Raw genomic sequence first — 48,601 nt, 5'->3', positions numbered from 1 at the left:
TTTGCTTCAGTAGCATCTGTAGAATTATTGCTAACCACAATGACTTCTTCCACAATATCAGGAATAGCAGCGATCACCAAACCAATCGAATCGGCTTCATTATAGGCCGGAATGATCACTTTTATGGAAGAATGCATGGGCAGTTATTCAGTTCAGCTTAAGAAGTGCGAAAATAAGCGAACTCCTTACAAATTATAAGCTTTTCTGCTTCAGAAGATCCAAAAGATCTACATTATCCCCAACAACTCCATCTTCTGCCGTGATCCGGTTATTGGTGGAACCATTCTCCAGTTTGAGTACACCTCTTGGACAAACCGCTGAGCAGATTCCGCAGCCAACACAACTGGATCGAACGATATTCTCACCTTTTTGTGCGTATGCTCGTACATCTATCCCCATTTCACAATAAGTAGAACAGTTTCCGCAGGAAATACACTGGCCGCCGTTGGTCGTAATTCTGAATTTTGAGAATAGACGTTGTTGCATTCCTAAAACTGCCGCCATTGGGCAACCAAATCTGCACCATACGCGATTTCCGAAAATGGGATAAAAGCCGGTTCCAATGACTCCGCTAAAGATTGCACCTATCAGGAAACCATAAGCCTGGCGAAGGCTTTCTGCATTAAATAAGAATAAGTCCTGCCCGCTGAAATAGTGAAAAGCTATTAATCCCAGGATGATTACGAGGTATCCAATTGCACCGTATCGTGCGTCCTTCTGCAATTCTTCTCTTTTAAAATACCAGATCGCTGCAAAAAGCAAGGTGAGAAATGTCCCAACACCAATAAGGAAGACATCCCGTGTAAGCCAGTATTTTGAAGAATCATAACCAAGGTAACTGTAGATGACAGCGGTAGTCATCAAAACCACAAAAACAAGCACGCTATGCACCACCCATCGCTCAACTTTCCAGGCGAAAAGACTCTTATCTGAAAGTTGACGGTAAGGATCACCTGCAGTTTCAGCGAGACCTCCACAACCACAAACCCAGCTACAGTACCATCTTTTTCCGTATTTATAAGTCAGAATCGGGGTGATCACGAAAATTGAAACTACACCGAAAATAAGCAAAGCCAGTCCTATATTACCTGATGAAAGAAAACCATCTACCCGGTATTGTTCGAAATTATAATAATTAAGCGGCCAGATATTCTTAAGATCGTAGTACGGAAGGTTCATCCCATCATCATTAAGCCTGGACATAAATTCAGGAATAAGAAATGCGAATGCCAGCTGAAAGAACATCACACTAAAAGTTCTTAATTTCTCATAGCGATTATGCCGGTATTTCCATAGGAATTTCACTCCAAAGGCCAGAATAGCGATGGTATACAAAGTTCCATATACGAACCACTGACTCGCTGGATTTCCGCTTAAAAAATAACTCAGAGGATCGAAAAGAGCGATCAATCCTATGTTATCCCCTTCTGCCCTTAAACCAAGATATTGGGGATAGAAATAGAGCAATATATAGAACCCGGTCAATCCAACACCGGTAAGATAAGCCACGTAACCGCGGCTGGTCATACTTTTAAACCAGACTCCGTCGTTCTTAATGCCTGCATGAGTGCTCGAATAGGTAGCCTGAGCAAACCACACAATTCCTGCAGTGATCGATCCTAGAGCAATACTTAGCCAAAGAACCTTGTTAGGGAAACTTAGATTGAAAGCAGCAAGACACAGAATGATGAGTCCAGACATCCCAAGCAAAGTCGATAATTTTTGTCCTGTATTGAGAGATGCTGCAGCTTCGCCGGTTACCGACATATTTTGTTCAATTCTACTCATTAGGTGCTTTGTAAATTGTTTTTAAAACTTTTAAAGATCTCAGCTTCGTGATGTTCATAAAATTCGGGATCAAAATTGGCTGCTTTTAGGTTTGATAATACGTGATTTATGGTCTTTCCTTCATTCAGCCAATGATCGAATACTTCCTGTTGCATTCTTATTCCGAAGGTATTGATGCCCTTAAACTTTCCTGTTTCAGTATCAAAAGCGATCGTAATTGCCTTTTCTCCACTTTCGTGCTGCCAGTGAAAATGCTGCTCATTTGGCCTGGGTTTATTGAATACCCAGCCGTAAGTTTGATATTCGATATCGAAGAATTTAGCTGAATTAAACCAATTTCCCGGTTGGTAGGGAGTTCGGTTTCCAGTAATCGTTCTGGCTAAAGTTTCGCCCATGAGCCTGCCGGTGTACCATACTGCTTCTACCGGTTTTCTTTCTCCTATAGCCTTTCTCTGTTGTGCACAATCGCCAATCGCATAGACATCTGGAATACTGGTTTCAAGGAATTCGTTCACGAGAATGCCTTTTTCGGTTTCGATTTCCAGGTTCTCAAGAAAGCTGATATTAGGTTTTACACCCGCGCAAAGACCAACAAATTCGCAAGTGATCTCTTCCCCGGATTTGGTCCTAACAGCACGAACGTTGCCCTGTTCATCTCCAAGAATCTCCTCAAGTTCTGTTTCGTGACGAAGGTCTATTCCATGCGCCAGGATATGCTCAGATATCATCTTTGCATCCTGTTCTGGTAATACGCTGCTCCAAAAGCCTTTTTCTCTCACTAATAAAGTAACCGGAATCTTGCGTGTATGCAACATTTCTGCCAGTTCCACGCCAATGAGTCCGCCACCAATAACTACCGCTTGTTTAATACTGGAGGTCATTTCTTCCAGTTTTTCCAGGTCCTGTTTGGTAACCAATCCCTGTACGCCATTGAGATTTTTTCCGGGCCAGCCAAAGCGATTTGGTAAGGAACCGGTAGCCAGAATAAGCTTGTCGTAGTGCAATGTTTCTTCGGAAGAAAACTTAAGTTCTTTATGTTGAAAATCTATGTGATCAACCCAGGCATTCTTAAGTTCTATCCGGTTCTTTTCCCAGAACCAGTCTTCATAAGGTTTTAGATGGTCCCATTTCATATGTCCCATATAAACATACATTAAAGCGGTACGTGAGAAAAAATAGTCAGATTCCCCGGAAATTACGGTGATCTTACAGTCTGAAGCTTTTCTAATATGTCGGGCAGCAGTGATGCCTGCAATTCCATTACCAATGATGACGATATGCTCCATATATTTTTATAATTTGCTACAGGCCAGAAGGCACTTAGTAAAGTAAACTGAAAATAACTACAAACCCAATTTTACTCCTCAATAATCTCTCAATCATGCAGTGGAAATCGGCACTCATCGTAATTCAGGTCTTTCTAATGGTCGGTTTACTTACGGCATCCTGTCAAACACAAAAAGTATCACCCAAAATGAATGGTATTAGCCTGGTGGCTTCACGAGACTCTATTCTTGATACTGAAGTTAACTATGTTGTTGAAACTGAAGCCAATTACATTGCCCTCATGCCCTTTGGTTTTCTACCGGACAGCCAGGAACCTCAACTAAAATTTAACATTAATCGGCAGTGGTTTGGAGAACGCAAGGAAGGTATTGAGCATACTGTCTCAAAATTAAAAGAACGTAAGTTAAAGATCATGGTTAAGCCACAGATCTGGATTAGGAATGGTTCATTCACGGGGGATCTTAAATTTGAAACTGAAGAAGACTGGAAGCAATTCGAAGATTCTTATGCTGAATTTATTCTTTTGTATGCTGAAATTTCAGAAGACCATAATGTAGAATTATTCTGTATCGGAACCGAACTTTTCAATTTTGTAAGCAACAGACCCGACTTCTGGAAAAACCTGATTTCCGAAGTAAGAAAAATATATAGCGGGCAGATCACTTATGCTGAAAACTGGGATAAATTTGATCAAACTACGATATGGGATGAACTGGATTATATTGGCGTGGACGCTTACTTTCCTCTAAGCGACGAAGCTTCTCCCGATATTGATCAAATAAAAGAAGGCTGGGAACCTCATCTTAGTTCACTTGAATCTGTATCTAATAAATTTCAGAAGCAGATAATTTTTACAGAATTTGGATATAGAAGTATTGACCATGCCTTGAAAACGCCATGGAATTCTGAACGGGAACATCCCGGTCTCAATTTAAATTTACAGGCAAATGCTTATAAAGTTCTTTTTGAACAGGTTTGGTCTAAAGAATGGTTTGCAGGTGGTTTTCTTTGGAAGTGGCATCAGGGAACCAATAGCGGCGGACTCGAAAATTCCAGATTCACTCCGCAGAATAAACCGGCAGAAAAGGAGTTGAAAAGCTTTTATGGCAGCTTCAGGAATTAATCCGTTTGCAATAATGAGAACGCAGATCTTCAGCAGTTGCACCAAATCTTCTTTTCCAGTAGATCTCGAGGAATAGCTTTTGTGTTTTCCAGACACCCATGCGCTCGTATAAACGTGCAGAAGTTGTAAGCCACTTCCGGATCACGGTAAATGATCCATGCTCATACAGGCGTTTTATAAATTCGTTGTCTTCGTAAACCGTATAACTTTCATCAAAACCTCTGAGGGAATCAAATAGATCTTTGGTTACGAACAGGGATTGATCTCCTCCTCTACATGATAAATGATTAAATTTTGTGAAGTGTCCCATCAAGTTTAGCCACCAATGATCTTTGTCAAAGCGCATTTGAAAACAGCCGCAATCATTACCTTTTCTGACAGCCTCCATGATTAAATCATCAAAATTTTCTGGTGGATAACTATCGGCATGCAAGAAATATAACAGTTCACTGCTGGCTTTTTTTGCGCCATAATTCATTTGAACTGCCCGGCCTTTTTCAGAAAGATAATAGGTAACCTTTGGGTTTTCGATGGCAAGACGGGAAGTTTCATCTGTACTTCCACCATCGACAACAAGAATTTCCCGTATATAAGTAGAAGAAGCAGTTTCCAGGTATTTTAGCAAAGCCGGAAGCTGCTTCTCTTCATTATAAACCGGGATAATTATACTTATCACAGAACTTATTTTGCTTCATTCAGGTTCCAGTCGTAGTTCTTATAGTCTACCTGGGCATTCGAATTTACCTTCACTTCTGAATATTGATTTATGTATTCGATCAAAGATCCATTTTCAGTAAAATCATTCTTATACCAATCAAAAATCGATGAAAGCTTTAGTTGGGAAGGGGAGATTTCATTCTTATCTGAATTGATAAATTCATTTGTAGCCTTTTCCAGTTGTTTTTCAATATTCTCACTGGTATAAGCTTCATTGATAAGTTTTGGACAGCTTATAGACGCACAATTGATTGCAAAGTGTATCCTTGGCTCATCCATTTTTCGTAACAGACTATTTTCAATGGCACCAAGTGAAATTTCCTTGTCTCCAATTTTGACGAACTCTTTAGTCCATGCTCCGGAAATATCCTTAATACTCTTCGTTGGATAATTCCGAAGAATAAGATCGACTGTATATGCGTTATATAGATTTATATAATATGCCAGAAGTTGATCACGATTCCAGGTATCATCTGGCTGCATAGAAGAAAGCATCTTTAAATATTTATCAAGTGCTGGCCGGTCTTTCTGAAAACCTTTATAATCTACCATTCCGTCTTCATCCACATGCTTTTTCAATAGTTGATCCCAGCCAGAATGATCTACTTTCTCCTGTGCAGCTGCAGAAGTATTTGCAGAATCTGGCGTAGGCAATCCTTTACTATTAAAGCCTGCGCTCGAAATAAGGTTACAGGATTGACAAATAAATGCCCCAGAAACCAGGATCAGAAAACTTAAAAATACCTTCTTCATAGCTTTTTTTTAACTAGCAACATCCACCACCATCGTAATGCCAGGTGGACTCACTAATATATACATCATCTCTTCTAAGATCTGCCAGTGCACCTGCAGTTTTATCACAAATTGCAATTGGCTGATTCTTCAATAAAATATGCCCTTTTTGATCATCAAAATGATCTTCATCTCCATAATAGATCGCAGCTTTTCCAGTAAAGATACACGGCCCATCTTCTGGCATAGGATCTTTGATTGCGGCTACTTCAATAGATTCGATATAGATCAATTCATCTGTAGGGTAATTTTTGGGATCCAGAATTCTATAAGGCTTTCTGGCCCTGATCTCGATAGTTCCAAAGCCGGCATCTGTCAATGCTTTCACATAATCTTTGATGCTCAGGCTTCCGGAAAGACAAAGCGCTCTTAAGCGTTCGTCATTTCGAAGTTCATCATTCATCTCCTGCTCACAGGTTGGATCACTCATTACAAGTCTTCCATGTGGCTTTAACACACGGTACATTTCCTTCAATGCCTGAGTGAGCTCTTCAGTTTTAAAAATATTGAAAAGACAGTTCTGTGCGGCAACATCTATAGAGTTATCCTCCACCGGCAATGCCGTAGCATCTCCTTTTCTAAGATCAACAAATTCAGATTTAAACCATGGATTCTGGGCTTCCGCCTCCACAAAGTTCTTGCGGGACGCTTCCAGCATTTCATCCACCACGTCTACTCCAACCACTCCCGATTTCATTCGGGAAAAATAAGCGAACTGTAAAAGTTCCATTCCGCCACCTACACCCACATAAAGTGTACGCGGATTATTAGTCAGATCCCGGGCATGCACGGTAGAACCACAACCATAATTCATCTCCTGCATGATCTTCGGAATCTTTAATCCCGGAAGTTCCCAGATCGGGTTCGTGGTGCAGCAAAGTCCCACATCTGGTGTAAGTGCAGCCTCACGGTAAACGTCTTTCGTAATATCTAAATAACTCATTTATAATTTCTTAAGTAATTCTTTAAATAGTTTGACCATGTCAGGTTCTGCTTTGGCAGCCATTGCCAGAATTTCCTGAATATCTACCTTTTCAAGATTATCCGGATCTCCTTTATCTGTGATCACAGAGATTGCTGAAACAGGGATTCCTAAATGATTGGCAACGATCACTTCAGGCACTGTGCTCATTCCAACAGCATCTGCACCGATCGTCTTTAAATAACGGTACTCTGCTCTTGTTTCCAGTTGAGGTCCCAATACCGAAGCATATACACCTTTATGCAAAGTAATATTCAGCTCTTTTGCGGTATGTTCAAATTGCTCGTTCATGGATTTATCATAAGGTTCGCTCATGTCCACAAAACGTTCTCCCAAATGTTCAACGCCGTGAAAAGCCAGTGGCGAACCACCCTGAAGATTAATATGGTCATCGATAAGCATCAACTCACCTTTACCATAATCCAGATTGATCGCTCCGGAAGCATTGGAAACCAGCAAACGCTTCATCCCTAAACGTTTCATCACTCTTACCGGGAATGTAACATCAAAAAGGCTGTAACCTTCATATAGGTGGAATCTCCCCTGCATGATGACTACTTTCTTTCCTGCAAGGGTTCCAAAAATTAGTTTCCCCTTGTGAAATTCCACCGTGGCAGTTGGAAAATATGGGATATGATTATAACTGGCAGTTACTTCAATTTCTACATCGTCCAGTAGTTTACCTAAACCTGTACCTAATATGATCCCAACTTCGGGTTCTCCAAATCCTTTGGATTTTAAATAATCTACCGATTCGTTTATTCTATCTGTCATTATTTATAATTTTTTGAAAAGCCGGATGATCTTTGATATCCTCCAGCGTATCTATATCGTTTTTTAGTGGCAGCGCTATATAAGTTCCCTCCTGCATATCCTGAAGACTTTGCTCGAATACACTGGAAGTACTCCAGGCTTTGTTGATGAACAAAGCTGAATTTAATGATTTCATCCCCAAAAGGTAATATCCACCATCTTCAGCGGGTCCAATTACATAGTCGTGAGCTTCAAGTTCTTCGAGAGCATTTTCAAGTTCTGTTGTGTCAAGATCGTAAAGATCACTTCCAATAATCACAATTTTCTTGTAGCCTTCGTCGAATCCAGCTTTGAAAGCAGCTTCCATCTTCTCTCCCAGATCTCCTTCTACCTGCAATCTTTTCTGAAAACCTCCATTATCCCAGATGTCATTTTCAGCGATATTCCAGGCGTAATAAACCTGCTTGCTTACCTTAAGCTTACTGGTTACATCCTTAGTATGCTTCAGCAGAAATTTATAAATTTCAAGAGCTTTCTTATCTCCTACTCCTTTGGCCAGCCTGGTTTTGACCTTTCCCAGGACAGGATTTTTCGTAAATATGATTAGCAGATTTTCTTTGGACACCTAGTAAATTTTTTCGCCGTTCTTAAGATATTTCGACCAGTATTTTGAATAAGTATGAATTTTTTCGGTTTTCTTGCCTTTATTATCATAAACAGGATAACCAGTATTTTTCCATTCGAAAATTCCTCCGTAAAGATTTTTCACATCTTCAAATCCCAGATCCCGAACCTTACGTGCAATTTTCTCTGATCTAATTCCTACGGAACAGTATACTACGATCTGCTTATCCCGGTAAATTGAATCCAGAATACTCAGATCGAGATTGTTAGAACCTATAAATTTGGAATCCTTAAGATGACTGGTTTCGTATTCAATGCCTTCCCGTGCATCTAGGATGACCACTTCTTCATTTAATTGATCCATGCGCAATTGCTCTACGGAAGTATATGGAACATCGCCTGAATTGTATTTTTTCAACAGGTCATCCAGGGCGTTTTGAGTAACCCCGGAAGTTCCAATGAAAAAAATTAAGCTGAATAAAATCCCCCGTAATTTCATATTAAGCTACTGTTCCCTGGCAACTACTGCCTGCTCCAGCAGTACAACCATAGCAATGTTGTGAAATGATAATATTTCGATCATTCAAAATGTCTTCGTTGTATTCACTAATATGCTGAACTTTAGAATTCACTTTTAATTCGAGCATCTGGTTAAAATCACAATCATATAACCAGCCGTCCCAACTAATGGAAATCGTATTGGTACACATCACATTTTCGACGGCTGCTGGATTATAAGCTTCTACCAGCGCATACATATAATCTTCATAATTTTCAGAAGCTATAAGATATTCTAAGAATCGGCTTATGGGTAGATTTGTAATTGCAAATAGACTGCCAAAATCGATATTAAAGTCTTCTTTCAAAGCCTTTTTAAAGTCCTGCTCCATCGCCTGTTGATCTGTAGGTAAAAATGCACCGGAAGGATTATAGACCAGATCCAGTTTTAAACCTGTGCCTTCCTGCGCGTAACCTACGGCGTTTAACATTTGCAGTGCCTTGATGGACTTGTCAAAAACACCACTACCTCGTTGCTTATCGGTTTTTTCTCTTTTGTAAAATGGTAATGACGAAACCACGTGGACATTATGTTTCTTAAAGAATTCCGGTAGATCGTGGTACTTCTTGTTGGCGAGAATGATCGTTAGATTAGATCTAACAATGAAATCCTTTATCCCGGCCTTAGCTGCCTCTTCCACAAACCATCTAAAATTAGGATTCATTTCTGGGGCACCACCAGTAAGGTCCAGCGTATGAGCTCCAGTATTCTTGATAACTTCCAGACATTGCTCCATGGTTTCTACCGTCATGATCTCCTTACGATCAGGACCGGCATCTACATGGCAATGAGAACAAACTTGATTACACATATAACCAAGATTCAGTTGTAAGATTTCGAGTTTTTTGGGTTTAAATGGCAGGTTGAGCGTTTCTGCGATCTTATCCCTGAAATAAGGGAGTTCGCCTTCTTCAAATATGCCTTCGCTTAAAAATTCTAACTGGTTCTTGGGGCTTGAAAGATCGTCCTTACGCGCCTTCAGGGATTTTGTAATCATATAGTTGTTTCTACGTATGTTTAGTTCTTCAAATCAGAAAAAACTTACATACTTAGCTTTTTATACTTATTCATCATCTGCACACCATGTACAAGAGTAGCTCCACTTTCAATTGCGGCACCGGCATGAACTGCTTCCATCATCTCTTCCTTGGTGATACCGCGTTGCAAGCCATCTTTAGTGTATGCATCTATACAATATGGGCATTTAACAACGTGGGATACTGCAAGAGCGATCAATGACTTTTCACGGGCAGAGAGAGCTCCTTCTTCAAATACTTTACCATAGTAGTCAAAAAACTTTTTACCAAGCTCTTCGCTCCATTCAGTAATCTCTCCAAATTTTCTAAGGTCTGCAGGATCATAATAGTTTTTAGCCATTTACTATTTTCTTATATGTGTTAATACTAATAATTACGAAAAAACCGAAGCTACAGTTTTAAACTATAGCACCCCGGTTATAGAAAGTATAATAAGTAAAAATAGGGCTACTATCGCGATTACTATCCATAACTTAGAACTGGAATTCTGAGTTCTGGTTTCTGTTGATTGATTTACTTTTTGTTCACTGTCACGATCTTCCTTAGGTACAGGCGATGATCTGTCTTTATCTTTATTCATATTGATAGTTTTACTGAAAAATAAAGCAAATTCTTAGCCTATTGAATCAGGCTTATATTTTTAACAAAGTTTTTCAATTTAACCAATTTCGCAAAATTAGTTTAGGTTTTACACTTTGCTTCTGGAACTACCTAGAACACTAACGTTTTTCGCATAACCATTATCTCTATTGACAGTTTCTCTATTCCAAATTCTTAATTTTTTCACACAAGCATTAATTTTACGAACGAAAATTTTAAGATTTTTATTTGTAAAAAGCTTATCTTATTAGGCGAAAAAATAAGTTGTATTAATATGAGAATTGATGTTCAAACGCTGCCAGTTAATGAGATTGTGCAAAATATAGCGCAATCGCTGGATGCAGATGTACAAAATCGTAGCGGAGAACTTCTAGTTGAAATCCCCTCAGACATCGGTGAAGGAATTATTCGAGGTATTAGTTTTGACTCCGGGATGGGCTATATTACCTACAATTGTAAATTTTCGCAGGATGTTGAAATTCATTTTTCTCTAAACACAGTACACCCTTTAAAATTCATCTTCTGTTCTGAAGGGAGTATTAGTCATTGCTTTCAACATAGCGATGATGAACATAGTATTGACACGTACCAGAACATTGTTGTGAGCAGTAGTGGATATGACGGGCATATTCTTTACTTCAAAAAGGATGTCCAAACCCATGTCTCGAGCCTGGAGATCATTAGATCTGTTTTCGCTCATCGTTCTAATTATGATTTCAAAGATCTTGATCCGACACTTAAGGAACTATTCAAAGATGCAGTTTCGAAGAAGCAATTTTTCTACCAGGGAAATTACAGTATAAAGTCAGCAGACTTAATGGATGAGATTAATACTAAGGATTTTACCGGATTTCTTCGTAACCTGTTTCTGGAAGCCAAAGCATTTGAAATGCTTACCATACAGATAGACCAGTACCAGGATGACGAGAATGGCGAGAACCTGCCAAAGATCCTAAGAAAGTCTGATATTGAAAAGGTGAACTATGTTGCCAAAAGAATACAGGGTGATCTTAGCACAAATCTTTCCGTAGAAACCCTTGCGAAAGAGGCTGGAACTAATGTGAATAAACTTCAGGAAGGCTTTAAGTATGTTTACGATCTTACTGTAAATAAATATATGCAGCATATTAAGTTAGAAGCTGCCAAAGAAATGCTGAAACTTTCAGAAAAGAACATCTCAGAAATTGTAACCTCCATCGGACTCAACAATCGTAGTTATTTCTCTAAAATCTTCAAAGAGAAATATGGAGTGAGTCCTAAGTATTTCCTGCAAACAAAAGCAAGTATCAAAGAAGAAGAATTCGAAGAAAACTAAGATCCATCTCCTAAAAATTTCTGCGGAATCACCTCGGGATCAAAGTTCCATAAATACGGTAGTAGAAAATAGACTATCAGGCTTAGCAATACTATGCTGCCTATATTCATCCATATGCCTGTTTTCATCATATCTGGAATCCTAAGATAACCTGACCCAAAAACTACAGCATTCGGGGGAGTTGCAACTGGTAGCATAAATGCACAGGAGGCAGACAGAGTAGCTCCAACCATCAAGAAATAGGGATGTAGCTCCAGCGCTATAGCCATAGATGCTAGAATGGGTAAAAGCATGGCAGTTGTCGCCAGGTTAGAAGTCACCTCGGTTAGAAAATTTACAGCAGCGATCAATACTACCACAAGTAACAATAACGGTAAATTTTCTAGATTCGTTAATTGCTCCCCTATCCAGATTGCAAGACCGCTTTGCCCAAAACCCTTTGCGAGCGCCATTCCTCCTCCAAATAATAGAATAATTCCCCAGGGAACTTTAACCGCTTCTTCCCATGTCACCAGTTTTCTACCACTTTTACCTGCAGGAATTAGAAACAGAGCTACTGCCGCGATCATTGCAATAATAGTGTCGTCTATAAATGGCAAAAAGGGCTGAATGATATAACTCCTGGTTATCCAGCAAAATGCGGTAATGGCAAAAACTGCTAAAACTCTTTTCTCCTGTATACTCATACTACCTAACTGGGCTTTGAGACGGTCGATCTCAGCCTTTCCGCCTGGAAATTCACTTTGTGTAAAACTAAAAGCTTTACTGGTAAGGTACTTCCAACAGATAAATAGCAAAATGATAGAAACAGGTAAGCCCAGAATGATCCATTTGGTAAAGCTAATTTCTATCCCATATATTTCTTCCACGATCCCGGCAAAAACCAGATTGGGCGGTGTACCTATTAATGTTGCAATTCCGCCAATCGAAGCACTGTAAGCAATAGCTAACATAAGCGCTTTTCCAAAAATCGTATTTTCATCTTCTTCACTTAATGGATTGTCTTTTAACTGGCTAATAATTGCAGTTCCAATGGGCAGCATCATTACAGATGTAGCAGTATTGCTGATCCACATGGAAAGAAATGCCGTTGCCACCATAAATCCAAATATGATCATTTTAATGTCTGCACCTATTAACTGAATGATACTTAGTGCGATCCTTTTATGCAAACCCCACCTTTCGATAGCCACCGCGAGGATAAACCCGCCCAGGTACAAAAAGACGTATTTATGACCAAAAGCTGCGGTCGTATCTTCTATACTTACAACTCCGGTAAGTGGAAAAAGTATAATTGGTAATAAAGCAGTGACCGCAATAGGAATAGCTTCAGAGATCCACCAGATCGCCATCCATAAAGTTATACAGAGAACATCAAACGCCGCTTCAGGCATAGAATCAGGTCTACCCAACAGCTGTAGAACAAAAAAGAGAAGTGGCCCGGCTATGAGCGCTATTATTTTTAGTCTGGAATTCATATATTTCAAAAAGCTGAAGATATAGATTATTTCCTTTCAGCGAAATTCAAATAAGAAAGCCATATTCAGTTTATGAATAATCCAGAGAAGCTTAGCATTAGCACAAAAATTCAGGTCGCAAAAAGCAGGGAAGAGGTCTTCCAGACAATAATTGACAGGAAGGAGTTAAGTAAATTTTTTATTTCTGAAGCAAGTTCAGATCTCATAGCAGGTAAGCAGATCACCTGGAAATTTCCGGAATTCAAGTTCGTTGCATTCTCAATAGAGGTATTAAAAGTCGAGTTTCCTGCAATTATAATACTGACATGGGAAGGTGCCGAAAACCATATTACAACGGTAACTTTCGAACTTATTGAAATTGAAGAAGATCAAACCTTGGTTTCTATTACAGAAGAAGGAATGCAAAATGACGCTGAAGGGATTGCCTGGCTCGGCAGAAACTCGGAAGGTTGGGCAAATTTTCTGGCCTGTCTCAAAGCCTATCTTGAATATGGTATCAATTTAAGAAAGGGTGCTTTTGAGTTCTTACGAAATGATCAAAAACCCTGAATAAAAAAACCCGGCAAATTGCCGGGTTTTCTAATTATATGAATTGATAATTACATCATTCCTGGCATACCGCCGCCCATTCCTTGTGGCATTCCACCACCTCCGGCATTATCTTCCGGAATATCAATAAGCGCACATTCGGTTGTAAGGATCATTCCAGCAACTGAAGCTGCATTTTCTAATGCTACTCTTGTTACTTTCTTAGGATCAATAATACCAGCTTTCAGCATATCTACGTAAGTATCTGTTTTGGCATCATAACCAAAGTCATTCTTTCCTTCAAGTACTTTGTTGATCACTACTGAACCTTCACCTCCAGCATTCTGCACGATAGTTCTCAATGGAGATTCGATAGCTTTAGAAACGATCTGAACTCCAGTTGCTTCATCAGCATTTTCAGTTTTGATCTTGCTTAGTACAGCCTGAGCTCTAACTAATGCAACACCACCACCTGCAACGATACCTTCTTCTACAGCCGCTCTGGTTGCATGAAGTGCATCATCTACTCTGTCTTTCTTCTCTTTCATTTCAACTTCTGAAGCTGCACCCACGTAAAGTACGGCAACACCACCAGCTAATTTAGCCAAACGCTCCTGAAGCTTTTCTCTATCATAATCTGAAGTAGTAGACTCGATTTGAGATTTGATCTGGTTTACTCTGCTCTGGATATCATCATTGTTACCAGCTCCATTAACGATCGTAGTATTATCCTTATCGATCGCTACTTTTTCAGCAGTACCCAACATATCGATAGTAGCATTCTCTAAAGTAAATCCTCTTTCTTCAGAAATTACCGTACCACCAGTAAGGATAGCGATATCTTCTAACATTGCTTTTCTACGGTCACCAAATCCTGGAGCTTTCACTGCAGCGATCTTCAATGATCCACGAAGTTTGTTAACTACCAGCGTAGCAAGAGCTTCACCATCAACATCTTCAGCAATGATTAATAGAGGCTTTCCAGACTGAGCTACCGGCTCCAATACAGGAAGTAAATCTTTCATGGAAGAGATCTTCTTGTCGAAAAGAAGGATATATGGATCTTCAAGATCTGCCGTCATTTTCTCAGAATTAGTTACGAAGTAAGGAGATAAGTATCCTCTATCAAACTGCATTCCTTCTACAACATCAACATAAGTTTCTGTTCCTTTAGCTTCTTCTACAGTGATCACACCTTCTTTTCCAACTTTTCCGAATGCCTGAGCGATCAAATCACCAATAACATCGTCATTGTTAGCAGAAATAGATGCCACCTGCTTAATTTTTTCAGAAGAATCACCTACTTCTTTCGTTTGCTTTGCAAGATCTGCTGTAAGAGATTCTACAGCTTTGTCGATACCACGTTTCAGGTCCATTGGATTAGCACCTGCAGCAACATTCTTTAGACCTTCTTTTACAATAGCCTGAGCAAGAACGGTAGCAGTAGTTGTTCCATCACCGGCAAGATCATTGGTTTTGGAAGCAACTTCCTTCACCATCTGAGCTCCCATATTTTCTAATGGATCCTCAAGTTCAATTTCTTTTGCTACAGTTACACCATCTTTAGTTACTGTCGGTGCACCAAAAGATTTACTGATAATTACGTTACGACCTTTAGGTCCTAAAGTTACTTTTACAGCATTCGCCAATGCATCAACACCACGTTTGATCCCATTACGAGCCTGAATATCAAATTTTATATCTTTTGCCATCTTTATAATTTTTAATCTTCTATAGTAAGACTACAGAATAATTGGTTAATTAATTTTTCGATTATAAATTCCAGCGGCTGCCGGAAAATTGAAGTGAAACTTATACTATCGCTAGTATATCATCTTCCCGCATGATCAGATAATCAGTTCCTTCCAGCTTTAGCTCTGTTCCGGCATATTTACCGTAAAGAACTGTATCACCTTCTTTAACTGTCATTTCATGATCTTTGGTACCTCCACCAACAGCTACAACTTTACCTTTTTGAGGTTTTTCTTTAGCTGTTTCAGGAATAATGATACCAGAAGCAGTCTTGTTCTCTGCAGCAACAGGCTCAATTACAACCCTGTCTGAAAGCGGCTTAATGTTTAGTCCCATTTTATTAAATTTTATTATTAGGTTAATTAATTTTTCAAATACGGGAGACATATTTCTAAAATTATGCCAGCTCTTAATCTCTGCCATAAGGCAAAAAAAAATGCCAGCTTGTCATAAGCTGGCATTTTCAAATGTTGTTGAGTATCTTATCTACTGCTCACTGTCAGTTTGTGTCGCTGGTTGAGCTGCAGGCATTTCAGTATTTACAGGTTCGTCACTTTCGAAAACCCTAGTTCCGGCTTCTGTTGGCGTATCCATGATAGCTACGTTAGAAAGCAGGATCAAAACAAGCAATAAAGTTGCAAGTGTCCAGGTAGATTTATCTAAAAAGTCTGTCGTCTTTTTAACTCCTCCCATTTGCTGACCACCGCCACCAAATGATGAAGAAAGTCCACCACCCTTAGGGTTTTGAACCATGATCACAACTACCAGCAAAAATGCTACGATAATTATTAAAGCTAAAAATATAGTGAATGTGCTCATTCTTAATCGTTATTAGTGTCTTGTAATTTTTCTATTGCCCGAATTTGGTCTGCAAAGAAACCACTTTTTTCGGGATTTTTCAAAATTAATATTTTATATGCCTGAATGGCTTTTTTATAGTTTTTCTGCTCGAGGTAAACACGCGCTAAAGTCTCTGTCATTAGTGACTCCTGGCTGGTCATTGAATCTTCAGCAAGATTATTTTTAGAAACAGATTTAACGGGTTTGATCTTAGGATTTTTAGCAATAAACTCTTCAATGAGATCAAATTTTCTCTGGCGATCTCCGTTTTCTGCGTCTTCAGGTTCGTTCTCTCTTTCTACGGGTTCTGCCGTGGTTAATTTTAACCATTCTGAGAATGAATGAGATTCCTTTTGATCAAATTCCAAAGGCTTCCCAATTTCCAGGTTATCTTCTTCGGAAGCTCCACTGGTATTCGCAGACCCTGAAGAATTATCTTTCAACTGCGCCCGTTCGAACAGTGCAGGATCCATTACACGTTCAGATTCAGACTGCTTCATTTTGATCGCATCATCCAGATCTATACTTCGCCTTCCATGAACTTCTTCATGTTCGTAGACCGTCATTTCCTTCAGTCGGTCTTCCTGCTGCCTGATTTGTCTGGCGATCGTGTTTTGATTAAATTCTTCAGAAGTAATAAAATCAAAAAGAATATCACGGTCTGCGGTATATGCGGCGGTTTTTTTTAATGCTGAATTGTAACTGAATTCCTGATGTTCTTTCAGCCCCTTCAGTCTTATAGCGCGAGCCGCCTGAAAATAGGGTGCTTTCTCCAGCAAAATTTCCAGTTCCCGCGTTTGTTCTTTAGTGATTTCCGCAGGAGAGTTCAGTAAGTCAATGAGTGCTTTTTTTTCCATTACCAGTCGGTAAGCGCTGCGTTAAAAATATCCTGCGTAATTCTCGTATAGATCTCATCCAGCGCGGTCTCCAGGTTTGCCCCTATCAATTGTTGCTGTGCCGGATAATCATAATAGAAAGAAAAACGCTTTTCAAAATCCTTTTCTGGTTCCAGTGTATTGTAATAACGAACGTTTACTGCAATGGTCAGTCTACTTTGAGCAGCGGTATCCTCAGCAGTAGCAGACATTGGCGACACGTAGAACTGTGTAATTTCACCTTCAAAGATCAAATCTCCATTGGTATTAGTAAGACTTAAACTTGTTTGATTTTGAATAAGGTCCTGCAAAGAGATCGTGAATGAACGGTCTATACCAGGTTCCACAAGATCTGCATTATTCTGGAAGAAATTTACCTGAAATGTTTCGGCATCTCCCGTATCTGCTCCCGTAAACGAATAGGACATACAGGAAGATAAACTCAAACTAACCAGTAATACCGTAATAATGCTAAGAATTCTCGTCATTTATTATAGATTGTATTGTTTGATCTTTCGATATAAAGTTCGTTCACTTATTCCTAATTCTTCCGCCGCCGCCTTGCGCTTTCCACTGTGTCTTTCCAGCGACTTTTTGATAAGCTCCAACTCTTTATCCTGAAGAGAAAGTGTTTCTTCCTCTTCGATCTCTTCAGCAAAATAATACTTATCCTTTTCTTCCTGACTTGGTGATGAAGAATTTTGTTGCGGAATTTGAAGTACGTTCAGCTCATCTTCATCAATATCTGCTTCATCAATATCATCACCGCTATTTCCGTAGATCTTTTCAATAAGACCTTCATTCTCATCCTGAACCTGTTGGCTATCTCCTTCCTGCATTAACTTCAGTGTTAATTTCTTCAAATCGTTCAGGTCACTTTTCATATCGAATAAGACCTTATAAAGGATCTCTCTCTCATTGCTGAAATCTCCTTCTTTCTTTTTATCTGAAATTACTGCTGGTAAATTGCTGCCAATATCCGGAAGATATTGTCTTAATTCATCGCCGCTAATATTTCTCTTCTGTTCCAGAACGGAAACCTGCTCTGCAATATTTCGTAACTGCCGAATGTTTCCTCCCCAACGATATTTTAACAACAAAGCAACTGCTTCATCATCAAGCTTTATCGTAGGCATCTTATATTTTAATCCGAAATCTGACGCAAACTTCCTGAAAAGCAGATGAATATCACCTTTTCTTTCTCTTAATGGCGGCAATGCAATTTCCACCGTGCTCAAACGGTAATAAAGATCTTCCCGGAATTTATCCTTTTTGATGTTTTCGAACATATTAATATTCGTAGCAGCTACGATACGAACATCGGTTTTCTGAACTTTTGAAGAACCTACTTTTATAAATTCACCATTCTCCAGCACACGAAGCAGTCTTACCTGCGTTGGCAACGGTAACTCCCCTACCTCATCAAGAAATATGGTCCCACCATCGGCTACCTCGAAATAACCACTTCTGGTTTGAGTAGCACCGGTAAATGCACCTTTTTCGTGTCCGAACAATTCACTATCGATAGTTCCTTCAGGAATTGCTCCACAGTTCACTGCGATGTACTTCCCATGTTTACGATGAGAAAGCGCGTGTATGATCTTCGGAATACTTTCCTTACCAACTCCACTTTCTCCGGTAACAAGTACTGAAATATCTGTGGGCGCAACCTGAATTGCCTTTTCTACTGCACGATTAAGCTTTGGATCATCTCCAATAATTCCAAATCGCTGTTTAATTGCCTGAACTGATTCCATTTAAAACTTCAGTATTATTAGACATTCTTCAGTACAAGTGAGAAGAACGTCATTATTCTTGTTAATTATTATCACTATATCCTACTGGTTCTCCTATGAGAGTAGCACTGGTGCAGTCATTTATTTTTACGTTTACAAAATCACCTATCTTATAATCTTCCTTATCAAAAACCACAACGGTATTTTGAGAATTCCTACCACTCCAGTGTTTATCAGATTTTTTTGATTCTCTTTCGATCAGGACTTCGGTGATTTCACCTAAGAAACGTTTTGTTCGTTGTTTACTATGCTTCTGCTGAAGATCTACGATTTCCTGTAGGCGTCTTTTCTTCACCTCATGAGGCACATCATCTACCAGCTTTCTCTCAGCCATAGTTCCGGGTCTTTCAGAATAGGCATACATATAACCGAAATCGTAAACAACTTTCTCCATTAAGGACAAGGTATCCTGGTGATCCTCTTCAGTTTCTGTTGGAAAGCCGGTGATCATATCCTGAGAAATCCCGCAGTTAGGAATCATCTCCCTGATATTTCTAATAAGCTCAAAATATTCTTCGCGGGTATGCAACCTGTTCATCGCTTTTAAAATTCGGTTACTTCCAGATTGAACCGGTAAATGTATATAGTTACAAATATTAGGATATTTAGCCACCATTTTGATTACATCAAGTGTCATGTCCTGTGGATTGGAAGTTGAGAATCTTATTCTCATTTTAGGATGTGCTTCTGCAACAAGTTTCAGAAGCTGAGAGAAATCTGTCGCCGTCGCCTTCTGAATTTCAGTAGCATTTTTAAAGTCTTTTTTTAGTCCGCCACCGTACCATAGATAACTATCTACATTCTGACCTAATAAGGTGATCTCTTTAAAACCTTTATTTGCCAGATCGTTCACCTCTTCTAAAATACTTTGAGGATCACGACTGCGTTCACGACCGCGGGTAAACGGAACCACGCAAAAAGTACACATATTATCACAACCTCGGGTAATGGATACAAATGCTGAAACGCCATTACTTTGCAGGCGTACCGGAGAAATATCTCCGTAAGTCTCCTCCTTGCTTAGAAGTACGTTCATGGCACTTCTTCCTTCTTCTATTTCACTCACAAGGTTTGGAAGATCTTTATAAGCATCTGGCCCCACGACCATATCCACGATCTTCTCTTCTTCCAGGAATTTACTTTTAAGACGCTCTGCCATACAACCGAGCACTCCCACTTTCATTCCCGGGTTTATTCTTTTAACAGCATTATATTTTTCAAGTCTTTTTCTAACAGTTTGCTCCGCTTTATCACGAATCGAGCAGGTATTTACCAGAACAAGATCTGCCTCTTCTAACTTTTGAGTAGTATTAAAACCCTCTTTACTAAGAATGGAAGCAACTATTTCTGAATCACTGAAGTTCATTGCGCATCCAAAACTTTCAATAAAAAGTTTCCGGGTATTTTCAGCTTTAGGCTCCATGACTAAAGAGTTCCCTTGCTTTTTTTCGTCTATTGTCTTCTCCATAAATCTATACTAACCTCCGGGTTTTTAGAATCGCAAAGATAGAATTAAACAGGGTTCTGACAAAGTGACAGAAAAAATTTTCTTAAATCTTACGCAACCTTTTCGAAAGTATAGCATCTAACAGATACCTAACCACAATTACACATGAAAAATTTAATTTTTGTGTTACTACTATCACCACTTTTCCTCTTCACCTCTTGTGAGGAGGATAGTGATGATGAGTTCACTACAGTTGCAGTACCCGTAACTCAGTCCATCGCTGATTTTCGTGCTTCCGTAGAAATTCAGGCTCCCCGGGAAATCAAGGAATCGGGAAAGATCTACGCCTGGCAGAATTATATATTCATCAATGACAAAAACGAAGGTGTTCACATCATCAACAATACCGACCCATTCAATCCCGTAAAAGTTCAGTTTTTAAAGATCCCACGAAATACAGATGTGGCCATTAGAAATAATATGCTATACGCAAATAATGGGATGGACCTGGTCGTTTTCGATCTTAGTGACATGAATGCTATTAAGGAGGCTGGCAGAGTCAAAGATATTTTTCCTAATTACTATCGCAATCCACCAGGACAGGTAAGTTTCGTCGACTTTGAAAATTTTGATCATACTACTGAAGTTATTATAGGCTATATAACTGAATCCAGGAAAATAGAGTATGCTAGAGGCGATCTGGTCAACGAGCCATTCTTTTCTGAAGCAGATGGTGGTGGATCTGGTACTGGCGGAAGTATGGCCAGGTTCACAATCAATGACGAATTATTATATATAGCTGAAGAAAGCGAACTCTCTGTAGTGGATATTAGTAATCCCTCTAATCCAGTTGAGCTAAGCAGCGAATATGCAGGATGGAACATAGAAACAATTTTCCATTATCAGGATCATCTATATCTGGGTAGTGCTACTGGAATGTATATCTATGACCTGGAGAATCCGCAGTCTCCCCAGCAGGTTTCTTTCCTTCAGCACGTATTGGGCTGTGATCCTGTGGTTGTAAAAGATAACTACGCATACGTGACCATTCGTGGCGGGAACAATTGCGGACAAAATTTTAATCAACTGGATGTTGTGGATGTTTCAAACAAGAACAATCCAAGAATTGTAAATTCCTACGAAATGAATAATCCCTTTGGCTTAGGCGTAAAGGATGACTGGCTTTTTGTTTGCGATGGTGATGAAGGGCTGAAAATTTTTGATACCAAAAACACCCCCGATCTTAGTCTTGTAGATCAATTTACAAACATTAACACCTATGATGTCATTCCTCTTGATGACAAGCTGCTAATGATCGGGGATAATACACTATCCCAATATTCCTATAAGGGTAACGAGGTTAATTTAATTAGTACATTCTCTTTGAATTGATGACCCTTTTTTTGTTTGGTTTTTTGAAAAATCCCCGCTGTCCCGGGGATTTTTTGTTTTCTGTATTTTAATATTTCTTCTTGCTAATTCTATTACCAGTGATTTGACGCTGAGCTCTACTTTTGAATCTGCTTACATGATCACTTCTTAGCTTCTCATGTTTTGTCTTTCTACCCTGAACCCTCGCTCTCCATTTTCTCCAGTTTCTTGGATGCATTTGCTCACGCATGAACCTGATAACTTCATCTTCTTTTAAACCGAATTGAAATTCGATAGCTTCGAAGGTAGTTCTGTCCTCCCAGGCCATGGCGATTATTCGATCTATCTGCCTCTCATCTAATTCATATTCTTCTGCGATCATAATTATGTTTATTGTTTACGCTTCAAAATTAAACAATTTATTTGCAGGAAATAAAAAACCCTCTACATTTCTGAAGAGGGTTCTTATATAATTTGAATCTAACTATGCCTGAAATGGCTCGATAGAAACATAAGATTTATCATCTTTCTTCTTAGTGAATTTCACTAGTCCGTCAACTTTAGCATGTAAAGTATGATCTTTTCCAGCGTATACGTTATCACCTGGACGGTGAGCAGTACCTCTTTGTCTTACGATAATATTTCCCGCAACAGCAGCTTGTCCACCAAAGATCTTCACGCCTAAACGTTTCGATTCTGATTCTCTACCGTTCTTGGAACTACCAACTCCTTTTTTATGTGCCATCTTATTTCGTTTTTAGTAGTTTAAACTAGCTTAATGCAGCAATTAATTCTGCTTTTTTCATTGAAGAATATCCTTCAACACCTTTTTCTTTAGCCATTTCTCTCAGTTCTGCAACTGTATTCTGACTTAGATCGTTTGAAGATTCTTCTTTTTTAGTTTCCTTCTTAGGCTCTTCTTTCTTAGCTGAAGTGGATTTTGATCCACCTTTAAGATCGATACCTTCGATAAGAATTTCAGTGAGTGCCTGTCTGTGACCATTTTTGGTTCTGTAACCCTTACGTCTTTTCTTCTTGAAAACGATTACTTTGTCTCCTTTAAGGTGACGGTTGATCTTTGCTCCAACCAAAGCTCCTTCTATAGCCGGGGCGCCAACAGTAATGCTATCTCCATCTGCAGTAAGAAGTACCTTATCAAAAGAGATACTGTCTCCTTCTTTACCTGCTAGGCGATTAACATAAACTCTCTGGTCTTTTGCAACTTTAAATTGCTGCCCTGCTATCTCTACAATTGCGTACATAGCGTATAATTAGTTATATAAATACTTAATAAAATCACTTCCGTTTTCACGCAAGCGGGTGCAAATATAATTCTAATTAATTAATTGACAAAGGTTTTTGTCTATTTCAGAATTGATTATAGCGTGTGCTTCTTCGCTTCCTTCGTATTCCATGAATCTTTAAATAATTGCATGTACGCCAGGGTAAGAACTAAACTCGTAGCAAATCCCATTACAGCTACAACAAATAGTACCACACCAATACTGGTGTTGTAATCTGTAATCCAAACCGTAATTAGATCATCTAAAAAACCGGGATTAATTTCCGTAGAATAAACTCCGAAGAAGATCGTGAATATAATAGTTGCATTAAAGCCCGTTAGCAAACTGGCCATAAAGCCTTTTTGATATTTAAATTTATTTCCTTTATGAAGTCTATAATGCTTAACAGCCTCAAACATCCCGTAAGCCATGATCACCCCATTGAATAAGCTATAAATTGGCTGATTGTGAGCATCGAATAATGAAAGAATTAGAAAATAAGCAATAAGACCGGCGGCAACAGCGACACCGTATTTAATAGGAATACTGAATTTACCCATAGCAAAGTTGGTTTTAGACGTAAATTTCCTAAAATTACAGCGTTTATTGCCTTAATAGCTTGTTAATTTTAACACATTTCGCATAATCTCGATAATAAGCTGATTTTAATGTAACATTTTCAGAGCTGTACAAACTAATAATGGCAATTGAAAAAAACCTTAAAAAATGATTAACAAACTAGGACTGTTATTCTGCTTTTTCTTGATAGGAATCGTAGGATTCGCTCAGGAAGTAGAATTCACTGAGTATGATTTAGACAATGGGCTGCACGTGATCCTGCATAAGGATAACTCTGCTCCTGTTGTGACCACATCTGTTATGTACCATGTGGGTGGAAAAGACCGTGAAGACGGAAGAACCGGGATGGCTCACTTTTTTGAGCACCTGTTATTTGAAGGAACCGAAAACATTCCAAACGGAAAGTGGTTCGAAATCGTTAGTTCGAATGGTGGTAGCAATAATGCTAATACCAGCCAGGACAGAACCTATTACTACGAAGTATTCCCTTCAAACAATCTTGAATTAGGATTATGGATGGAATCTGAAAGAATGCTACACCCAATTATAGGTCAGAAAGGGGTGGATACTCAGAATGAAGTGGTAAAAGAGGAAAGAAGACTACGTATGGATAATTCTCCTTATGGTAACTTATTACCAGCTATGCAGGAGAATATGTTCGAAAATCATCCTTACAAGGATCCGAACATTGGCTATATGGAAGATCTTGATGCGGCTACCTTAGATGAGTTCAAAGCTTACTTCGATAAATATTACGTACCTAACAATGCCGTATTGGTAGTTGCTGGTGATATTAAGATCGATGAGACCAAGAAAATGATCCAGGATTACTTTGGTCCAATTCCTTCAGGAGATGAAGTAACCAGAAATTTCCCGAAAGAAGACCCCATTACAGAGCAGATCAATGCGAAGTCTTATGACTCAAACATCCAGATCCCGGCTTCAGTAATTGGATACAGAACTCCGGCTTTTACTGAAAAGGATTCTTATGTACTAAACATGATCTCTGACTACCTTAGTGATGGTAACAGCTCGAAACTTTACAAGAAACTAGTAGATGAGCAGAAGCAGGCACTTCAGGTTGGAGCCTTCAACCTGGAGCAGGAAGATTACGGGATGTACCTTATCTTCAGTATTCCGCAGGGAGAAACAGAACTTGAGACTTTAAACACAGAGATTGAGGAAGAGATCGCTAAATTGAGAAGTGAGCTTATTACTGAAAAAGATTTTCAGAAGCTACAGAACAAAGCAGAGAACAACTTTGTAAACTCAAATTCCAGTATTGCAGGTATTGCAAACTCTCTTGCAAGAAACTACCTTCTTTATGGAGATACTGATCTTATCAACGATCAAATCGATATTTACAGAAATATCACCAGAGAAGACATCAAAAGAGTTGCTTCAGAATACTTAAAGCCTAACCAAAGAGTAGTGCTTGAGTATTTACCAGCCAGCGAACAGCCGGAATAATAATTAAAAAATTGAAAACAATGAGAAAAAATATACTAACTCTAGCAGCGTTTGCAACGCTAACAGTTGGAGTTTCAGCTCAGATCGACCGCAGTCAGATGCCCGAACCGGGTCCTGCCCCAAAAGTAAATGTGGACGAACCTGAAACCTTCAAGCTTGATAATGGAATGCAGGTAATGATCGTGGAAAATAATAAATTACCACGAGTTGCCATGTCTCTTAGATTTGACAATGCTCCTCATGCTGAAGGTTCCAAAGCGGGTGTTTCCGGAATTACCGGTGACCTGATTGGAACCGGAACCAAGAACATGTCTAAAGATGAATTCAATGAGAAAGTTGATTTCCTTGGTGCACGTCTAAATTTTTACGCTGGTGGAGCTAATGCAAATACACTATCCAAATACTTTCCTGATGTGCTTGCTTTAATGGCAGACGGAATGATCAACGCAGAATTTACCCAGGAAGAGTTCGACAAGTCTAAAGCAAGAACTATCGACGGACTTAAAAGCAGCGAAAAGGATGTTTCTTACAACGCACGTAGAGTTCGCTCTGCCTTAGCTTATGGTAAAGATCACCCTTACGGTGAATTCTCTACGGAAGAAACTGTAAATGCAGTAACACTGGAGGATGTGAAATCTTACTACAAAACATGGTTCTCTCCAAAAAATGCCTACCTGGTAGTTGTTGGAGACGTAGATGAAGATGAAGTAAAAGATCTTGTAAAAAAGAACTTTTCTTCATGGACAGGCAAAGCGACTCCGAAAGCTAAAATGCCTGCAGTTTCTAATGTAGAGCAAACAGAGATCAACTTTATTGATATGCCAAACGCTGTACAGTCTGAAATCGCTCTTGTAAATACCATCAATCTTAAGAAAAAGGATGATGATTACTTCCCGGTTCTTGTAGCTAACAAGATTCTTGGTGGAGGTGGTGAAGCAAGATTATTCCTTAACCTTCGTGAAGACAAAGGTTATACGTATGGCGCTTACTCAAGCACCGGGAATGATAAATATGCTTCAACTTTCGTAGCCAGTGCCAGTGTAAGAAATGAGGTTACAGATAGCTCTGTAGTAGCATTTCTGGACGAGGTTTACAAAATGAGAAACGAAATGGTGACTGATCAGGAACTGGCGAATGCCAAGGCTAAGATCACTGGAGATTTCGTTCTTTCATTAGAGCAACCTTCAACAATCGCGAATTTCGCCATGGAAATAGAAACCGAAGATCTAAATGATGATTTCTACGAAGAGTATCTAGAGAGAATCGACAAGGTTACTAAAGAAGACGTTCAACGTGTTGCAAAGAAGTATTTCCTTGCAGATAATTCAAGAATCGTGATCGCAGGTAAAGGTGCAGATGTATTGGAGAATCTTGAGAAGATGACCTATAATGGCAAAACTTACCCGATCAATTACTATAACAGATTTGGTGAGAAGACTGAAAAGCCAGAGCAAAAGCAAGTCGATGCTGATATGAGCGTTGAGAAGGTATATAACAAGTATATTGACGCTATTGGTGGTCGTGAGGCTGTTGAAGGTATCGAAACTGTAAAAATGATCGCCAGTGCAAATGTTCAGGGTAGAGAACTTGGACTTGACATGACTAGAACTGCTGCTGGAAAGTTAAGCCAGGAAGTAACTATGGGTGGTCAGGTTGTAAGCAAGCAGGTATTCAATGGTGACAAAGGTTTCGTAATGCAGATGGGACAGAAAATGCCATACAACGAAGACCAGATCAAAGCTGCCAAGACAGATGCAAATGCATTTCCTGAGCTTACTGTTGGTGATGCGAAGATCGAAGGGATCGAGCAGGTAGACGGTAAAGATGCTTACGTAGTAAGTGCAGATGAGACTACAAAAAATTACTATGCTGTAGACAGCGGACTAAAAGTACAGTCTGTAAAGACAGTTAGCCAGGGAGGTCAGACAATGAGCATTCCGACTGGGTATAGTGATTATCAGGAAGTAAAAGGAGTAAAATTCCCTTTCACTATCTCACAAAGTATGGGACCGCAATCTTTTGAATTTAAAGTTTCAGAGATTATGGTAAACGAAGGAGTAGAAGATGCAGATTTCTCTGTAGAATAATTATTTCTTCTGAAGAATATGAAAGCCCCGGAAACGGGGCTTTTTTTATATGTTGCTATTTCTTCTTCTGATAATATTTCTTGAGCGATTCACTATGAATACACCCAGCAGTATCACCATTGCTGAAACTAACTGCCAGAAACTAAAGATCTCTCCATCCAACATTCCCCAACCAAGAGCCACCACCGGAATGGTATAAGTTACTGAGGTAGTAAACACAGGATCTGAGATCTGTATCAATTTATTGAAAATGATCATTGCCACCCCTGTTCCAATGACGCCCAGTATTCCTACGTAAACGAGCGATAATTCAACTTTAGTAGTAATAGGCTCCTGTTCAAAAAATCCTGAAAAATACAGGATCAAGAGTGCTGGTAATAAGAGCACAAAAAAGTTCCCTGCGGTAATTCCAAGCGGACTTATATCACTCATCTTAGTCTTAAGAATGTTCACGTTTACAGCGTAACATGTCGTTGCCATAATCACCAGCAGACTATAAAAGTAATTCTGATCTGGATTAATACTCGCCCCGCTAAGGATGAGTCCGAAGGTTCCTAGCAGGCCAATAATCACGCCGGTGATCTTATTTTGTGTAACTACCGCTCGAAAGAAAGCAGCTCCTACGATCAAAGTTAATAAGGGAGTGGTCGCATTCAGTATGGAAGCGATGGCACTATCGATTTCGGTTTCAGCAAAGGCGAAGAAATATACCGGAAAGAATGATCCCAGAAATCCTGAAATTACGATCCATTTCCATTGTTTCCCATTCAGTTTCATCAAACTTCGGAAACCTACAAATATTAGAAACAGCGCTGCAAATATGATTCTGAAAGACCCAACTTGCAAAGGACTCAATCCTACAAGGGCTTTTTTAATAAGTATAAAGGAACTACCCCAAACAATAGAAAGGATTATAAGATAGATCCACTTGATGTTTTTCAAAACTGAAAATTTTAGTCCGGCGAAGATAATTTTTAAATCTTATGAAAACACAAAAAAACCATCCCGCAGTGCGGGATGGTCTATATCTAAAATCAGCAATATTACTGGTTTTCTGTAAGCGGAATCGGAAATTGCTCAAATACATCATCCCCTTCCCTATCGGTAGGCAACTCGTCCAAACGATCATACCTGCGCACATCCAGCCAGCGATGACCTTCAGCAAACAACGAATATCTTCTTTGCATAAGCATCTCATCAATAAGAGAAGTTTCAGAAGTATCACCATCATAATCATCCAGTCCTGCTGAATTCCTTATTAGATTCAAAGCTTCTACAGCTTCAGAAGGATTTTGATAAATATTCGCTTCCGCATAAAGTAGGATAAGCTCCTCATTTCTTATGATAGGGATCGCATCTATATTAGAAGTATATCTGAAAACCGCATAATCTCCTGTTAGAAAATCGAAGGTTAAAGGTTCACTTCGCTGGGCAACTTTATTGAGACGCTCATCTCCATCCTCAGCATCGGTCACGAAATCTGGCTGCACGATCCTTGCTCCTGCAGTAGTCGCTTCGACAGGAAAGAATAATGGGTTAAGGATATCTGTTTGATCTGCACTAAAGTTGTAGTAAATACCCTCATCAAGCATGGAAGCATCCAAAGTGAGAAAACTATCTTCCAGATAATCCAGTACCGCAGGAAAATCTTCCTGATAGGCGGCTACTCTCGCTGCAATTGCTTTGTTTGCTTCCAGGAAAGATTGAGGAGTACTGAAGCCTGAAAATCCAGATGTGAGCGTAAATGGATAGGAATCCCCGCCATTCTGGAGATCTCCAGCCGCCTCATCAAGTAAAGCTCTAATAGCAGTCAACGCTGCATCATAACCTAAGAAAGGTCCCAAATTATTTTCATCTGCTACATCAATTCTAATTCCATTTTGATAGGTTAGATTTAAATTCAGCAGTAATTCATAGGCTTTTACAGTCTTTAGAAAACCTTTGGTTGCGCTAATCTCTGAGTCTGAAAATTGAGCTGAAACGTCCTGACCTTCTATAAATTCAAGGATCAAATTCACATTTTTGACTGTTCTGTACCTTGCCGCCCATGGATTGGTAATATAAAAGGTATTATTATCCAGTACCGCGTTCTCTTTTCCAAGAAGATCTGCAGTAAACCGAGGATCTGAACTGGAAAATCTCCAGTATTCACGGCCTATCACACCAAGATCATCATAGTAAGTACCAAGTCTAACACGCATGCTGTAAAGCACACCGCCAACTAAATCCTGAAGATCACCTCTGGTTAGATTGTCCCGAAAAGCGTCTACTTCCGGATTATTAAGATCTGAAAACTCTTCAACATCGCAAGCCTGAAAACCGCTAATTAAAAAGAAGAGTATGAATATTTTAGTTAATGTATTTTTCATCATCTACGTATTAAAAATTAACTGCTAAGTGAAAAAGAAATCTTTTCGAAGAAGGGAATGGTGTAACATCAACCCCGGTAAAAATTCCGTTAGCTCCAAAGTTGGATACTTCAGGATCATAACTGTTATAATCAAAAATATTGATAAGGTTGGTACCCGAGAATCCAAGTTTGATATTATCTATAGTGCCATTCAGGAAATCGTCATAAACTTCCGCAGGAATATTATAGTATAAACCAAGCTCACGCATTCTCAAATAAGAGGCATCTTCTACAAAAACCTCAGCAGATGATCCTAGCTGACTCACCCGGTAAGGTCCGTTTCCAACCTGACCGTCTGGATCGAGATCTACGGTATCATAATCGTGACTGGTTCCATTAAGGTCGGTCAACAAGGTCGTAAGATTCACATTTTCACCACCATTTTTCCATTGCCAAACAAAGGAGAGGTCGAAGTTCTTATAGATCAATTGAGAGTTGAAACCCATTTGAAAATCTGGTTCGGCATCTCCAAACTTCTGAAATCCGTTCTCTCCAGGGTTTGGTCCAATCCCAACTATTTGTGTGGCGCTCGATCCTTCTTCAATTCTGAAAGTTCCTAAGGTTGCTCCAAAAGCTCCAATATTAAAAGGATCTACATCAAGCCTGGTAATTTCTGAAGTGTTCTTGTAGAAATTTACGCCCAGATTCCAGGTAAAATCTTCCGTAGCAACAGGAACCGCATCAAGCGTTAATTCTATACCGCGGTTTCTTAACTCCCCGGCATTTACGAATTCACTGGTAAATCCTGATGAAGGTTCCAATGCCGCCTGAAGAATTAGATTTTCAATAGTTTTGATATAATAGGTAGCAGAGAAATTAAGTCTGTTGTTAAAGAAGCTTACATCTGTACCAAATTCGAGTTCCTTCTGTCTTTCAGATTCAAGATTACGATCTCCTCGCACTCCAATTAAACTAATTCCAAGTAATCCATCTGTAGAAAAAGTATTATATGAAGTAAAAAGTGCGCCAAATGGTGGGAAATTACCAGCCTCTCCGTATGCTGCTCTTAATTTAAACTGACTCCACGGACTGTTTTCATTCCAGAATCCGAATTCGTTAAGATTTACCGCTACAGATGCTTTTGGATAATAATACAATTCGTTCGCATTACCATTATTAGAAGATTTATCACCTCTAAGACCCACAGTTGCAATTACCTTATCCTGAAAATTCACTTCCTCCTGAACAAAGAAACCAGAATCTTCCTGAAGCAATCTCGTTTGGTTAACGCCAGTATTTGCAGCCTGATCTACATTGGTTTCAGAAGCAACAAGGCCGGTGGCAGAAATTAATTGAGTATTCCTGTCGAAATTTTCTCTGGTCACCCCAGCCTGAGTACGGAAGTTGAGATCGTTTCCGGTAAAATAATTATGCACCAGAAAAGCTGAAAGGTTATAGTTCTTATTTTGAGTATCACCCTGAACCGCAACCCCATTTAATCCACCATTTGATGGCTTCTGAAATTGCAAAGATTTAGGAAATATTGCTCTGGTTTTGAGTCCGTAGAAATCCAGACCTCCACGAAGGATCAATTCAAGGTTAGAACTTTCAGCTTTATAAATATCAACATTAGCGGTTCCACCTACAATGAACCTGTTCACGGTTTCATTATTTCGAACCTGATCTCTGGTTTGTAAAGGATTGGAAGCCCCGGCAGGATTATCTGGATAAACCCCATCCTCATTGGGGAAAAGTTCAAGCCACGGCGTAGTTCCGGTAAGTGTCACCCCAATCGTAGTTCCTGAATTGTCATTATTGAAGAATCCCCTGTTCGCAGATGAATGTGCGTAACTGGAACTCAGTCCAAGCTTGATAAAGTCGGTTGGTCTGTGATCAAGATTCAATCTCAGGGACGTTTTCTTATAACCTGTTCCCTTAACTATACCTTCCTCGTCATTATGAGTAATCCCGGTATAAAAACGAGTTTTTTCACTACCTCCGCTCATACTGAAGTTCGTGATACTTATAAGTCCTTTTTCTCCAAATATTTCTTTTTCATAATCCACGAGCCTTCCTTCCTGTTGAGCTTCCAGAAAACTTGCCGCTGCATCATCGCCAAAGCTATCACGCACACGCTGCTCGTTATAGTCACGAAGACCTAAAAGATTATTTACTTCTGTCCATCCGGTAGCCTGAGAGAAATTGAAAATAGTTTCTCCTGCCTTACCTTTTTTAGTAGTGATGATAACTACCCCGGCAGCTGCCCTGGAACCATAGATGGCTGCGGCAGATGCACCTTTAAGTATTTCGATATTAGCAATATCTTCAGGGTTAATATCTGCAATCCTGTTGGATGGGTTATCCTGGTTGGATGCACTACCACCTGCCGCTGCTGCAGATACTACATTAAGCCCGGCTGCGATAGAACTATTGTCTATATATACACCATCAATAATATAAAGTGGTTGCGTATTACCCTGAATAGAGGTCGCACCACGAAGTTTTACCGAAAGACCACCACCTGGCGCTCCGGAATTTGCACTTACCGTCGCTCCTGCGAATTTACCATACAATGCACCATCAAGAGTGGGAGGAGGCGTTCTACCTGATATTTCGCTTGCAGAAAGGGATGACACAGCGTTTGCCGCATTAGCGCGTTTTACGGAAGTCGCCAAACCTGTAACCACCACTTCATCAAGAGTAGCTGAAGATTCAACAAACTGAACAGTCATAGGTGAATTTGAGGTCACCCTGATTTCCTGTGTCTCAAAGCCCAGGTAAGAAAAGACTAAAGTAGTAGGCAGAGATTCTACACTAAGACTATAGTTACCATCAAAATCACTCGTGGTCCCGTTAGTGGTTCCTTTCTCGATCACATTAACGAAAGGTACCACCTCACCAGTGGCCTCATTAATTGTCTTACCCTCCAGCACTTCTTGTGCACTCATAATTGTTGGGGTAAGCAGAAAGAGAATTAATCTGAGAGATACCAAATAAAATTGCCTCATAATTAATGTATTTATAGTTACATTAACAATATAGGCTATTTTTAACTATATTATTAGAGGTTTTTCTAATGAAATCTTAATAAAGCATTAATTCCACTGAAGACTTTCCATTAAATGTCTGATATCCTGTTTAAGGTAATTGGCAGCAGGAACAATGGAGTCATAATTTGGTAAACTATTGAAGTATACAGAACCAGTAATAAAATGATCTGTACTATCTGTTAGATAAAACTGCGCCTGCGAGGCGGCATTACCTTCTACTTCATATAACATTCCGTAGGTTTTATGCAGGTCGTTCGTATACACATCCCCTTCTATGGCATCTGCTTTTACAGTATGCTGTAAAGGTAGTTTTTGAGCATCGGTAAGTAGTGAATCCAGATTATCACTAACAGGCTGATATGTAAGAAAAATCACCCCGTTCATAGCATCGTAATTAATGTTGATCCAGCACGGAATTTTATTTCTTGAAGGCGAAATTCGAGCATTGGTGTTTTTCTCAAATATGTACGGGCAACCAATATTCACCTGTTCGTAGTGTGCTTCTGGATATTCCAGCGCCAGGAAAGCTTTTGGTTTTGGTTGTACCTCGTCCTTACAGGAACCAAATGAAAACAATAAGCCTAGTATAAAGATCAATTTTCTCATACAGGAGCAATATTCAGCTTGATTTGCTTGATCCTTTTATCATCGATCACTTCTATTGAGAACGTATAATTCAAAAATATTATTTCATCATTTTTCTTCGGAAAACCTCCCGAGATCTCAAGTAAGAATCCAGCCAAAGTATCTGCCTCTCCTTTTTGATCTTCAAAAACCGTAGGATCTTCGATCTTGGTGATCTTGTAGAAATCTTTAAGCGGAGTTTTCCCTTCAAATACGAAGTTATTTTCGTCGAGTTTTGAATAGATCAGGTCTTCGTCATCAAATTCATCGCTAATATCACCAACAATCTCTTCTATAATATCCTCCAGGGAAATAAGTCCGCTGGTCCCGCCATACTCATCCACTACAATGGCGAGATGATTCTTCTTGTTTTTGAAATCGTTCAAAAGATCATCCAGTTTTTTATTCTCAGGAACAAAATAAGGTTCACGAAGCAAACTCGTCCAGACGAATTTCTTGTCATTTAAATAAGGTAACAGATCTTTTATATACAGAATCCCAATAACATTATCCACGTTTTCACGAAAGACCGGAATCCTGGAATAACCGTTTTCAATGATCTCAGGAATTATTTCGTCGTATGGACTATCTTCATTAAGTGCGAAAATGTCCATCCTCGGACGCATCACCTGCTTAGTGTCTGTATTTCCAAAGCTAACGATACCTTGCAGGATTTTTTGTTCTTCTCGGGTTGTATCTTCTTCGCTGGTAAGTTCCAGCGCCTGGGAAAGATGATCAATACTTATAAAAGAACGTTGCTTCCCGAATTTATCATGAAAATAGAGGGTAACGGCTCGCATTGGAGTACTTAAAGGCGAAAAGAGCGTATCCAGAACATTGATAGGATAAGCCATAAAATTGGAGAATTGCACCTTGTTTCTGCTGGCATATACCTTCGGAAGGATCTCTCCAAATAATAAAATCAGGAATGTTACCAGACCTACTTCAAATATAAATCGCAGATCAATGCCAAAGTATGTAGTATTCATCCTTCCGAAGATATCATCGGTAAGACTATCGAAAAGGAGGACAATGGCAATATTGATGAAATTATTAGCTACAAGAATCGTAGCCAGTAATTTTTTAGGTTTTTCAAGAAGACTGATGACTATATTCTGTGTCTTCGACCTCTTCCCATCTTCAGTAATGAAATTCGCGGGAGTAAGTGAAAAAAATGCAACTTCTGCTCCAGAGATCAATGCAGAACATAACAATAGCACGAATAATGTTATCAGGCTAATAAGCTGGGTAATTCCCATTGAGGCTAGAAACAAAAGCAAACTGGGAGGTTCCGAATCCAAAGGCTGAAATTTTAGTTAAACTTAGAAGGGTAAATCGTCCTCTTCTTCTGTCTGGTTATAAGGTTCATTTCTACTTCCGGGACTTTGTGTCGCTGGTTGTTGTTGCGCAGGTCTATTCTGACTCATTTGCTGATTTCCGGTAGATGGCTCTGCAGAACTTTCGTTCTTAGGAGTCAGAAACGTGAATTCTGTACAATGAATTTCTGTAGAATATCGCTCGCTTCCAGAGTCATCCTGCCATTTACGGGTCTTTATACGACCTTCGATATAAACCTTGTCACCTTTTTTCAGGTATTTTTCACAGATCTCTGCAGCTTTATTCCTAACTACCACGTTGTGCCATTCAGTATTGGTCACTCGCTCACCAGTTGTTTTATTGGTGTAGCTTTCATTAGTAGCAATCGGGAAACGCCCCAGCGATCCTCCACCTTCAAAATAATGCATTTTCACGTCATCCCCTGTATGTCCAATCAACATTACCTTGTTCAATGTACCTGTCATTTCAGTATAATTTTGAAGCCAATAAAGGCTTAGTAAGACTAAATTTATTCTAAAATACTAATTTTTTTTCGCCACAATGTCAAAAACGAGCAAAGATATAAACAAGCATCTATTTATAATCCTCCGGAAGGAACTCATTTAAAAAATTTTCTATAAGCACCGGTACTGGATAATTCTGCAGCTCATTAAAATTAATGGATTCGAGGCTTTCAGCATCAATATTCACGGTCCAGAAGGTTGCATGCAAATGCTGATGGGATAGTTTATGTACAACCTCCTTCTCATTATATATATGTAGTTCAAAATTTTGATCACCTACGAGTTCCTGAAAGTTCTCTGTATCAATAAGCTCTGCTTCACCAACTGGCTTATTGGTCTCTATCAACGGAAATTGATAAAGTCCTGACCAGATGCCCTTTCCTGTTCGTTCTTCAAGAATGGTTTGCTCATCCCTGTAATGAGGGACTACATAATTAAAGTATCGATGCCTGATCTTTGTCTTCTTAATCTTTACAGGCAGCTCCTTGGTTTGATCATTCTTCAGAGCCAGACATACATCATTAAAAGGACAGGTCTCACACAAAGGATTTTGAGGCTTGCATTGAATGGCGCCAAATTCCATGATCGCCTGGTTGAAAGTAGCCGGATCTTTATGATCTATGAGTTCCTGTGCCAATGCTTTAAATTCTTTGATTCCCGGAGTACTATTAATAGGAGTTTCTACCCCAAAAATCCTGGACAGAACACGGTAAACATTACCATCAACGACCGCAACCGGTTCATTAAAGCAAAAAGAAGCGATAGCACTGGCTGTATAATCACCAATGCCTTTTAAGGTCTTAAGTTCTTTATAATTATCTGGAAAGATCCCGTCAAGTTCTTTAGAAACTCTTATCGCTGTGGTGTGCAGGTTTCTCGCTCTTGAGTAGTAACCCAGTCCCTGCCATAATTTTAGCACGTCCTGCTCGGGAGCATTCGCCAGGGCATGAACGTTGGGATACGCTTCAGTAAAACGCAGGTAATAAGGCAAGCCCTGTTCCACCCGTGTTTGTTGCATTATTATTTCGCTAAGCCAGATTTTATAGGAATCCTGAGTGGATCTCCATGGTAAGTCGCGTTTGTTTTGCAAATACCATTGCTTCAGTCTTTTGGAAAAAACCATAGTAATTTAAGAATCTCCGCAATAATAGAGGTTTATTCCGTTATTATTAGTGAATTAGGTTTGAAATATTGCAGATTTAATTCTTATATTTGCCCCCTTGAAAAATTGAACCCCAATAATTAAATTTAAATAGCACGAAAATGACGAAAGCAGATATTGTAGCAAACATTTCAGAAAAACTGGGAATGGAAAAGGCAGACGTACAAGCTACTATAGAATCTTTTATGGATGAGGTTAAAACATCGCTAGAAAGTGGAGATAACGTGTATCTTCGTGGTTTTGGAAGTTTTGTCGTAAAGACCAGAGCTGAAAAAACTGGAAGAAACATTTCTAAGAACACAACCATTAAAATTCCTGCTCACAACATTCCTGCATTTAAACCTGCAAAGATTTTTGTAGAAGGAGTTAAATCAAATGTTGAGGTAAAGTAAATTGAAACACCGGACGACCCGGTCTTTCCAAGAAATAAGTATTAATTTAAATGACATTGCACTATGCCAAGTGGTAAAAAAAGAAAAAGACATAAGGTGGCTACGCACAAGCGTAAGAAGAGAAGAAGAGCTAATCGCCACAAGAAAAAGTAGTGTGACAACTACTTTTTTTATTTAATTACAATCGTTCTTTGAAATTGAAACCTTCAGCAAACGAGTTTTGCAACAAAGGTTTCTTCAGGATTCAAAACCTGTGAAAAAATAATGTTTAATCCATCTGTGTCTGTAAGTATTACAGGTATGGATATAAAATCTGGAAGTGTGGACAAAGAATTAATTATCCGGTCCGAACCTTCTGCTGTAGATTTTGCCTTATTAAAAGATGGAAAACTTATTGAACTTAACAAAGAAGAGGACAGCACCAAATTTAATGTTGGAGATATTTATATTGCCAAAATTCGAAAAGCTGTTCCTGGGTTAAATGCCGCATTTGTAAATGTTGGCTATGAGAAAGATGGTTTTTTACACTATCATGATCTGGGACCTCAGATCTCTTCTTTAGTAAAGTTCATCAAACGTGTAAGCACAGGTAAACTAAAAGATTATTCTTTAAAGAATTTTTCTATTGAAAAGGATATAGACAAAAACGGCTCTATTGCCGATGTTCTAAAATCCAATCAATCGCTACTGGTTCAAATAGTTAAGGAACCAATCTCCACGAAAGGCCCCAGGATTAGCTCAGAGCTATCCCTGCCGGGGCGCTATATCGTTCTTGTACCTTTTTCAAACAGGGTTTCAGTTTCTCAAAAAATTGAAAGCAAAGAAGAAAAGGAACGTTTAAAGAGACTGGTAAAAAGCATCAAGCCTAAAGGATTTGGTGTAATTGTTAGAACCGTAGCCGAAGGCAAGAAAGTAGCAGAACTGGACAGAGACCTACAGAATTTAGTTGGTCGTTGGACAGGAATGTGTAAAAAATTGTATAAACCTCATCACCCGTCGAAAGTACTGGGAGAATTGAACAGAGCCTCTTCACTGTTAAGAGATATATTCAATGATTCGTTTACTTCGATTTGCGTGGATGATGAAACACTTTATACGCAAATCAAAGATTATGTGAGCGAAATCGCTCCTGAAAAAGAATCAATCGTAAAGTTGCATCAATCCAATCAACCCATTTTCGAAAAACACGGTATCGAGAGACAAATAAAAACTTCCTTTGGGCGCACCGTATCTATGAGTAAAGGCGCCTATCTGGTAATAGAACATACTGAAGCCATGCACGTCGTTGACGTAAACTCCGGTAACCGTTCCAATAAATCCAAAAACCAGGAAGACACAGCGTTAGAGGTTAACATGATAAGTGCCACAGAAATTGCCCGGCAGTTACGCTTGCGTGACATGGGTGGTATCATTGTAGTGGACTTTATAGACATGAACAAAGCCGAAAACAGAAAGAAACTCTACGATCACCTGCGTAACGAAATGAGTGATGATCGTGCCAAGCACAAGATTCTACCTCCGAGTAAATTCGGATTGATACAAATTACCAGACAACGCGTAAGGCCTGAAATGAATATCAAGACCCGTGAGGACAATCCGAACGGAAACGGCGAGATCGAGGCACCAATTAGTTTGGTGAATAAGATCAAAGTCGATCTTGAAAAGCTTATCAAGAAAGATCATAAAAAGATCACCCTTAGCGCACACCCCTTTATTGCAGCCTTTTTAACTAAAGGCTTTCCATCTCCCCGCTCCAAGTGGTTTGTAGACCACAAAAGGTGGGTGAAAATTTTACCTCGCGATGCTTACACGTATTTAGAGTACCACTTTCACGATAATGACGGGAAAGTGATCCAATAACAAGAACGCCTTTCAAGCAATTGGAAGGCGTTTTTTTTATACCCTATTCTGAAATTGCCAATTGGCATTTGAGCAACAATTCTTTGGCATTGGTTTAACTACAGCCATGTATTCTTCCACTTAATTTTATGGTATTAACCATTTAAAATTAATCATGAAGAATTTAAAGGACCTATTCGAACACCAGCTGAAGGATCTCTACAGCGCAGAAACCCAATTATTAAAAGCTCTTCCTAAGATGGCTGAAAATGCTACCGATGCTAAGCTGAAGAAAACATTTGAAGCACACCTTGAAGAAACCAAGGAACACCAACAACGCCTGGAAGAAATTTGCAAAGAACTGGAAATTAAACCAACCGGTGAAACCTGCAAAGCCATGAAAGGTCTTATTGCTGAAGCTGAAGCATTTCTAAAAGAAGATGCTGAAAAAGAAGTACGTGATGCCGGTCTAATCGCAGATGCTCAAAGAATAGAGCATTACGAGATCTCAGGATATGGAACCGTAGTTCGTTACGCCAAGGAACTGGGCTACAACAGCATCGCAAAAAAACTACAAAAAACGCTCGACGAAGAATATAAAGCAGACGAGAAACTGGATAAGCTAGCAGAAGGCCGACTGAACAAAAAAGCCAAATAGTACAATCAGACAAGTATTTTAGAACCTTCCTTCCAGGAAGGTTTTTTTATGTTTGAATTTCTAATTTTTCAGCAATTAGAGTTCAAAATTCTATATTTGGAACATGAGGAAATTCCCACTTCTTGTAAGTAGTATTACCCTAATTCTGGGATTCACATTTTACGGCGAACTAATCACATTCAGCCTATATGACACCTATTATTTGATTCCTGCGGAAGTTGCACTATTCTCAATCTGGTTGTTGATCACTATCATTTACTGGGCATTTCAATTGAAAAGATACTTATCCCGAAATGAAGCATAAATTCAAATCTTATAATGTAGAAGAAGCTTTACAGAAGCTGATGCATTTCTGCGCTTACAGAGATCGCTCTCAGAAGGAAGTAGAAGACAAATTGAATGAAATGCATATGATCGACGCCGCAAAGGAAAAGATCATCATAGAACTCATGCAAGAAGGTTTTCTAAATGAGGAACGTTTTGCCAGAAGCTTTGTTAGAGGAAAATTCAGAATAAAAAAATGGGGACGTATTAAGATCACCCAGGAATTGAAGAAAAGAGGAATATCGTCACCTATTATCAAAATGGGACTTACCGAGATCAAAGAATCTGATTATCGTTCTACTCTGTTCGAACTTGCTGAAAAGAAACTTGAGAAGATCAACGAACCAAATGAATACAAAAGAAAAGGTAAGCTGGCAGATCATCTAATGCGCAAAGGCTATGAGTCTTCCCTTGTCTTTGACTCTATCCAGGAAATACTTTAGTCAATCTTATTTTTGCTATGCGTGTTTTTAATAGCCTGTTCGTTCTTGTAATCTATCCATTTTTGTCCGCGTATTTTTCGCATATAATTATCAAAATGCCTCATAAAAACAAGGTTGTATATAGCCTTGGAAAAGTTGGTAAGCGTTCTTGGAGTTGCCCGTAAACTCATGGAAAAACCGGCAGTAAGATAGGTCATATGATGCCAGTAACCTTCAGGCATATACAACGTTTCTCCATGCTCAAGTTCTGTAACGAAGCCTGTGGCTTCTTTAAGGGCAGGAAATTTGTCATAATCTGGATTCGTAAAATCTATATCCTCACGGCTTATCAAGGCATGTGGAACCTTGTATAGGTATTTACTTTCAGAAGGTGGAAATAAGATACAACGTTTTTTTCCGTGGAAATGAAAATGTAAAATATTTGCATAGTCTATATCATAATGCATAAACACCTTACTGTTCTCACCTCCAAAAAAAAGCATAGGTAACTGCTTTAAAAAACGCAGACCCATATCCGGAAATTTGAAATCATTTTGAAGCGCAGGTACTTCCTTCATCAAATGATATAGAAATATTCGGTAATTCGTAGGTTCAGACTTTAGAAGATCCACATAATCCCGCATTTTCATCTTTGTATGAGGCTCATTGAATTTAAATTCTGAACTAATTGGGCGATCATCATACAAAGGCACTTCCTTTTCGCCGGCAATATCTCTTATATATTGAAGATTCCATTTTTCGTAAGCAGGCCAATCCTCGATCAAACGTTCGATCACTACTGGTTTTTGCGGTCGAACATAATCTCTTACAAAATCTGCTTTTGAAATGGTTTTAACCTTCGGTATGTTCTCGAGTCTCATAAATTCATCCTTCAATTAATACCGGCATAGCGATGTGTGCGCTCAACTGCCTTGCGGTTTTTGTAGTCTATCCATTTCTGACCCTTCAATTTACGCATCAAATTATCATAATTCCGCATAAAAAGAAGATTAGATATAACCTCTCCCAGATCTGATGGTTTTGTGGGCAGCGATCTAAGCGTGAGTGACAAACTTGGAGTTTCATATTTCACCCAGTGCCACCAGTGACTGGGAATATACAAAGCATCTCCGTGTTCTAAAGTGCATTCAAAACCTCGGGCTTTTGCTAAAGCAGGATATTTTTGTAGATCTGGATCATCCATATCAATAATCTCCATACTTACTATAGAATAGGGGACCTTGTATAAAAAGCCTGTTTGATCTGGCGGATACAGGATAATACGCTTTCTGCCCGCAAAATTGAAATGGAAATTATTTGCAAGATCCATATCGTAATGCATAACGACCTTAGAACCTTCTCCTCCAACGAATAATACCGGGAGTTTCTTAAAGAACTTTATTCCCAGTTCCGGATACTCAAAGTCTTCAATAAGTTCCGGGCAGTTCTGAAGTAAATTAAAGAAGAACATCCGCAGATCTGTAGGACCATTCTCTAGGATATCTATATAGTCTTTGAAAGGTATTTTTTGAGCGGGACCATGAGAATTAGAACGACCGCTGGCGGGTTTGCCGTCATACAAGGGAACGATTATCTCTCCTGCCTTCTCTTTGAAATAATCAAAATTCCATTTTTTATGAGCAGGCCAATCCCGGCTAAGATCTTCAATAATAACCGGTCTTCTGGGTTCAAAATATTCCCGGAGAAAATCTTCTTTTGAAAGATTGCTTCGCCTGGGAATATTTTGAAGATCCAGTTTCAATTTATATTCGTTAATTAAACCTTCGTTTTTGCCTTTTGCTGAGCTTCAAGGTTACGCTCGATCTTATGTCCTGGCCGGGACCATTTTGGTTTCTCATTCTGACTCTGAAATTGAGAATTTTCAGCTGCAACACTTTCAGGCTGAGATTTCTTAACGAAAGGTTTTTGCGGATTTAAACCAAGCATTTTAAACATTTCCATATCCTCATTTACATCAGGATTTGGAGTTGTAAGCAATTTATCTCCAGCAAAAATGGAATTTGCTCCGGCAAAGAAGCACATTGCCTGTCCTTCCCTGCTCATCTGAGTTCTTCCAGCAGAAAGTCTCACCTGTGTTTCTGGCATTACGATCCTGGTTGTTGCCACCATCCTGATCATATCCCAGATTGGCACTGGCTCCTGTTCTTCCATGGGCGTTCCTTCTACAGGAACAAGCGCATTGATTGGAACAGATTCCGGCTGTGGATTAAGAGTCGCGAGCGCAACCAGCATTCCTGCACGGTCGGCAGGACTCTCTCCCATTCCTATGATCCCGCCACTACAAACTGTCACATTCGTTTTACGAACATTATCGATCGTAGCAAGTCTATCATCAAAACCACGGGTAGAAATTACTTCTTTATAGTAATCTTCTGATGTATCCAGGTTGTGATTGTAAGCATAAAGTCCGGCTTCTGCCAGTCTTGCTGCCTGGTTTTCAGTAAGCATTCCCAGCGTACAGCAAACCTCCATATCCAGCTTATTGATACTTCTTACCATTTCGAGTACATTGTCGAACTCTTCACCATCCTTTACATTTCTCCAGGCTGCACCCATACAAACTCTGGAGCTTCCAGAAGCTTTAGCGCGCAATGCCTGGGCTTTCACCTGGTTTACACTCATAAGATCATTACCTTCAAGATCTGTATGATAACGGGCCGCCTGCGGACAGTATCCGCAATCTTCAGGACAACCGCCGGTCTTTATAGAAAGTAAAGTTGAAACCTGTACTGTATTTGGATCATGATGCTCGCGGTGAATGCTTGCAGCTTCATAAAGCAGATCCATAAATGGTTTGTTATATATATCGAGGATCTCTTCCTTCGTCCAGTCGTGTTTAAGTGCCATGTAATTCGATTTGTATTCAAAAATAAAGAAAACTAAGCTTTAAAGGGTAAAGCTGCAATAAGTTTTATGAACGCGATTCCTAACAATATTAATTTGCAAAAATTAGCAGGGAAACCGCATTCCCGCCAAAACCGACAGAATTCACCAGAATGTTTTTTAATTGTGTAGGTTTCTTCTGAAATTTTGAAAAGGGAACAGTTATAAACTGTTGATGCTGAATCATTAATATCGCCATTTGTATATTCAGAATTCCGGAAGTTGCAAAACTATGACCAGTCTTCCATTTATTGGAAGTAATTGCTGGTTGATCTTCGCCAAAGATCGCTTTCACCGCATTAACTTCAGCCAGATCTCCACCAATGGTTCCCGGAGCATGCATAACGATCGCATCAATTTCTTCGGAAGTGTCTTTAATTGCCATTTTCATACTCTTCTGAAGACAGAAACCTTCCCGGGATAATGAAGCTCCATGCTTTAACTCTTCATTGGCATACCCAATCCCGCGAATAATAGCTTGCGATTCTCCTGAAGGGTTTTTGCTTAATGACAATAATCCTGCAGCTTCACTCAAGATCATGCTATTCTTTTGCTTTTCCATGTCCAGCGATTTACATGGATATTCATCATCACTTTGCGCATAGATCTTCATGGCATCCATTTGAGCGAGTGTAAAACCTGTAAGAGGTGCTTCGCTACCGCCGGCAATAAAGTTGTCTCGCATTCCACTTTCCAGCCAGGCGATCGCATTTAAAATTGAATGCATTCCTGTAGAACAGGTAATACTATGCGAAAACTCTGGGCCTTCCAGTTGCAGATCCTGCGCAGTCCAGGAGGAAATATTTCCCAAAGTGGTAGTTGGAGAACTATAGGTAGATGCCTTTCCGGTCTCTACAAATTCTTTGTGATACTTTTCAAAAAGTTCTGTTGCACCACGACTACTTCCTATGTTCAGTCCGGAATTACGATTATTGAAACCCAGTTCATTTTTCAGTTTTCGACCAGTGAGAATTGCCATTAAAACCGAACGGTCCAGATGGCGATACCTGGAATCTTCCTGCTGAAGCTCTAGTAGTTCGTTATTGAGATCTTCCGATAATTCTCCTGCCCACCAGGATTTTTCAGTAGTAGTTTTTTTACTAAAACGATGGGAGTCATGGAGATAATTACTCCAGATCTCTTCGGCAGAACTTCCTAATGGTGAAATACTGGCAATGGCGTCTATGGAAATTGGGTTTTTCAAGGACTTATTTTAAAGCAAAAATAGTATTGATAGTTCTTTTGGATACTTCATCAAGCGTTAATTTACGCCTGAAATTGATCTATGCATTCCTGAAGTAATTTATAAATCGATGTCATCTGCTCTTCAGTAGTTACATACGGCGGCACGATATAGATCGTATTCCCAAGCGGACGTAAAAACAGCCCATTATCCATAAAAAACCTGAAAAGCTTGTCTCTCAAATTCCCGTAGCGCTCCATTTCCACATGAAGTTCAAAAGCGAGGATCACACCCATAGAGCGAGCGTTGAGAACTTGCTGATTTTGCTTCAATTCGCGAACGAACTCCTGGTTACTTTCAGTAATCCTTTGAATGTTCTCCTGAATTTCTTCGGAAGTCAGTAATTCTATTCCTGCAAGAGCTGCTGTACATGCGAGTGGATTCGCAGTATAGGTATGCCCGTGAAAAAGACCTTTCTCAATTTCATCGGAATAAAAAGCATCATAGACCTTTTGATTACAGGAGGTTAGCCCCATAGGCAGCAAGCCTGCCGTTAGAGCTTTGGACATGCAGATCACATCTGGTTTTTCTTCAATATAATCTGAAGCAAAATAAGTTCCGGTTTTACCAAAACCGGTCATGACCTCATCTGCCACCAGGAGAACTTCATGTCGACGACAAAGTTTCAATATTGCATTCAGGCCCTCAGCATCGTGAAACTTCATTGCTGCAGCCCCCTGAATTAGTGGCTCATAAATAAATCCAGCAATATTTTCCTTGCTGAGTATAGATTTTAATTGATCAAGAATTGCCTTGTTGTTAGTTCCATCTGGAACCGGAATACGTTCTACACGTATAAAATGATCTTCAAAAGCTCCATTATAAACTGAGAGTCCGGAGACTGACATTGCGCCAAAAGTATCTCCATGGAATCCATTTTCGAAAGCCAGCATCACTTTTCGATCATTTCCAAGGTTATGATGATACTGCAAAGCCATTTTGATCCCGATCTCGGTCGCTGTGGAGCCATTATCATTGAAAAACAGTTTTTGCTGCCCTTGAGGTAGAATTTTTATCAATGCTTCAGATAGCTCTATGGCCGGCTCGTGTGTGAATCCGCTAAAAACCACCTGATCCAGTTTCTGCATTTGCGCAGCGACCTTGTTTGTGATATAGGGATTGCAATGCCCATATACTGCAGTGTACCAGGATGAGATTCCGTCGATATATTCACGACCTGCATCGTCAGTAAGTATAACGCCGCTCGCTTTTGAAATTGGCAGCATTTCTGAAGAAACTTTATGCTGTGTAAGCGGATGCCATAAATGCTTGCTGTCTCTTTCTTTAAGATTTGATGTAATGTCTACTTCTTGCATAATTTCTCCCTCCATATTTCAGCATATTCCAGCACTACATTTTTATCAAAGTATGGCTCCTGCTCTATTCTTCCCAGTACTTCAATACCACTATGATCCTGGATCGCCTGCTCAGTACTTCTATGCTCATTCCCGCTGAAAATGATCTTAATATTTTCTATCCCTCGCGACCTGAGCATTTCAATACTTAACAAAGTGTGATTTATACTTCCCAGATAATGCCTTGAAACTAGAATAACGCAATCATCTTCTTCAATAAGATCCAATATTGTGTTTTTATTGTTCAAAGGCACAAGTAATCCACCAGCTCCTTCAATAACGAGATCGCGATTGGTTTTAGGCCTTTTAATCTTCTTTATATCGATCTTTATTGAATCAATTTCAGCAGCAGCATGCGGACTCATGGGACTATTCAAAGCATAGCTATTCTTATGAAAGGTCGTCATGGAATTGCTAATCAAACGCTCAACCTTGTGAGTATCTGAATTATTTAGATCACCTGCCTGTACAGGCTTCCAGTAATCGGCTTCCAGTGCTTCAGTGATCATAGCAGCCGCGATGCTTTTTCCAACATCTGTGCTAATTCCGGTAATAAAATAATGAGAAGGCATTAATTTGATTTTTGCACAAAGTTAGCCAGCCTTTCCAAGACCTCCGAAATTTCTTGCTTCGAATTATAGGCATGCAGACAAAATCTCAATCTTTCCTGTCCCAGCGGAACGGTTGGCGATAATATAGGTTTTACCACGAAGCCATTTTCCTGTAACTGCAAAGCAATTGACTTGACCCTATCATTACCTGATACGATACAACTCTGTATAGCAGAATCACTATTTATAAATCTTTTTGCCAGCACGTTCTTACCAAGTTCCGCTTTAAAGAAATTAATATTTGCGCGAAGTTTTGTGATATTCTCAACATCCCATTTTAGATTTTCATAAACTGCAATAATCGTAGCAAGGGTATGTGGTGGTAGTGCAGTGGTATAAATAAAGCTTCTTGCAAAATTTATCAAATAATTTTTCAGCTTATTACTTCCCAGGATAGCAGCGCCATGGCTCCCAATCGCCTTCCCGAAGGTCTGAATTCTTGCAAACACATTTTCTTCGAGACCAAGTTGCTGCACCAAACCAACACCATTTTCTCCAAATACGCCGGTAGCATGAGCTTCATCTATAACTAGTAAGGCATTATACTGCTTGGAAAGTCTAGTTATTCCTTCTAGATCTGGAATATCTCCATCCATAGAGAATACAGATTCGGTCACTATATAAACCTGGAAATCATTCGATGAAGTATCGAATTTTCGCAGTTTGGAATCAAGATCTTCAAGACTGTTATGAGTGAATTTATAAGATTTCGCCAGGCTCATTCTAATACCATCCCTTATAGAAGCGTGACTCAACTCATCATAGAATATAAAATCACCCTTCTGAGGTACTGCGGAAAAAAAACCCAGATTGGCATCGTAACCAGAATTAAAGATAAGAGCAGATTCAGCATCATGAAATTCAGCAATCATCTTTTCAGCTTTACTGAATAATGGATGATTACCAGAAAGAAGTCTGGACCCGGTAGCTCCATTTTGATAAGCTTGTGTCTCCATTATCTCTGAAGTTCTCTTTCTAATAACTTCCGAAGAAGAGAAACCAAGATAATCGTTAGAGAAAAAATCTACACCTTCAATTGCTAAAGGAAGACTTCTCAAGGAATTATCATTTTTCCTTTTTTCAAGTCTTTTCTCTAATTTTAATGGAAGCTTTTGCATAAGGCAAACTTAAGCAATGAATTTTATAAAATATGAACTGGGAACTATTTGCTCTTAGAGTTGTACTTGCAACAATCGCCGGACTTGTGATTGGCTATGAAAGGGAAATCCAGGGCAAAGGTGCGGGATTAAAAACCAACGCTCTGGTAGCTCTAGGCTCTGCGATCTTTATATTAATGGCTCTAAGGTTTCAGAATGAAGAGTCGGTGGATATCACTCGGGTGCTTGGCCAGATCGTTGTTGGTATTGGCTTCATTGGTGCAGGAACAATTCTGGAAAAGAAGCGGAAAATTCAGGGTCTTACTACCGCGGCTACAGTCTGGTGTAGTGCTGCTACCGGATGTCTTGCAGGTTTCGGGATGTATACAGAACTAGGGATAATAAGCGGACTTATTTTGATAATAAATCTCGTTTTTGGATACGTTGAACACGAAATGATCAAAAAGGATAAACAGGATGAGGAGAAAAAGGATTAACTGCTAATTACTTATCGGCATCATCCATTTTGCTGTGATCTACGTTATCTTCAGGAGTATCGTCTACCTTACTTTTTAGGATATGAGTGTTCTTTTGATATTTACCTTGCAATTCATCCATTACCGATTTATCCCAGAGTTTAACTCCTATGAAATAAGAAGCTCGGCCAATAAGGTGTGCACTTACAGGGGCCGTTAAGAACAGGAATAGAATAATAACAAATGCCTGTGAAGTCACATCTGCATTGCTGAAAAATATGGTGGAACTAAGTAATAAGAGGCCAACACCGAGAGTGGCCGCTTTGGTAGTTACCGATATACGAAGATAAGTGTCTGGCATACGAACAATCCCGATCGCTGCTAAAAGAACGAAAAGGGCTCCCAGTGTTGCTATGGCGGCTATTATGATATCTATCATTTCCTTTTACGTTTTTCAAGATAAAATGAAAGCGCTACTGTACTCAAAAATGCGATCAATGCCAGAATTAGAGCAGTATCCATCAAGGTTGATTGGTTGTAAATGATACTGTATATCGCAATGATCCCGATCCCGGTGGTAATGAGAAGGTCAAGCGAAACAATTTTATCTGCGATGCTTGGCCCTTTCATAAACCTCCACAGTATCAAAACTGCAGAGATCACCAACACAGGTAATATGATATAATGTAAATATTCAACTAACGTCATGACAGCACTTCCAAAATTCTACGTTCAAATCCATCCTTGATTCCGCGAATGAATTTCTCTCTATCCTTCAGGTACATGGCATGTACAAAAAGAACCTTTTTATCATTAGATACATCGATGCTCAAAGTACCCGGCGTGAGGGATATCATATTCGCGAGAACAGTAATCCCGATATCAGACTTAACATCCAGTGGCACCATAATTATACCCGGCGTCACATTAAGTCTTGGCGTGATCACTTCATACGCAACTTCCAGGTTGGCTTTTACCAGTTCGTAAAGAAAATTCAGCAACAACAAAATGATCTTCGGAACAATAAGAAAATAACGACTTCGCTTTCTCCCAACAGTGATGATCCATAGAATATGAAAATTCAGAAAGAATCCAAACAGGTAGTTTTCGAATGAAAAATCACCCGTAAGGGCAACCCAAACGAACGTTAGCAATATGTTTGAAAGAAAT

53 protein-coding genes are annotated in these 48,601 nt (G+C 39.4%); 12 read left to right on the top strand and 41 right to left on the bottom strand.

Annotated elements, in window-relative coordinates; all coding sequences use genetic code 11:
- The 3 genes from ACNI3T_RS08330 to ACNI3T_RS08320 all read right to left on the bottom strand — a co-directional run.
- Positions 1 to 137: glycosyltransferase (locus ACNI3T_RS08330; protein ID WP_418227872.1), on the bottom strand; the 137-nt coding region annotated here is incomplete at its 3' end.
- Positions 138 to 192: 55 nt separating this feature from the next.
- A complete protein-coding gene (locus ACNI3T_RS08325; protein ID WP_418227410.1) occupies positions 193 to 1,788 on the bottom strand; it encodes a 4Fe-4S binding protein in 1,596 nt (531 codons plus the stop codon).
- A complete protein-coding gene (locus ACNI3T_RS08320) occupies positions 1,788 to 3,074 on the bottom strand; it encodes an NAD(P)/FAD-dependent oxidoreductase (protein ID WP_418227409.1) in 1,287 nt (428 codons plus the stop codon). Before ACNI3T_RS08320 ends, ACNI3T_RS08325 begins: the two co-directional genes overlap by 1 nt.
- 95 nt (positions 3,075 to 3,169) lie before the next feature.
- Between ACNI3T_RS08320 and ACNI3T_RS08315 the strand changes: the two genes are divergently transcribed.
- Positions 3,170 to 4,198: a glycoside hydrolase family 113 gene (locus ACNI3T_RS08315; protein ID WP_418227408.1), complete on the top strand. Its 1,029-nt coding sequence runs from the start codon at positions 3,170 to 3,172 to the stop codon at positions 4,196 to 4,198.
- On the opposite strand, the gene ACNI3T_RS08310 is transcribed toward ACNI3T_RS08315, so the two are convergent.
- From ACNI3T_RS08310 to ACNI3T_RS08270, 9 genes are all read right to left on the bottom strand, one after another.
- A complete protein-coding gene (locus ACNI3T_RS08310) occupies positions 4,188 to 4,874 on the bottom strand; it encodes a TIGR04283 family arsenosugar biosynthesis glycosyltransferase (RefSeq protein WP_418227407.1) in 687 nt (228 codons plus the stop codon). The genes ACNI3T_RS08315 and ACNI3T_RS08310 overlap by 11 nt on opposite strands.
- 5 nt (positions 4,875 to 4,879) lie before the next feature.
- Entirely contained in the window at positions 4,880 to 5,668 is a 789-nt protein-coding gene (locus tag ACNI3T_RS08305; RefSeq protein WP_418227406.1) for a DUF547 domain-containing protein, read from the bottom strand.
- A 13-nt stretch (positions 5,669 to 5,681) separates the two neighbouring features.
- Complete coding sequence (arsM, locus tag ACNI3T_RS08300; RefSeq protein ID WP_418227405.1) at positions 5,682 to 6,650, bottom strand: arsenosugar biosynthesis arsenite methyltransferase ArsM; 969 nt, start codon at positions 6,648 to 6,650, stop codon at positions 5,682 to 5,684.
- Positions 6,651 to 7,463 carry a purine-nucleoside phosphorylase gene (locus ACNI3T_RS08295; protein WP_418227404.1) on the bottom strand — a complete coding sequence of 271 codons (813 nt, stop codon included), beginning with the start codon at positions 7,461 to 7,463 and terminating at the stop codon, positions 6,651 to 6,653. It abuts the gene before it with no gap.
- On the bottom strand, positions 7,453 to 8,067 hold the full coding sequence (locus tag ACNI3T_RS08290) for a TIGR04282 family arsenosugar biosynthesis glycosyltransferase (protein ID WP_418227403.1): 615 nt from the start codon (positions 8,065 to 8,067) through the stop codon (positions 7,453 to 7,455). The genes ACNI3T_RS08295 and ACNI3T_RS08290 overlap by 11 nt, the downstream gene beginning before the upstream one ends.
- Positions 8,068 to 8,565 carry a rhodanese-like domain-containing protein gene (locus ACNI3T_RS08285; protein ID WP_418227402.1) on the bottom strand — a complete coding sequence of 166 codons (498 nt, stop codon included), beginning with the start codon at positions 8,563 to 8,565 and terminating at the stop codon, positions 8,068 to 8,070.
- A 1-nt stretch (position 8,566) separates the two neighbouring features.
- Positions 8,567 to 9,622, bottom strand: a complete 1,056-nt coding sequence (gene arsS / locus ACNI3T_RS08280; RefSeq protein ID WP_418227401.1) for an arsenosugar biosynthesis radical SAM (seleno)protein ArsS — start codon at positions 9,620 to 9,622, stop codon at positions 8,567 to 8,569.
- Between the two features lie 44 nt (positions 9,623 to 9,666).
- Positions 9,667 to 10,002 (bottom strand): arsenosugar biosynthesis-associated peroxidase-like protein, encoded by a 336-nt coding sequence (locus ACNI3T_RS08275; RefSeq protein WP_418227400.1) that lies wholly within the window; start codon positions 10,000 to 10,002, stop codon positions 9,667 to 9,669.
- 63 nt (positions 10,003 to 10,065) lie between these two features.
- Positions 10,066 to 10,242 (bottom strand): hypothetical protein, encoded by a 177-nt coding sequence (locus ACNI3T_RS08270; protein WP_295178331.1) that lies wholly within the window; start codon positions 10,240 to 10,242, stop codon positions 10,066 to 10,068.
- 294 nt (positions 10,243 to 10,536) lie between these two features.
- Between ACNI3T_RS08270 and ACNI3T_RS08265 the strand changes: the two genes are divergently transcribed.
- Positions 10,537 to 11,577, top strand: coding sequence for an AraC family transcriptional regulator (locus ACNI3T_RS08265; RefSeq protein WP_322301324.1), 1,041 nt, complete (start codon positions 10,537 to 10,539; stop codon positions 11,575 to 11,577).
- Here ACNI3T_RS08265 and ACNI3T_RS08260 read toward each other — a convergent pair.
- Positions 11,574 to 13,055 (bottom strand): SLC13 family permease, encoded by a 1,482-nt coding sequence (locus tag ACNI3T_RS08260; protein ID WP_418227399.1) that lies wholly within the window; start codon positions 13,053 to 13,055, stop codon positions 11,574 to 11,576. The two genes, ACNI3T_RS08265 and ACNI3T_RS08260, sit on opposite strands and share 4 nt — an antisense overlap.
- A gap of 72 nt (positions 13,056 to 13,127) precedes the next feature.
- Here ACNI3T_RS08260 and ACNI3T_RS08255 point away from each other — a divergent pair, with 72 nt between their 5' ends.
- The gene (locus ACNI3T_RS08255) at positions 13,128 to 13,604 is read left to right on the top strand and encodes an SRPBCC domain-containing protein (protein WP_418227398.1); all 477 of its coding nucleotides are present in this window, start codon (positions 13,128 to 13,130) and stop codon (positions 13,602 to 13,604) included.
- A gap of 50 nt (positions 13,605 to 13,654) precedes the next feature.
- Here ACNI3T_RS08255 and groL read toward each other — a convergent pair whose 3' ends face one another.
- The 7 genes from groL to miaB all read right to left on the bottom strand — a co-directional run bounded on the left by groL (position 13,655) and on the right by miaB (position 20,314).
- Positions 13,655 to 15,295 (bottom strand): chaperonin GroEL, encoded by a 1,641-nt coding sequence (groL, locus tag ACNI3T_RS08250; RefSeq protein WP_418227397.1) that lies wholly within the window; start codon positions 15,293 to 15,295, stop codon positions 13,655 to 13,657.
- A 100-nt stretch (positions 15,296 to 15,395) separates the two neighbouring features.
- Positions 15,396 to 15,671 carry a co-chaperone GroES gene (locus ACNI3T_RS08245; protein WP_026913982.1) on the bottom strand — a complete coding sequence of 92 codons (276 nt, stop codon included), beginning with the start codon at positions 15,669 to 15,671 and terminating at the stop codon, positions 15,396 to 15,398.
- A 150-nt stretch (positions 15,672 to 15,821) separates the two neighbouring features.
- Positions 15,822 to 16,154 carry a preprotein translocase subunit SecG gene (gene secG, locus ACNI3T_RS08240; RefSeq protein ID WP_418227396.1) on the bottom strand — a complete coding sequence of 111 codons (333 nt, stop codon included), beginning with the start codon at positions 16,152 to 16,154 and terminating at the stop codon, positions 15,822 to 15,824.
- Positions 16,155 to 16,156: 2 nt separating this feature from the next.
- Entirely contained in the window at positions 16,157 to 17,032 is an 876-nt protein-coding gene (locus ACNI3T_RS08235) for a hypothetical protein (RefSeq protein WP_418227395.1), read from the bottom strand.
- Positions 17,032 to 17,538, bottom strand: a complete 507-nt coding sequence (lptE, locus tag ACNI3T_RS08230) for an LptE family protein (protein ID WP_322301328.1) — start codon at positions 17,536 to 17,538, stop codon at positions 17,032 to 17,034. Before lptE ends, ACNI3T_RS08235 begins: the two co-directional genes overlap by 1 nt.
- Positions 17,539 to 17,541: 3 nt before the next feature.
- Positions 17,542 to 18,807 (bottom strand): sigma-54 dependent transcriptional regulator, encoded by a 1,266-nt coding sequence (locus tag ACNI3T_RS08225; RefSeq protein ID WP_322301329.1) that lies wholly within the window; start codon positions 18,805 to 18,807, stop codon positions 17,542 to 17,544.
- A gap of 61 nt (positions 18,808 to 18,868) precedes the next feature.
- Positions 18,869 to 20,314, bottom strand: a complete 1,446-nt coding sequence (miaB, locus tag ACNI3T_RS08220) for a tRNA (N6-isopentenyl adenosine(37)-C2)-methylthiotransferase MiaB (RefSeq protein WP_418227394.1) — start codon at positions 20,312 to 20,314, stop codon at positions 18,869 to 18,871.
- A gap of 144 nt (positions 20,315 to 20,458) precedes the next feature.
- Between miaB and ACNI3T_RS08215 the strand changes: the two genes are divergently transcribed.
- Entirely contained in the window at positions 20,459 to 21,685 is a 1,227-nt protein-coding gene (locus ACNI3T_RS08215) for an LVIVD repeat-containing protein (protein WP_418227393.1), read from the top strand.
- Positions 21,686 to 21,752: 67 nt separating this feature from the next.
- On the opposite strand, the gene ACNI3T_RS08210 is transcribed toward ACNI3T_RS08215, so the two are convergent.
- The 4 genes from ACNI3T_RS08210 to ACNI3T_RS08195 form a co-directional block, all read right to left on the bottom strand.
- Positions 21,753 to 22,046, bottom strand: coding sequence for a TIGR03643 family protein (locus ACNI3T_RS08210; RefSeq protein WP_418227392.1), 294 nt, complete (start codon positions 22,044 to 22,046; stop codon positions 21,753 to 21,755).
- A 102-nt stretch (positions 22,047 to 22,148) separates the two neighbouring features.
- Positions 22,149 to 22,409, bottom strand: coding sequence for a 50S ribosomal protein L27 (gene rpmA / locus ACNI3T_RS08205; protein ID WP_141878995.1), 261 nt, complete (start codon positions 22,407 to 22,409; stop codon positions 22,149 to 22,151).
- Positions 22,410 to 22,434: 25 nt separating this feature from the next.
- The gene (rplU, locus tag ACNI3T_RS08200; RefSeq protein ID WP_322301333.1) at positions 22,435 to 22,926 is read right to left on the bottom strand and encodes a 50S ribosomal protein L21; all 492 of its coding nucleotides are present in this window, start codon (positions 22,924 to 22,926) and stop codon (positions 22,435 to 22,437) included.
- Positions 22,927 to 23,042: 116 nt separating this feature from the next.
- Positions 23,043 to 23,507, bottom strand: coding sequence for a DUF4199 domain-containing protein (locus ACNI3T_RS08195; protein WP_141878997.1), 465 nt, complete (start codon positions 23,505 to 23,507; stop codon positions 23,043 to 23,045).
- Positions 23,508 to 23,673: 166 nt separating this feature from the next.
- Here ACNI3T_RS08195 and ACNI3T_RS08190 point away from each other — a divergent pair, with 166 nt between their 5' ends.
- Positions 23,674 to 24,996 carry a M16 family metallopeptidase gene (locus ACNI3T_RS08190; protein ID WP_418227391.1) on the top strand — a complete coding sequence of 441 codons (1,323 nt, stop codon included), beginning with the start codon at positions 23,674 to 23,676 and terminating at the stop codon, positions 24,994 to 24,996.
- 20 nt (positions 24,997 to 25,016) lie between these two features.
- On the top strand, positions 25,017 to 27,083 hold the full coding sequence (locus ACNI3T_RS08185) for a M16 family metallopeptidase (RefSeq protein WP_418227390.1): 2,067 nt from the start codon (positions 25,017 to 25,019) through the stop codon (positions 27,081 to 27,083).
- Positions 27,084 to 27,128: 45 nt separating this feature from the next.
- On the opposite strand, the gene ACNI3T_RS08180 is transcribed toward ACNI3T_RS08185, so the two are convergent.
- The 7 genes from ACNI3T_RS08180 to mutY all read right to left on the bottom strand — a co-directional run bounded on the left by ACNI3T_RS08180 (position 27,129) and on the right by mutY (position 36,071).
- Positions 27,129 to 28,025: a DMT family transporter gene (locus ACNI3T_RS08180; protein ID WP_418227389.1), complete on the bottom strand. Its 897-nt coding sequence runs from the start codon at positions 28,023 to 28,025 to the stop codon at positions 27,129 to 27,131.
- 101 nt (positions 28,026 to 28,126) lie between these two features.
- Positions 28,127 to 29,452 (bottom strand): RagB/SusD family nutrient uptake outer membrane protein, encoded by a 1,326-nt coding sequence (locus tag ACNI3T_RS08175; RefSeq protein WP_418227388.1) that lies wholly within the window; start codon positions 29,450 to 29,452, stop codon positions 28,127 to 28,129.
- Between the two features lie 10 nt (positions 29,453 to 29,462).
- Complete coding sequence (locus ACNI3T_RS08170; RefSeq protein ID WP_418227387.1) at positions 29,463 to 32,381, bottom strand: SusC/RagA family TonB-linked outer membrane protein; 2,919 nt, start codon at positions 32,379 to 32,381, stop codon at positions 29,463 to 29,465.
- 147 nt (positions 32,382 to 32,528) lie between these two features.
- The gene (gene gldD, locus ACNI3T_RS08165) at positions 32,529 to 33,089 is read right to left on the bottom strand and encodes a gliding motility lipoprotein GldD (protein WP_418227386.1); all 561 of its coding nucleotides are present in this window, start codon (positions 33,087 to 33,089) and stop codon (positions 32,529 to 32,531) included.
- Entirely contained in the window at positions 33,086 to 34,408 is a 1,323-nt protein-coding gene (locus tag ACNI3T_RS08160; RefSeq protein WP_322301340.1) for a gliding motility-associated protein GldE, read from the bottom strand. Before ACNI3T_RS08160 ends, gldD begins: the two co-directional genes overlap by 4 nt.
- Before the next feature lie 21 nt (positions 34,409 to 34,429).
- Positions 34,430 to 34,909 carry a single-stranded DNA-binding protein gene (locus ACNI3T_RS08155; protein WP_418227385.1) on the bottom strand — a complete coding sequence of 160 codons (480 nt, stop codon included), beginning with the start codon at positions 34,907 to 34,909 and terminating at the stop codon, positions 34,430 to 34,432.
- A gap of 109 nt (positions 34,910 to 35,018) precedes the next feature.
- Complete coding sequence (gene mutY, locus ACNI3T_RS08150; RefSeq protein WP_418227384.1) at positions 35,019 to 36,071, bottom strand: A/G-specific adenine glycosylase; 1,053 nt, start codon at positions 36,069 to 36,071, stop codon at positions 35,019 to 35,021.
- Between the two features lie 140 nt (positions 36,072 to 36,211).
- Here mutY and ACNI3T_RS08145 point away from each other — a divergent pair, with 140 nt between their 5' ends.
- The 5 genes from ACNI3T_RS08145 to ACNI3T_RS08125 all read left to right on the top strand — a co-directional run bounded on the left by ACNI3T_RS08145 (position 36,212) and on the right by ACNI3T_RS08125 (position 39,766).
- Entirely contained in the window at positions 36,212 to 36,502 is a 291-nt protein-coding gene (locus tag ACNI3T_RS08145) for an HU family DNA-binding protein (protein ID WP_026913962.1), read from the top strand.
- Positions 36,503 to 36,823: 321 nt separating this feature from the next.
- Positions 36,824 to 38,362 carry an Rne/Rng family ribonuclease gene (locus tag ACNI3T_RS08140; RefSeq protein WP_141879263.1) on the top strand — a complete coding sequence of 513 codons (1,539 nt, stop codon included), beginning with the start codon at positions 36,824 to 36,826 and terminating at the stop codon, positions 38,360 to 38,362.
- A gap of 154 nt (positions 38,363 to 38,516) precedes the next feature.
- Complete coding sequence (locus tag ACNI3T_RS08135) at positions 38,517 to 38,999, top strand: YciE/YciF ferroxidase family protein (protein WP_418227383.1); 483 nt, start codon at positions 38,517 to 38,519, stop codon at positions 38,997 to 38,999.
- 103 nt (positions 39,000 to 39,102) lie between these two features.
- Positions 39,103 to 39,303, top strand: coding sequence for a hypothetical protein (locus ACNI3T_RS08130; protein WP_418227382.1), 201 nt, complete (start codon positions 39,103 to 39,105; stop codon positions 39,301 to 39,303).
- The gene (locus ACNI3T_RS08125; protein ID WP_418227381.1) at positions 39,293 to 39,766 is read left to right on the top strand and encodes a regulatory protein RecX; all 474 of its coding nucleotides are present in this window, start codon (positions 39,293 to 39,295) and stop codon (positions 39,764 to 39,766) included. Before ACNI3T_RS08130 ends, ACNI3T_RS08125 begins: the two co-directional genes overlap by 11 nt.
- Here the strand turns inward: ACNI3T_RS08125 and ACNI3T_RS08120 are convergent.
- The 7 genes from ACNI3T_RS08120 to ACNI3T_RS08090 form a co-directional block, all read right to left on the bottom strand.
- Positions 39,763 to 40,626 (bottom strand): cupin-like domain-containing protein, encoded by an 864-nt coding sequence (locus ACNI3T_RS08120; protein ID WP_418227380.1) that lies wholly within the window; start codon positions 40,624 to 40,626, stop codon positions 39,763 to 39,765. The two genes, ACNI3T_RS08125 and ACNI3T_RS08120, sit on opposite strands and share 4 nt — an antisense overlap.
- A gap of 11 nt (positions 40,627 to 40,637) precedes the next feature.
- Complete coding sequence (locus ACNI3T_RS08115) at positions 40,638 to 41,507, bottom strand: cupin-like domain-containing protein (RefSeq protein ID WP_418227379.1); 870 nt, start codon at positions 41,505 to 41,507, stop codon at positions 40,638 to 40,640.
- A gap of 14 nt (positions 41,508 to 41,521) precedes the next feature.
- Complete coding sequence (gene bioB / locus ACNI3T_RS08110; protein ID WP_295177879.1) at positions 41,522 to 42,613, bottom strand: biotin synthase BioB; 1,092 nt, start codon at positions 42,611 to 42,613, stop codon at positions 41,522 to 41,524.
- A gap of 88 nt (positions 42,614 to 42,701) precedes the next feature.
- Positions 42,702 to 43,853 carry a beta-ketoacyl synthase N-terminal-like domain-containing protein gene (locus ACNI3T_RS08105; protein WP_418227378.1) on the bottom strand — a complete coding sequence of 384 codons (1,152 nt, stop codon included), beginning with the start codon at positions 43,851 to 43,853 and terminating at the stop codon, positions 42,702 to 42,704.
- Between the two features lie 62 nt (positions 43,854 to 43,915).
- Positions 43,916 to 45,208, bottom strand: coding sequence for an adenosylmethionine--8-amino-7-oxononanoate transaminase (gene bioA, locus ACNI3T_RS08100; RefSeq protein ID WP_418227377.1), 1,293 nt, complete (start codon positions 45,206 to 45,208; stop codon positions 43,916 to 43,918).
- Positions 45,196 to 45,819, bottom strand: coding sequence for a dethiobiotin synthase (gene bioD / locus ACNI3T_RS08095; RefSeq protein WP_418227376.1), 624 nt, complete (start codon positions 45,817 to 45,819; stop codon positions 45,196 to 45,198). Before bioD ends, bioA begins: the two co-directional genes overlap by 13 nt.
- Entirely contained in the window at positions 45,819 to 46,976 is a 1,158-nt protein-coding gene (locus tag ACNI3T_RS08090; protein WP_418227375.1) for an aminotransferase class I/II-fold pyridoxal phosphate-dependent enzyme, read from the bottom strand. The genes bioD and ACNI3T_RS08090 overlap by 1 nt, the downstream gene beginning before the upstream one ends.
- Positions 46,977 to 47,008: 32 nt before the next feature.
- Here ACNI3T_RS08090 and ACNI3T_RS08085 point away from each other — a divergent pair, with 32 nt between their 5' ends.
- The gene (locus ACNI3T_RS08085; RefSeq protein WP_322301352.1) at positions 47,009 to 47,452 is read left to right on the top strand and encodes an MgtC/SapB family protein; all 444 of its coding nucleotides are present in this window, start codon (positions 47,009 to 47,011) and stop codon (positions 47,450 to 47,452) included.
- Between the two features lie 7 nt (positions 47,453 to 47,459).
- On the opposite strand, the gene mnhG is transcribed toward ACNI3T_RS08085, so the two are convergent.
- The 3 genes from mnhG to ACNI3T_RS08070 all read right to left on the bottom strand — a co-directional run.
- Positions 47,460 to 47,870, bottom strand: coding sequence for a monovalent cation/H(+) antiporter subunit G (gene mnhG / locus ACNI3T_RS08080; RefSeq protein ID WP_026913951.1), 411 nt, complete (start codon positions 47,868 to 47,870; stop codon positions 47,460 to 47,462).
- Positions 47,867 to 48,139: a monovalent cation/H+ antiporter complex subunit F gene (locus ACNI3T_RS08075; RefSeq protein ID WP_322301353.1), complete on the bottom strand. Its 273-nt coding sequence runs from the start codon at positions 48,137 to 48,139 to the stop codon at positions 47,867 to 47,869. Before ACNI3T_RS08075 ends, mnhG begins: the two co-directional genes overlap by 4 nt.
- Positions 48,136 to 48,601, bottom strand: a 466-nt coding sequence (locus ACNI3T_RS08070) for a Na+/H+ antiporter subunit E (protein WP_418227374.1), incomplete at its 5' end; no start/stop codon positions are given. The genes ACNI3T_RS08070 and ACNI3T_RS08075, both read right to left, overlap by 4 nt.

Source organism: Christiangramia qingdaonensis, assembly GCF_048381525.1.
Classification (GTDB): Bacteria; Bacteroidota; Bacteroidia; order Flavobacteriales; family Flavobacteriaceae; genus Christiangramia.
Note: the sequence above shows the minus strand (reverse complement) of the source record. Positions and strands in the feature narration are given on the sequence as shown.

Coding starts and splice junctions, on each gene's coding strand:
- lptE (WP_322301328.1), bottom strand. CDS start 17,538: ATGACGAGAATTCTTAGCATTATTACGGTATTACTGGTTAGTTTGAGT.
- ACNI3T_RS08085 (WP_322301352.1), top strand. CDS start 47,009: ATGAACTGGGAACTATTTGCTCTTAGAGTTGTACTTGCAACAATCGCC.
- ACNI3T_RS08135 (WP_418227383.1), top strand. CDS start 38,517: ATGAAGAATTTAAAGGACCTATTCGAACACCAGCTGAAGGATCTCTAC.
- arsS (WP_418227401.1), bottom strand. CDS start 9,622: ATGATTACAAAATCCCTGAAGGCGCGTAAGGACGATCTTTCAAGCCCC.
- secG (WP_418227396.1), bottom strand. CDS start 16,154: ATGAGCACATTCACTATATTTTTAGCTTTAATAATTATCGTAGCATTT.
- ACNI3T_RS08090 (WP_418227375.1), bottom strand. CDS start 46,976: ATGCAAAAGCTTCCATTAAAATTAGAGAAAAGACTTGAAAAAAGGAAA.
- ACNI3T_RS08275 (WP_418227400.1), bottom strand. CDS start 10,002: ATGGCTAAAAACTATTATGATCCTGCAGACCTTAGAAAATTTGGAGAG.
- ACNI3T_RS08320 (WP_418227409.1), bottom strand. CDS start 3,074: ATGGAGCATATCGTCATCATTGGTAATGGAATTGCAGGCATCACTGCT.
- ACNI3T_RS08270 (WP_295178331.1), bottom strand. CDS start 10,242: ATGAATAAAGATAAAGACAGATCATCGCCTGTACCTAAGGAAGATCGT.
- bioA (WP_418227377.1), bottom strand. CDS start 45,208: ATGCAAGAAGTAGACATTACATCAAATCTTAAAGAAAGAGACAGCAAG.
- ACNI3T_RS08125 (WP_418227381.1), top strand. CDS start 39,293: ATGAAGCATAAATTCAAATCTTATAATGTAGAAGAAGCTTTACAGAAG.
- ACNI3T_RS08265 (WP_322301324.1), top strand. CDS start 10,537: ATGAGAATTGATGTTCAAACGCTGCCAGTTAATGAGATTGTGCAAAAT.
- ACNI3T_RS08295 (WP_418227404.1), bottom strand. CDS start 7,463: ATGACAGATAGAATAAACGAATCGGTAGATTATTTAAAATCCAAAGGA.
- ACNI3T_RS08155 (WP_418227385.1), bottom strand. CDS start 34,909: ATGACAGGTACATTGAACAAGGTAATGTTGATTGGACATACAGGGGAT.
- ACNI3T_RS08130 (WP_418227382.1), top strand. CDS start 39,103: ATGAGGAAATTCCCACTTCTTGTAAGTAGTATTACCCTAATTCTGGGA.
- ACNI3T_RS08325 (WP_418227410.1), bottom strand. CDS start 1,788: ATGAGTAGAATTGAACAAAATATGTCGGTAACCGGCGAAGCTGCAGCA.
- ACNI3T_RS08225 (WP_322301329.1), bottom strand. CDS start 18,807: ATGGAATCAGTTCAGGCAATTAAACAGCGATTTGGAATTATTGGAGAT.
- ACNI3T_RS08235 (WP_418227395.1), bottom strand. CDS start 17,032: ATGGAAAAAAAAGCACTCATTGACTTACTGAACTCTCCTGCGGAAATC.
- ACNI3T_RS08075 (WP_322301353.1), bottom strand. CDS start 48,139: ATGACGTTAGTTGAATATTTACATTATATCATATTACCTGTGTTGGTG.
- ACNI3T_RS08245 (WP_026913982.1), bottom strand. CDS start 15,671: ATGGGACTAAACATTAAGCCGCTTTCAGACAGGGTTGTAATTGAGCCT.
- ACNI3T_RS08190 (WP_418227391.1), top strand. CDS start 23,674: ATGATTAACAAACTAGGACTGTTATTCTGCTTTTTCTTGATAGGAATC.
- mnhG (WP_026913951.1), bottom strand. CDS start 47,870: ATGATAGATATCATAATAGCCGCCATAGCAACACTGGGAGCCCTTTTC.
- ACNI3T_RS08305 (WP_418227406.1), bottom strand. CDS start 5,668: ATGAAGAAGGTATTTTTAAGTTTTCTGATCCTGGTTTCTGGGGCATTT.
- ACNI3T_RS08315 (WP_418227408.1), top strand. CDS start 3,170: ATGCAGTGGAAATCGGCACTCATCGTAATTCAGGTCTTTCTAATGGTC.
- gldD (WP_418227386.1), bottom strand. CDS start 33,089: ATGAGAAAATTGATCTTTATACTAGGCTTATTGTTTTCATTTGGTTCC.
- ACNI3T_RS08185 (WP_418227390.1), top strand. CDS start 25,017: ATGAGAAAAAATATACTAACTCTAGCAGCGTTTGCAACGCTAACAGTT.
- rpmA (WP_141878995.1), bottom strand. CDS start 22,409: ATGGCACATAAAAAAGGAGTTGGTAGTTCCAAGAACGGTAGAGAATCA.
- rplU (WP_322301333.1), bottom strand. CDS start 22,926: ATGTACGCAATTGTAGAGATAGCAGGGCAGCAATTTAAAGTTGCAAAA.
- ACNI3T_RS08285 (WP_418227402.1), bottom strand. CDS start 8,565: ATGAAATTACGGGGGATTTTATTCAGCTTAATTTTTTTCATTGGAACT.
- ACNI3T_RS08255 (WP_418227398.1), top strand. CDS start 13,128: ATGAATAATCCAGAGAAGCTTAGCATTAGCACAAAAATTCAGGTCGCA.
- ACNI3T_RS08210 (WP_418227392.1), bottom strand. CDS start 22,046: ATGATCGCAGAAGAATATGAATTAGATGAGAGGCAGATAGATCGAATA.
- ACNI3T_RS08175 (WP_418227388.1), bottom strand. CDS start 29,452: ATGAAAAATACATTAACTAAAATATTCATACTCTTCTTTTTAATTAGC.
- groL (WP_418227397.1), bottom strand. CDS start 15,295: ATGGCAAAAGATATAAAATTTGATATTCAGGCTCGTAATGGGATCAAA.
- ACNI3T_RS08215 (WP_418227393.1), top strand. CDS start 20,459: ATGAAAAATTTAATTTTTGTGTTACTACTATCACCACTTTTCCTCTTC.
- ACNI3T_RS08170 (WP_418227387.1), bottom strand. CDS start 32,381: ATGAGTGCACAAGAAGTGCTGGAGGGTAAGACAATTAATGAGGCCACT.
- mutY (WP_418227384.1), bottom strand. CDS start 36,071: ATGGTTTTTTCCAAAAGACTGAAGCAATGGTATTTGCAAAACAAACGC.
- ACNI3T_RS08120 (WP_418227380.1), bottom strand. CDS start 40,626: ATGAGACTCGAGAACATACCGAAGGTTAAAACCATTTCAAAAGCAGAT.
- ACNI3T_RS08145 (WP_026913962.1), top strand. CDS start 36,212: ATGACGAAAGCAGATATTGTAGCAAACATTTCAGAAAAACTGGGAATG.
- bioB (WP_295177879.1), bottom strand. CDS start 42,613: ATGGCACTTAAACACGACTGGACGAAGGAAGAGATCCTCGATATATAT.
- miaB (WP_418227394.1), bottom strand. CDS start 20,314: ATGGAGAAGACAATAGACGAAAAAAAGCAAGGGAACTCTTTAGTCATG.
- arsM (WP_418227405.1), bottom strand. CDS start 6,650: ATGAGTTATTTAGATATTACGAAAGACGTTTACCGTGAGGCTGCACTT.
- ACNI3T_RS08260 (WP_418227399.1), bottom strand. CDS start 13,055: ATGAATTCCAGACTAAAAATAATAGCGCTCATAGCCGGGCCACTTCTC.
- bioD (WP_418227376.1), bottom strand. CDS start 45,819: ATGCCTTCTCATTATTTTATTACCGGAATTAGCACAGATGTTGGAAAA.
- ACNI3T_RS08195 (WP_141878997.1), bottom strand. CDS start 23,507: ATGGGTAAATTCAGTATTCCTATTAAATACGGTGTCGCTGTTGCCGCC.